We start from the raw sequence: 55034 nt of genomic DNA, 5'->3' as shown, positions 1-55034 counted from the left end.
ACCGGACGGCATGCTGCTGGCCGGCCGCTACACGCTGCTCGACCACGCACGCGCGCTGCAGCGCGTGATGCCGGCGGCTGCGGCCCGCAACGTCGGGATCGTCGTCGGCGGCCCGTACAGTTCTGGGGTGCTCGTCGGCGGCGCGCACTTCGAATACCGGAAGGCGCCGCCCGACATCGTCGCGAAGGTCGAGCGCATTCGCGCGATCGCGGCGCGCTACGACGTGCCGGTCAAGGCGGCCGCGCTGCAGTTCGTGCTCGCGCATCCGGCGACGGCCGCGGTGATTCCGGGCGCGAGCCGGCCCGAGCGGATCGCGGAAGATTCAGCGGCACTGACGTTCGATATCCCCGCCGATTTCTGGCGCGAGATGCGCGAGCAGCAGCTCGTCGCGGCCGATGCGCCGCTGCCGATCGATCGCTGAGCGCCGGGCGGCGCGCGATCGTTCAGGCGACGGCCGTGTCGGCCGCATCGACTGCTGCGGGCGCTGCCGCCGCCGCGCCCGCCAGCCGCCGGTAACGCGCGAGCGCCCACAGCGGGAAGTACGCGGTATAGCCGTGATACTTCAGGTAGAAGATGCGCGGGAAGCCGGGCGCATTGTGGGAACGATGCCACCAGAAACCGTCTTCCTGCTGCACCGACTGCAGATACGCGATGCCGCGCTTCACCGAATCGGATTCGCAGTCGCCGAACGCCATCTGCGCGAGCAGCGCCCACGCGGTGAAGTTCGACGTGCTCTCGCCGCCATTGGTGCCGCCCAGCTTCGGGTCGATGTAGCTGTCGTTCGTCTCGCCCCAGCCGCCATCCGCATGCTGCCTTGAACGCAGCCATTCGATCGCGCGTGCGATATACGGCTGCGACTTGTCCTCGCCGGCGAGCGCGAGGCCGGCCAGCACGCTCCACGTACCGTAGATGTAGTTCGTGCCCCAGCGGCCCCACCAGCTGCCGTCGGGCTGCTGCGTGCGCTTCACGTATTCGATGCAGCGCGCGAGCGACGCGCGGTCGTCCGCGCGTTTCGTCACGCCGAAGCACAGCAGCACGCGGCCCGACACGTCCTCGGTCGGCGGATCGAGCAGGGCGCCGTGATCGGCGAACGGGATCGCGTTCAGGTACATGCGGTCGCAGTCGGCGTCGAACGCCGCGAAGCCGCCGTTGCGCGATTGCAGCCCGCGCATCCAGTCGAGCGCGCGCGCGACGCGCGGCGCATACGGGTTCGTGCCGTCCGCGTTGCGATGCGTGCGGCCGCGGCGATCGAGCATCGCGGTGACGACCGCGGTGTCGTCGATGTCGGGGTAGTACGGGTTCGCGTACTGGAACGCCCATCCGCCCGGCTGGACGTCGGCCGGCGCGTTCTCGATCCAGTCGCCGCGCAGGTCGTTCACCTGGCGTTCGGCCAGCCAGTCGTACGCGCGCGCGATGCGTGCATCGAGTGCGCGCCGCGCGTCGTCCGGCTCGCCGTCTTCCGGCACCGCCACGCCGCGCGCCTGCTCGAGCGCCATCGTGCTCCACGCGGTATCCCACACCGGCGACAGGCACGGCTGGCAATACATGCTGCCGTCCGGCCGCGTGACCAGCAGCTTTTCCAGCGCGTTCTCACAATCGCGCCGCAGCGGATGATCGTCCGGGTAACCGAGCACCTGCATCATCTGGTAGCTGTACACGATCGGCGGGAAGATCCCGCCGAGCCCGTCCTCGCCGTTCATGCGCTCCGCGCACCACGCTTCGGCGTGGCGGATCGCGCGCTGCCGCAGGCCCTTCGGCATCAGCGGCTCGACATGACGCACCGTGCGATCGAGCGCGAGGAACAGCTTGCGCATGCCGCGCGCCGGCGGGAAGTACCGGCGTTCCTCATCCGGCGGCGTGACGAACAGCTCGCGGATCGAGACGTTGCGCGGATTGCGGGCGCGCGCCTTCAGCGAGCACAGCACGAGCAGCGGCACCATCGTCGTGCGCGCCCAGTACGCGACCTTGTACATCGAGATCGGCACCCACTTCGGGAACAGCACGAATTCGATCGGCATGAACGGCGCCGCGCGCCACGGCACCTGGCCGAACGTCGCGAGCAGGATGCGCGTGAACACGTTCGAGCGTGCCGCGCCGCCGAGCTTCAGGATCGCGTCGCGCGCGCGGACCATGTGCGGCGCGTGCTCGCTGTCGCCGGCCGCCTTCAGCGCGAAGTACGCCTTCACGCTGCACGACACGTCCGGATCGCCGTCGACGTACAGTGCCCAGCCGCCGTGCGTGTCGAGCCGCTGGTTCGCGCGCAGGTAGCGCGCCATCCGCTCCTGGCGGAGGTCGTCGATCTTGTCCATGAAATGCATCATCAGGATGTATTCCGCGGTGATCGTCGCGTCGGATTCGAGTTCGAAACACCAGCTGCCGTCGGGCTGCTGGAGACGCACGAGGGCGTCGCGTCCACGGGCGATGGCGGTGTCGAGCGCGGACCAGGGGGAGGGGGTGGATCGAGTCATGCGGCGGATCATACCATCCAGCCGGAATGTTTATATCGAGACGCCCGGTGCTAACATCCGCATCATGAAAAAGCACCTCGAACCCGCGCCGCACGATGTGGCCGAGCCTGTCGAACCGGCTGCCGTGGCCGGTGCGCGGGCGCCTGAAGCATCGTCGGCGCCGGCCGTCGCCACCGCCGGCGTGCGTCGGAAAAAAGCACCGGACCAGGTGCGCGCGCAGCTGCTGGCGGCCGCATCGGAAATCGCGACACATCACGGCGTGGCCGCATTGACGCTCGATGCGGTGGCCGAGCGCGCCGGCGTGACGAAGGGCGCGTTGCAGTATCACTTCGCGAACAAGCAGGGGCTGCTGGATGCGCTGTTCGGTCAGGCGACCGGGCGGTTCGCCGCGCAGATGGCCGAGCGGGTGGCGGCGGATGCCGGCGGCGCCGGTGCGGCGGCGCGGGCCTACATGCACGCGGTGCTCGACGAGTCGCAGCCGGTCGCGAGTACAGACGTGCTGCGCGTGCTCGTCGCGTCGATGATTACCGACCAGGACACGCGCGAACGATGGTCGGTGCCGATGCGGGAATGGACGCGCCCCGACCCGGTGCCGCTCAAGCAGGCCGCGACGCTGATGATCTGCCGGCTCGCTGCCGACGGGCTATGGATTTCGCAGTTGCTCGACAGCGTCGAGATCTCCGCCGAATTGCGCGCGGAGATCGAGCGGCAACTCGACGCGATGAGCCATGGCGCGTTTCCGAAGGGGCACGACGGGGCCGCGTGACGTGTGACGCGTGATGCATGCGCCGCGGCGTCAGGCCGCGTTCGCGCACCAGCCCGGCGGCGCGCTCAGAATTGCGCCTGCAGCGTGACCGCCCTGGCATCGCGCCAGACGGTCAGCGGCACCACGGTGCCCTTGGCGGTCGCATGCACGGCGTCGGCCAGGTCGGCCATCGTCTTGAGCGGGCGATCGCCGAACCGGATCAGCACATCGTAGTTCTTCAGGCCGGCGCGATCGGCGACGGTGCCGGGCAGCACACCGAGGATCTGCAGCGCGCCGCCGGGGAGCTTCATGCCCGACTGTACCCGCTCGTCGAGGTCGACGAAATGCACGCCGAAGCCCATCGGGCGGCCCCTCAGCTCTTCCGGCACCAGACGGCGGTCGTTCGGAATGCTGGCGAGAAAGCGCGACAGGTACGCGGCCGGAATCCGGATCCTGAAGACCTTGTCGGTTGCGTCGTAGTCCGAGAGGCTGAGCACGAGGTCGGTCCCGCTGATCTCGTAGGTCTTCAGGTTGAGGCGGTCCAGCAGGATGAAGACGCCGCCGTTGACGGGCCAGGTCTTGCCGCCATCGGCTGCCGTGTTCCAGTATCCGGTGTCGTTGTAGCCGCCGCCGTTCAGCGTCGGAATCACGACGGGGAGGTCCGGCTGCCGGTAGCGGGTGCCGAATTTCCCGTAGTCGCGCACGGTATTGAAATTCCACTTCTGCTTCGTATGGAAGGCGACGGCCAGCCCCAGTACGGAATCGACGCCTTGCGGAGACTGGACCAGCGTCAGTTGCGCGTCGACGATGCCCTGGTCGGCCGATAAACCCGAATCGCTGATGGTCAATACCGGGGAATCGTAGCGGGTGTAATCCGGGAAACGCTCGGACAGCCACGTATAAACAGGCGGCGCGGCCTTTTCCTGCGCCCGTGCCGCCTGCGCGGCGAATAACGACATTGCCAGCAGGCCGGCAAATACAAAACCACGTTTCATTTCGGAATGCCCTCTCTTTGGTTTTCTGTTTTCTGAATGGAGGTGGCGCGGGCCGCCACGGAACTCCATATCTGTTTTCCGGCAAGGGTATCAGCTTTAAGCCTGCGGGTTGAAGTATGCCGTTTCCGATTCGCTTGCCCGCAATCGGGCCGCTGGTTATTCTGACGCGCATGACCCATTCGCCAATCCGTTCGATTATTCGCGCCGCGATATTGCCGGCGGGGTAGCGATCGACTGAATGGATATCGTCACAACCCGCCTGGAAGGCGGGTTTTTGCTTTCCGGGCATTCGACGGAGAACCTGGAATGCAGACGAAGTCACTTCACGCGACGGCATCGGACGATGCCGTGTTGCTCCACATGGTATGCGGCAAGATCGCTTCCGGAAAATCGACGCTCGTCGCGCGGCTCGCGAGCGCCGGGCCGGTCGTTGCGATCAGCGAAGACGCGTGGCTCGCGCATCTTTATCCGGGCGAGATCCTGTCGATCGACGACTACGTCCGGTGTGCACGGCGCGTCGGCAACGTGATTGCAGATCAGGCCCGCGCGGTGCTGCAGGCCGGCGTGTCGGTGGTGCTGGATGTGCCGTTCAATACCGTCGCCGCGCGCGCATGGGGGCTCGCCGTTTCGCAGGCCGCCGGCTGCGGTCATCGGCTGCATTACGTCGACGTCAGCGATGCCGTTTGCAAGGCGCGGCTGCGCGCACGCAACGCGCGAGGCGACCATCCGTTCCAGGCATCGGACGCCGAGTTCGACAGGATGACGCGGTACTTCGTCGCGCCGGCGGCGACGGAAGGGTTGAACATCGTCGCTTATGACGAAGCCGGCGTCGTCAGGCCGGGTTCGTAAAGGAGGCCCGTCGATTGTCCGCCCGGACGGGCGCGAAACCGCTCATCGTCGATTGAACCAAGGGCGTTCCGGCCGGCGGCGGCGTGCCCTTTGCAGCGCGCCGGAGCCGGAGGAGAATACCCGCGGAAATCTCTTCGGAGGCTGCCCGACATGGCCCGATTTCAGCCCGACGGATGGCATACCGTCACGCCCCGCATCGTGGTGCCGGATCCGGAACACCTGATCGAATTCATGCGATCGGTATTTCACGCCCAGGGCGCGTTTCGACCCGGGTTGCCCGCGGAAATCCGGATCGGCGATTCCGTCGTGATGATCAGCGGCGAGGACGGCCTGCGCGATCCGATGCCCGCGTTTCTGTATGTCTATGTCGAGGATGCCGACCTGACCTATCGGCGGGCGCTCGCGGCACACGCGATTTCGCTCGAAGCGCCGGCCGACATGCCGTATGGCGACAGGCGGGCTATGGTGAAAGACCGCTGGGGAAATACATGGCAGATCGCCACGCATCAGCGCGATCTCTCGGTTGACGAGATCCGTTCACGGCTGGCCGGCGGTGGTTAGATACCTGTCGGGACGCGTCGAGCGATTCGCGTGCCTCGTGTTCCTCGTGTTCCGCCCGACGCTCGTGGAAAGCGACCCACGCAATCGTTGGTACTGCTTGGCGCACGGGTCGAGTGCACCTTTCTGCTTCCTTTGTCGCAATCGTCAAGATTCGCGTCGCGTGCGGATAAAACCTCCCGGTTCCACCCGCCGTTAACCCGTTCGCAGCCCATGCGCCGCGTGTTGCGACACGGCGCGCGTCTTTCGTGATCCGGAATCCACATCCGCCGCTGGCCGCGCCCGGCCGGCGCAAGGGAACGTCATGCGAAAACAACTCACTATCCGTGGTGGTCTCGTCGCGACCATCGCGGGCTATACCGTGCTGCTCGTGCTGGTGGTCGGCGCATGCATCGCGGCCCTCTATATGGGCAACGGTTCGCTCGAGGCGATGTACCGCGACGACACCGCGTCGCTGTTGCACCTGAAGACCAGCTCCGAGCGCATGCTCGTGCTGCGCGAACGGATGAGCGACGTCGCGCAGGTCATCAGCGCCGGCCGGTCGGCGAAGGAAGAGGTCGCGAAAGTCCACGCGCTCCTCAAGCAGAGCAACGACGAACTGGATGCCTACGCGCGCCTGCACGCGCGCAGCGCCGACGAACAGGCGCTGTTCGACACGCTGCAGAATCGCCGTCGTGCCCTGCTCGACGGCGTGTTCCTGAAGGCGCTCGCGCAACTCGACGGCGACGACGCGTTCGGCTTCCTCGACACGCAACGCACCGCGCCGCCGGCCCTGTTCACCGCGTACCAGGAGGCGATCGATGCGCTCGAATCGTTCCAGGTCGCGCGTGAAAAGGCGCGCTACGAGGCGGCCGGTGTCCTTTTCCACCGGATCGTGTGGGGGATGGTCGCGGTCGCGGTGCTTGCGCTCGTCGTCGGTTTCGTGGCGCAGCGCGTGCTCGCGAAGGCGATCATCGAGCCGATCAGGCTCGCGGTCGGCCAGTTCGAAAAGATCTCGAAGGGCGACCTGACCGGCACGGTCGTCGTGCCCGGCGAGAACGAGATGGCGTATCTGTTGCATGCGCTGAAGCGGATGCAGGACGGCCTCGTCGACACCGTGAACCAGGTGCGCACGAGTACGGAGACGATCGTCGGCGACGTCCGCACGATCGCGAGCGGCAACGTCGACCTGTCGGCGCGCACCGAGCAGCAGGCCGTTTCGCTGCAGCAGGCGGCGGCGAGCGTCGAGCAGCTGACGGCGGCCGTGCGCCAGAACGCGGACAACGCGCGCGATGCCCGCACCTACGTCGAGGGCGCGGCGGGCATCGCGTCGCGCGGCGGCGACGCGATGCAGCGCGTCGTCGAGACGATGTCGGCGATTTCGCACAGTTCCGCGAAGATCTCCGGGATCGTCGGCGTGATCGAAAGCATCGCGTTCCAGACCAACATCCTTGCATTGAACGCTGCCGTCGAAGCCGCGCGCGCGGGCGAGCAAGGGCGCGGCTTCGCGGTCGTCGCGACCGAAGTGCGCGGGCTCGCGCAGCGCTGCGCGTCGGCGGCGAAGGAAATCCGCGAGCTGATCGGCCATTCCGCGCAGCGCGTCGAGGACGGCAGCGGTCTCGTCGCCCTGGCCGGCTCGGCGATGGCCGAGCTCGTCGCCGCGGTCGAGCGCGTCAACACGATCATGAGCGACACCAGCCACGCGTTCGAAGAGCAATCGTCGGGCATCGAGCAGGTGAACGCCGCGGTCATCCAGATGGAGCAGGCGATGCAGCGCAATGCCGCGCTGGTCGAGGAGGCCGCGGCCGCGGCGCTGTCGCTCGACGAACAAGGCGCGCGGCTGAGCGCGGCGGTCGCGCAGTTCCGTCTGCGTGACGACGCGCTCGCGTGATGTCTCGAGGCGGGCGGCGGGTACCGGATCGTCGGGCCGCGCTCGCGTCACGACACGGTGCGGACGTCGTCGAAGCAGCACACTTCTGGTGCGGACATCCTGATCGCCGATATTGACGCAACCGATGCGCCGGCACGATGAGGAACCGGATCCGGGCGAGCGTCGAACCCGATGCGCCGCTGTTCGCGTTCCGTGCCCGCGACGCGGCGACGGCGGCGCGGCGACGCCTGTCGGCAAGGGCGGCAGCGCGATTGCCGCCAGGTTCTCCACAGGGTTATGCACGGAAATTGTGGATAAGTCGGAGGACGGTGCATAACTGCCGACGCGTTCCTGAACGCGGAGGTTGCAATGTGACATCGCGCGGCGCGAATTGCTTTGCTGGAAAGATCGTTTAGCGGCCGAAGCGGATCGGAATAGCATGACGACTCCCCTCAACCGGCCGTCGCATGCGAGGCCGATGATTGCGACCGTACCGGCCCGACCATGACGACACTGAACGACTATCTCGAACAGAAGCGCGACGCCTGGCTCGCGAAAAAGGATGCCGCGCGCAACGATCCGGAATTCAAGGCGACGCCGCTGAAAGCGACCGTGCGTGCACTGGGCCGCAGCGGCGTGCGCGAGATCCGCATTCGCGATTTCCAGGTGATCAGCGACAGTCCGCCCGATTTTGCCGGCTACAACCTCGGGCCGGCGTCGCCTGAGTTGCAACTCGGCGTGCTCGGCAGTTGCCTGACGCACATCACGCTGATCCAGGCCGCGGAGCGCGGCCTGAAGATCGACTCGATCGAAGTCGAGGTGACCGGCGACCAGCATCCGCTCGCGCAGCAGCCGGGCTTCGAGCATGTGCCGGTGTTCCCGCACAACCTCCGCTACACGCTCGATATCGTGTCGCCCGAACCGCCGGAGACGATTCGTGCACTGCATCAGGCGGTCGAGGCCGTGTGCCCGATCTTCAACCTGTTGACGCTGCCGCAGACCATCGACGGCGAATTGCGGCATACGCACGGTTGAGCACGGTTGATGTGCGTCGGTGCACCGGCGCGTCGCGGCCTTGCATGGGGCTGCGACGTGAGCGGGCACGCTCGATCTCCCGCGCACCCTGTTGGGGCGCCGATACGACGGCGACGCTCGCCGCACGCGCGTGACACTGCGGATGCGTTGCCCTGGCGTTGAACGTGTGCCGGATCGGGGTCGGGAGATGCCGGCGACGAATCGGTGATGAATCAGCCCGGAATCAGCCCGCGCGAATTCCGGAGTCCTCACGCGGGTTGCCGTGCGTCAAACGCTTCGCTCCATCGACACGATCCTGAAGATGCTGGAATGCGTCCAGCAGCCGCGCGCGCAGCACGGCCAGCGACGGGTCGCGGCGGTCGCGCGGTCGTGCGGCCTCGACATGGATCTCGTCGTCGATGCGGCCCGGGTCGGGCGCGAGCATCAGCACGCGATCACCCAGGTACAGCGCTTCGTCGAGATCGTGCGTGACGACGATCGCGGCCATCCGGTGCCGCGCGACGACATCGAGCAGCAGCGTCTGCAACCGCATCCGGGTCATCGCGTCGACCGCGCTGAACGGTTCGTCGAGCAGCAGCAGATCCGGTTCGCCGAACAGCCCGCGCGCGATCGCGGCGCGCTGGGCCATTCCGCCCGACAACGTGGCCGGCAGTTGCCGGGCGACGCCGGCAAGGCCGACTTCGTCGAGCAGCCGGGCGACGGCCGGCGCGCGCCCGCCTCGCGGGCCGGCCGCAAAGCCGACGTTGTCCGCGATCGATAACCACGGCAGCAGTCGCGGCTCCTGGAAGATCACGCCGACGCGCGGGGAGGGGCCGTCGAGCGCGACGCCTCCCAGCTTCACGCTGCCGCGGAAATCCGTGTCGAGGCCGGCGACGATCCGCAGCAGCGTGCTCTTCCCGCATCCGCTCGGGCCGACCACGCAGACGATCTCGCCGCGCGTGACCTGCAGCGGGACGTCGGCGAGGATCGTGCGGTCGCCGTAATACTTGCGGGTGATGCGCAGGTCGAGCAGCGGTGTTGCCGCGTCCGCTGCCGTGTGTGCGGAAGCGCGCGTGCTCATGTCGACACCTTGCGTTTCGCGTGATCGAATGCGTCGCGCCAGCCGAGCCAGTGCGACTCGATGCGTGCCATCGCGCCGTCGGTCAGCTTGCCGAGCAACGCCAGCAGCAGGATCGCGCCGAACACGAGATCGGGCCGCCCGGTCTCGCGGCCGTCGCTCAGCAGGAAGCCGAGGCCGCGCGTGGCCGCGATCAGCTCCGCGGCGACCATGAACATCCACGCGAGGCTGAGGCCGGTACGCAGGCCGGTGACGATTTGCGGCAGCGCGGCCGGCAGCAGGATTCGCCGGAACAGCGCGAGCGGGCCGAGCCGGTACACGGCGCCAAGCTCGACGAGCTTGCGGTCGACGTCGCGAATGCCGGCGACCACCGCGAGATGGACGGGGAAGAATGCGCCGATGGCGATCAGCGTGATTTTCGGTGCTTCATCGATGCCGAGCCACAGCAACAGCACCGGCACCCACGCGAGCGACGGAATCGCGCGCAGCGCCTGGAACGTCGGTTCGAGCAGCGCGTCGATCCGTCGGCTCAGGCCCATCGCCGCGCCGACGGCGAGCGCGAGTACGGCGCCGGCCGCGAAACCCGCCGCGACCCGCAGCGTACTCGCGCCGACGTGGCGCGCCACGCGCGTGATGCCCATGCCGGCGAGCGTGGCGAGAATCTCGCTCGGCGCCGGAACGAGATGGGCCGGCAGCCAGCCCTGGCGCACGACGACCTCCAGCAACGCGAGCACCGCGAACGGCAGCGCGAGGCCCGCGAGCCGCCACCGGCGAAGCGGATCGCGCCGGCCGGCGCGCGGCGACGCGGGGCGGCGAGGCGCGAGCGTGTCGTCGCGGGCAGCGCTGTTCGTCATGGGCGGCAGGCTCAGTGCGAAGCGGCGACGAGCGGGCGCACGAACGCCGGATCGATCAGCGTATCGACGATCTTCGCGGGATCGACACCGGGTTTGGTCAACTGCTCGGCCGTCAGCACCGGCGCGGCCGCCTTCAGTGCCGCGCGCTGCGTTTCGCCGGGTACGGGATCGCTGAAGTCGTTGCGCTGAAGCTGCAGTTTCGCCACCGGCAGCGACACCTTCGATTCGTCGGCGACGATCTGCGCGGTGTCGGCCGGATGCGCGACGATCCACTGCCGCGCGCGATCGTAGACCTTCAGTACGCGCGTGACCGCTTGCGGGTACTGGCTGGCGAACGCGTCGCGGACGTTCAGGAAACCGTAGGTATTGAACGCGACGTTGCGGTAGAGGAGGCGGGCGCCGTCGTCGAGCTGCGCCGCGGCCATGTGCGGATCGAGGCCGGCCCATGCATCGACCTGGCCGTTGGCGAGCGCGGTGCGCCCGTCGGGATGCTGCAGGTTGACGATCTCGACGTCGTCGCGGGTCAGGCCCACCGTGTGCAGTGCGCGCAGCGTGAACAGGAACGGATCGGTGCCGCGCGTCGCGGCGATTTTCTTGCCCTTCAGGTCCGCGAGCGAGCGGATCGGCGAATCCTTGCGGACCACGAGCGCGGTCCACTCGGGGCGCGAGAACACGTAGACGGTATGGATCGGGTTGCCGTTCGCGCGTGCGAGCACCGACGCGAGACCCGCGGCGGAACCGAAGTCGACCGCACCGCTGTTCAGGTATTCGAGTGCGCGATTGCTGCCCAGGCTCAGCACCCAGCGAATCGACGTGCGGTCGGCCTTGAATTCGTCCTCGAGCCAGCCGAAGTGGCGGATCACCAGGCTCTCCGGCGAGTAGTACGCGTAGTCGACGCGGATTTCCGCGGGCGTCGCCGCGCGTGCGTGCACCGACACGAGGCCGGCGAACGCGGCAACGACGAGGGCCGCGGATTGCCATGCGCGGGACCAGGACAGCTTCATCGGGGATTCTCCGGAAGAGCGGCAACGAGCCGGGGACAGGCAGGGTGACCGGCTAATGTAGCGAAGCCGCGGGGTTTCGGTAACGAAGAAATCCGCGATTGAACATGCGCGTTGCTGATAAGCGCGGGCGGCGGGCAACTTTATGACGCGGGTCGATTAATTTATCGGTTTATATCGCTTGGGAGAACCGGATCGGAAGAACAGAATGCCTGCTGCCGGAGCTCGACGGCGTTGCGTGTCGAGAGGCGTGCAGTTGCGAAGGGGCGTTACCGGCCGCGATTGAACACGCACGACTTCCGGCTTCATGCAGACATCGCCGGCACGTCGGCGGAAAACAAAGGAGTGCGATGAGTTCGATCGACCTGAATGCCGTCACCCCGGCTTCCTCCCCCATTCGCTCGGCAAGCGACGTCGCGCGCCTGATCAACACGGTGGACAGCTCCGTCAGCCATGCCCGGATGATCGTGCTGCTGGCGCTCGGCGGCGTCTTTCTCGATGCATACGACCTGACGACGCTGTCCTACGGGATCGACGACGTGGCGCGCGAATTCGGCCTGACGCCCGCGCTGACCGGGCTGGTCGGGTCGGCGATCATGATCGGGACGATCTTCGGCAGCCTGATCGGCGGATGGCTGACCGACAGGATCGGCCGTTATCAGGTGTTCATGGCCGACATGCTGTTTTTCGTGGTCGCGGCGATCGCGGCCGGTCTTGCGCCCAATGTATGGGTGCTGATCGCCGCGCGCTTCGTGATGGGGCTCGGTGTCGGCATCGACCTGCCCGTCGCGATGGCGTTTCTCGCGGAATTCTCGAAGTTCAACGGTCGCGGCAACAAGGCGTCGCGGCTCGCCGCGTGGTGCCCGATGTGGTACGTGGCGTCGTCGGCGTGCTTCCTGCTGATCTTCGGGCTGTATTTCCTGCTGCCGGCCGAGCACGCGGGATGGCTCTGGCGCGCATCGCTGATCTTCGGCGCGGTGCCGGCCCTCGTCATCATCCTGTTCAGGAACCGCTTCATGAACGAGTCGCCGCTGTGGGCCGCGAACCAGGGCGACCTGGCCAATGCCGCGAGGATCCTGCGCGAGTCGTACGGGATTCACGCACACGAGGCGGAGGACGCACGGCGCGCGCCGAGCCAGCCGCCCGTGCGCATTCGCGTGCTGTTCCAGCGCCCGTACCTGGGGCGCACGATCGTCGCCAGCGTGATGAACCTGTGCATTCCGTTCGAATACACGGCGATCGCATTCTTCCTGCCGTCGATCCTGTCGCAGTTTCTGGGTGCGGGCGTGTTCGAAACGATCGCGGCGTCGCTGGCGCTGAACGTGCTGTTCGCGTTCACAGGCGGTTTGCTGGGCATGCGCCTGGCCCATCGCCATGCGTCGCGCCATGTCGCGATCGCCGGTTTCGCGCTCCAGTTCGTCGCGCTCGTGGCGCTCGCGCTGGCCGGGCATCCGCATGGCGCACTCGCGATCGGCTTCGTGCTGCTGATGCTCGGCACCTGGCTGTTCGCCGAAGGGTTCGGGCCCGGCGCGCAGATGATGATCTATCCGACGCTGTCGTATCCGGCGTCGATCCGCGGTACCGGTGTCGGCTTCGGGCGGTCGCTGTGCGGCATCGGCCAGGCGCTGGCGCTGTTCGTGCTGCCGATCCTGCAGGCGCGTCTCGGCACGGACATGTTCTGGGTCGTCGCGATCAGCGCCGCGACGCCGATCGTGTTCCTGCTGATCGTGCGTTATGAGCCGACGGCGCGGGACATCGACGACGACGGCGCAGAGTGAAGGCGGTCGGGATCGTTCGTCGGCTGGAAAACGCGCGCGCTTTCTTCAGTGCGCGCGTCGTCGTTACCGAGATGTCTGCATTGCTGTCGATGCGCGAGTGCGCAGGCAGAACGCGCAGCGGGGCTGCGCCGGGCTTCTTCGAGTGAGGGGGAGAGCAGCGATCGGGCGAGGTGTCGGGCGAGCGGCCCGACGCACCGGTTGCTGCCTGTCGTGCAGCCGGCCGGCCCGCACATGGGCCGACCAGCCGCCGCAATGCCGTCCGCTCAGGCGGCTACCCGCTCGGCATCGCGCTTGACCTGCTCGATGTCGCGGAACTGCGCGGCCGGATGTTCGTCCGGCAGCCGCGCCGACCCGCCGAACAGTTTCTCGCGCAGCGTGCCCGGCGCATAGCCGGTCGGATACACGCCGCGCCGCTGCAGTTCGGGTACGAGATGACGCACGACGTCCTCGAAGGTTTCGTGCGCGACCGCATACGCGAGGTTGAAGCCGTCCACGTCCGTGGCGGCGACCCATTCCTGCAGGATGTCCGCGACCGTCGCCGCCGAGCCGACGAACACCGGGCCCAGGCCGCCGATGCCGCCCCAGGCCGCCAGTTCCTCGATCGTCCAGGCGGTGTCGCCGCCCGACAGATGCTCGACCGCCGACACGATCGCATTCGTCTCGACGCGCCGGACGGGATCGTTCGGCGCGTACTGGCCGAAGTCGATGCCGGTCCAGCCCGACATGAATACCAGCGAGCCGTCATACGACACGTACTTGCGATATTCGTCGAACTTGGCCTGCGCCTTCTCGTCGGTTTCGTCGACGATCACGGTGACGAGGTTGTAGATCAATACCTTGCTCGCATCGCGCCCCGCGGCGGTGGCCTGCGCGCGCACGTCGGCCACGTAGCGCGCGAGCTGCGCGCGGGTCGGCGCGGCGACGAACACGCATTCGGCATGCTGCGCGGCGAACGCCTTGCCGGGGCCGGACGCGCCGGCCTGGAACAGCACCGGCGTGCGTTGCGGCGACGGTTCGCACAGGTGGTAGCCGGGCACGTCGAAGAAGCGGCCCTTGTGGCCGATCTCGTGCACCTTCTCCGGATGCGTGAACACGCGGCCGTCGCGGTTGCGCACTACCGCGCCGTCTTCCCAGCTCCCTTCGAACAGCTTGTACAGCACCTCGACGTATTCGGCCGCGACCGCATAACGATCGTCGTGCGTGCGCAGGCCGTGATCGCCGATGTTCTTCGCGCCGCTTTCTAGGTAGGACGTGACGATGTTCCACGCGAGCCGGCCCTTCGTGTGATGATCGGCGGTCGACAGCCGGCGCGCGAACGTGTACGGGTGTTCGAACGTCGTCGACGCGGTGATGCCGATGCCGAGATGCTCGGTCGCCATCGCGATCGGCGCGGCGAGCTGCAGCGGATCGTTGACCGGGATCTGCGCGGCCTGGTGCAGCGCGTGATAGTTGCTACCCTTGTAGACGTCGTAGTAGCCGATCACGTCCGCGATGAAGATCGCGTCGAAGATGCCGCGCTCGAGCACGCGGGCGAGGTCGGTCCAGTAGTCGAGATCCTTGTACTGCCACGACCGGTCGCGCGGATGGGCCCACAGCCCGGGCGACTGGTGGCCTACGCAGTTCATCTCGAACGCGTTGAAGCGGATGGTCTTGCCGGTCTTGCTCATTGGGCGGCTCCGGTTTCTGCTTGCGTGCCCGCGCCGTTGCCGACCTGCCAGACGAAAGGCGGCGTGCGCCCGTTGATGACCCAGTCGCCGACGATCCGCGCCTTGTAGACGAGCGGATTGTGCGATGACACGGTGCGCGCGTTGCGCCAGTGGCGGTCGAGCGCCGTCGTGCTGCGGGTGGCGGACGCCCCGAGCGCGTCGAACAGGTGCGTCGCCGCACGCAATACGAGTTCGGACACGACGAGCTGGCTCTGCGCGGATTCGATCTCGGCCGCGACGTTCGCATCGTGCTCGGCCGCCGCGTCGCCGCCGAAGTGCGCTTCGTAGGCCCGTTGCAGCGGCTGAGCGGCGCGCTGCGCGAGCGCGTCGGCCGCGTAGGCCCACGACGCGATCTCGCCGACCACCTGCTGCAGCTGCGCGTCGTCGCCCGCACGCGGCGCGTTGCCGTGGCTGTACACGCGGGTGCGGTGGCGCACCAGCTCGCCGGCGTCGCGCACGATCGCGTGGCCGATGCCGGCCAGCGTCGCGACGTGGAAGAGCTGGTAGAACGCGGTCTGGTACTTGAAGCGTCGCGCGAAGTCGATCACGTCCCGTGCGTCGACCGTCGCGTCCTCGAAGCGCGTGGTGCCGCTGCCGGTCGTCGTCTGCCCGAAGCCGTCCCAGTCGTCTTCGCGGATCACGCCGGGCTGTGCGGTCGCGACGGCGACGATCACGTCGCTGCCGTCGCTCGCGCGTTGCGCGAACACGTCGATCCAGTCGGCAAACAGGCTGCCGGTGCTGTAGAACTTCCGGCCGTTCAGCACGAGCCGGCCGTTCTTTTCCGACACCTTCGTGATGGTCTGGCCGAGCGACACGTCGCCGGTCTCGGTCCATGCATTGCCGACGAGCTGGCCGCTCGCGAAGCGGTCGAACCACGTCTGGCGGTCGGCGCCGGGCGGCGCGTTCAGCCAGTCCTCGACGAACGCGAAGTGCCCGCGCAAGGCCTGCGGCAGATTGGAATCGGCGGCGGCGAGCTCGGTCAGCAACTGGAACAGCTGAGGCAGCGATGCGCCGGCGCCGCCGTCGCGCACGGGCAGCCGGACGGCGCCGAAGCCGGCGGCCTTCAGCCAGCCGATCGCCTCGTGCGGCAGTTCGCGGCGGCGTTCGCGTTCCGCGGTGCCGGCCGCGATGCGTTCGAAGATCGGCCTGAAGCGGCTGGCAAGCGCGTCATAGTCGGTGCCGGTGGAAAGTTCGGTTGCGGCGGGAGATGAAGTCATGCGGTGATCCTTGAAAGGCGGGGGCCGTCGATGCCGGCAGGCCAGTATAGGAAGCACGATGCGGACGATCCAATAACGGATTCGTACATCCTTATCGCTGCCGGGCATTACGCGGGCGACGCGCCGTGGCATCGATGCCGGGGTGTCGATATCGCTGCTGACGCGCGGTTTTTTGCGCGCGGCGTGCCGCATCGTTTGCCGTTCGAAGGAATATCGTTGTGCGAATCGCTCGGTTTGCCGGCGCTCGGGGCGCTGCTAGATTGAACGTTTCCGTCAACCAGCAGGAGAGCCCGATGTCAGAGACGAGCGCCACGATCCAGGAACGACCGGCCGATACGCAACCGCAGGCGGCCAGCGTGATCGCCGACGACGCACAGGCCATCGCGGCCGCGCATGCGCTTGCGCAACGGCTTGCGCAAGGCGCGGCCGAGCGCGACCGCGAGCGCCGGTTACCGCGCGACGAGATCGAATGGTTCTCGCAGTCGGGGCTGTGGGCCATCACGGTGCCGAAGGCTTACGGCGGTGCGGGCGTCTCGCATGTGACGCTGACGGAGGTGGTGAAGATCGTCGCCGCGGCCGATCCGTCGCTCGGGCAGTTGCCGCAGAATCATTTCGGGCTGGTCGACGTGATCGCGCTGACCGGCACCGACGCGCAGAAGCGCCTCTTCTTCTCGGAAGTGCTGAGCGGGAAGCGGTTCGGCAACGGTTTTTCGGAGAAGGGCACGAAACACGTGCTCGACCTGAAGACGCGCGTGCGCCGGGACGGCGACGACTACATCGTAGACGGCACCAAGTTCTATTCGACCGGGGCGCTGTTCGCGCATTACGTGCCGGTGCTCGGTCTCGACGACGAGCGCCGTGCGTGGCTCGCATACATCCGCCAGCCGGCGCCGGGGCTGACCGTGATCGACGACTGGTCGGGATTCGGGCAGCGGACCACCGCGAGCGGCACGGTCGTGCTCGACAACGTGCGCGTGCCTGCGTCTCACGTGCTGCCGGCGCAACGCGTGTCGGACCTGCCGACGCTGAACGGCCCGCTGTCGCAGATCATCCAGGCCGCGATCGACGCGGGCATCGCCCGGGCCGCGCTCGACGATACGCTGGCGTTCGTGCGCACACGCACGCGGCCGTGGGTCGACAGCGGCGTCGAGCGTGCGGTGGACGATCCGCTGACGATTCGCGAGATCGGCCATCTGCACATTCAGCTGCATGCGGCGGAGGCGTTGCTCGAGCGCGCGGCGCGCACGCTCGACGAGATCGCGGCGCGCGGCGACGTGACCGAGGACGACGTTGCGCGCGCGTCGGTAGCGGTGGGCGAGGCGAAGGTGCTGACGACGGAGATCGCGCTGCTCGCGGGCGAGAAGCTGTTCGAGCTGGCCGGCACGCAGGCGACGCTTTCCGAGCACAACCTCGACCGGCACTGGCGCAATGCACGCACGCATACGCTGCACGATCCGGTGCGCTGGAAATATCACCTCGTCGGCAACTACTACCTGAACGGCGTGCGCCCGGCGCGCCATGCGTGGAATTGAATCCGTTTCGATCGTGGCTGTTTCGCTCGGCGATGACCGAGTGAGCCGCCGCGGTCTGATGCATCCACACGATCGTGTGGCGAACCCGGCACTGCGTTCGACGCGCAGGCGCCGGGATCAACGGCGGATCGGGCTGCCGATCGTGTGCCGTGCGGCACTTGCGGCGATAATCGGCGTCCCGACCTCGACCGCCGCCCCTCATGACCCTCCCTGCGTTCGCACCCTTTCAGGATCTGGCCAAGGCCCTGCTGGCTCACTGGAGCGGCGCCGACGGCGACGGTTCCCACGACACTTCGCATCTGCAACGCGTGTGGAAGAACGCGGCCGCGATCCACGCGAAGGAGGGCGGCGATGCCGAGGTGCTGTTCGCCGCGACATTGCTGCACGACTGCGTGGCGGTGGAGAAAGATTCCCCGCTTCGCGCGCAGGCATCGCGGCTGTCGGCGCAAAAGGCCCGGCAGGTGCTGAAGTCGCTGGATTGGCCTGACGCGAAGGTCGACGCCGTTGCTCATGCGGTCGAGGCGCACAGTTTCTCGGCCGGTGTCGCGCCGACGACGCGCGAAGCAAAGGTGTTGCAGGACGCCGACCGGCTCGATGCGATCGGGATGGTAGGCGTCGCGCGGTGCTTTTATGTCGCGGGCCGGATGGGCAGCGCGCTGTACGACCCGGCCGATCCGCACGCATCGGAACGGGAACTCGACGACACGCGTTTCGCGATCGATCACTTCCGCACGAAACTGCTGAGGCTTTCAACCGGTTTCCAGACCGTCACCGGTACCCGGATGGCGATCGTTCGTCGCGACCGGTTGCAGCGCTTTCTCGACGAATTTGCGGACGAAATCTGATCCGGCCGCATTCGGTGCAGCATTGCGTTGACGGAGTTCAGGCTGGCATCCGGATGTCGTGCGCATCAACCCGAAGCGGCAGGTGCCGGTGCTGATGGACGGCGATCCCGCGCTGTGGCCGGCGCGTATTCGTACGCCGATATCGCGTTCTACATGGCGCAGTTGTTCGGTGCGCGCAAGGGCGCACCGATGACGGATGAAACGCCGCGCCTGCTCGCGTGGCGCGAGCGGATAACCGCACGTCCCGCCGTGCGCAAGGTCGCCGGCGCGATGGCCGGGTATCTCGCCTCGATCGGAGAAGCGGTTCCCGATTTTCTTCACGAGGTCGACTCGCTGCCTTCGGGAGCGGACGGACGCAGGAAGACGGCCTTCGGCGACGATTGCCGCTGAAGGCCGCGTCGGCGCTTGCCGTGTTCAGCCGCGGATGAACGCGAGCAGGTCGGCGTTGATCGTGTCGGCGTTGGACGTGGGCATGCCGTGCGGGAAGCCCTGGTAGGTCTTCAGCGTGCTGTTCCTCGCCAGCTTCGCCGACAGGAGACCGGAATCGGCATACGGGACGATCTGGTCGTCGTCGCCATGCATCACGAGAACGGGAATCGTGGTGCATTTCAGGTCTTCGGTGAAGTCGGTCTGCGAGAACGCGACGATGCCGTCGTAGTGGGCCTTCGCGCTGCCCATCATGCCCTGCCGCCACCAGTTCCAGATGACGCCTTGCGACGGTTTGGCGCCGTCGCGGTTGTAGCCGTAGAACGGGCCGGCCGGGACGTCGTAGTAGAACTGCGCGCGGTTCGCCGCGAGCTGCGCCTGGAGGTTGTCGAACACGGCTTTCGGCAGGCCGCCCGGATTGCTGTCCGTCTTGACCATCATCGGCGGAACCGCGCTGATCAGCACGGCCTTGGCGACGCGGTCTTCGCCGTGACGCGCGACGTAGTGGATGACTTCGCCGCCGCCGGTCGAATGGCCGACATGAACGGCGCCTTGCACGCCGAGGTGGTTCACGACCGCGGCGACGTCGTCCGCGTAGTGATCCATGTCATGGCCGTCCCAGACCTGGCTGGAGCGCCCGTGGCCGCGACGGTCGTGCGCGATCACGCGATAACCCTGGGCCAGGAAGAAGAGCATCTGCGCATCCCAGTCGTCGGCGCTGAGCGGCCAGCCATGATGAAAAAAGATCACCTGGGCGTCGCGCGGCCCCCAGTCCTTGTAGAAGATGTCGACGCCATCCTTCGTTGTGACGTATCCCATGTCTGCTCCTATTCGGTAGGCGATATCGATGCGTGACGGTCTTGCCGTTCGCGATGATCGCCAGGCCGGTGCTGTGTCCGACGCGGCTTCGGCCGTCCGGCCGGCCTGGCGATGCGCTCACTGTAGGTTTAAAGTTAGGTTTAATGTCAACACGGTTGCGAGGCAGGTATGAGAATTGGAGAGCTCGCGAAGCTCAGTGGCCTGACGGCATCGCGGATCCGTTTCTACGAGGCTGAAGGGCTGCTCACCGCGGTCGAGCGCGGCACGAACGGTTATCGCGACTACGGCGAAGACGCGGTGTGGATGCTCGAGATCATCGCCGGCGCGCAGCGCGCCGGGTTCTCGCTGGAGCAGATCCGCCATCTGCTGCCGGTGAAAGCCGGCAACTGGCAGCATGACGGGCTGGTGGCGGCGCTCGAACGGAAAGTCGTCGAGATCGAGGCGATGCAGAAGCGTCTCAAGGAGAACAAGGCGCAACTGCTCGTCGCGATCGACAGCATCCGGAACCGGCCGACCGAACTGAACTGCTCGGAGCGTACGCGGTGGGTGATGGACCGGTTGCGCAAACCGGCAGTGGTGCCGATACGCGGCAAGGGCCGGCGCACGGCCGCCAAATGATTCGGCGCTCCCGCCGGGCGCACCGGCCGGCCGTCCCGACGCGATCCGACGCGCCCCTCTATTCCGCTCCTTGACCTTAAAGTTGACTTCAATCCTAGAGTGCTTGCTGACGGCGGTGAGTCAGCGGGCTTCGGGTGTTGCCTGCCACGGTCGATCATCGACGAGAGGCGACGAACATGGACAGGCGGTTTACACAGGTCGAATTCGGGCCGCACACGGTCGACGTGCCCGAAGGCGGGTACTACGACCGGTTCCGGATGAATCCCGACCTCGACGAGGTGGCGCGAGATCCCGCCGCGGGGAACATCGATTTTTTCCGTCGGATTCCGAAGCGTCAGGTCGCTTCGCGGGTCGGCCCGACCTGGGCACCGAATTTCTACTACCGTTCCAGCAGCATCCAGCTGCTGTTCCTTGCGCCGCTCGAACGCCTGCGGACCACGCTGCCGGTGCCGCTCGAACCGCTGCGTGCGCTGCCCGGGTACGGGTTGGTCGCGCTGACCTTCTTCTCGTATTCGGTGTGCGACAACGATCCGTATGACGAAGTGTCCGTCGCGGTGGTTATCCGCCGGCCCGGCGCGACAGGGTCGCACGCGCGCGAGCTGATCGATTCGATGCGGCGCCGGAGCTTCTTCGCGCACGTGCTGGCGCTGCCGGTCACCACGGAAATCGCGCGAGTGCGCGGCGTGCACGGTTATCAGTTGCCCAAGTGGCTTGCCGACATCGACGTGGACCTCGGCGCCACCGCCCGCGCACGCATCGCCGGCCCGGGCGGCCGGCCGGACCTGAGCCTGAGCGTGCCGCTGCCGGTACTGACCCACGTCGCATCGCAGTCGCACATGGGCTCGACGACGATGATCAATCGCATCGACGGCGAATGGCACCAGACATCGGTGCAGACGAATGCGCTATCGTTCGCCCAGCGCCTGTTGCCGCGCAACGTCGAGCTCGTGCGGCACGGCGGCCCGTTGAGCCAGCTGCTCGACGGGCTGGGCGCGTCCACCATCCTGCGTCTCGACGTGGTGAAGGACGCGCAACTGGTCCTGAACCTGCCGACCCCGTTGAAGGCCTTCGATGAACCCGGAAAGCAACGCTGACGCCACGTCCGTTCGCGGTACCCCCGCGCCGAAGGAATCCCCCATGAGGAACCGCCCATGACCCGGCCGACCCACGATCTCGTCGTATTTGGCGCCACCAGTTTCGTCGGGCAGATCCTGGCCCGCTACCTGTCCGAGTACCTGTCGGGCTCCGGCGAGACGCTGCGCTGGGCCATCGCCGGCCGCTCCGAAGCGAAGCTCGGGCAGGTCAGGGATACGCTGGGTGCGGCCGGGCAGTCGGTGCCGATCATCGTTGCCGATGCGGCCGACGAAGCGCAGCTTCGAGCGCTCTGCGCGCAGACGCGCGTGGTCGTGTCCACCGTCGGCCCCTATGCGCTTTACGGGGAGCCGCTGGTCAGGGTCTGCGCGGAAACCGGCACCGACTACTGCGACCTCACCGGCGAAACACAGTGGATCAAACGGATGATCGACAGGTACGAGCCGGCGGCGCGGCAATCCGGCGCGCGCATCGTCCATTGCTGCGGCTTCGATTCGGTGCCGTCGGACATGGGCGTGTTCTTCCTGCAGCAGCAGGCGCGGCAGCGGTGGGGCGTGCCGGCCGCGCAGGTGAAGATGCGCGTCAGGACGCTGAAGGGCGGCGCGTCGGGCGGCACGGTGGCGAGCGTGATCAACGTCGTCCGCGAAGCGGCCGCCGATCCCGCGTTGCGCAGGGAACTGCTCGATCCTTATTCGCTGTGCCCGAAGGGGCACGGCTTCACGGTACGCCAGCATGCGGTGCGATCCGCGGCGTTCGATCGCGACTTCGACGCGTGGATCGCGCCATTCGTGATGGCGGCGATCAACGAGCGTGTCGTGCATCGTTCCAATGCGCTGGCCGGCAACGCGTACGGCAGCCGCTTCACGTATGACGAAGCGGTGATGACGGGCACGGGCCTGAAGGGCCGCCTGACGGCGCTGACGATGGTGGCCGGCCTCGGCGCGTTCATGGTCGGTGTCCTCATCAAGCCGGTGCGCAGCCTGATGGAGCGTTTTCTGCTGCCGAAGCCCGGCGAGGGGCCGAGCGCGGCCGCCCAGCTGGCCGGCCGTTACGATTTGCGTTTCTTCGGTCGTGCCGACGACGGGCGGACCTTGCGCGTGAAAGTCACCGGCGACCGCGATCCGGGCTATGGCTCCACCGGCAAGATGCTCGGCCAGGCCGCGATCGGTCTCGCGCTGGATTACGGCGGAGACGGTGTCAAGACCGGCCGCGGCGGCGGCTTCTGGACGCCCGCGACGATGTTCGACGAGCGCTACATCGAGCGCCTGGTTCGCCACGCGGGGCTGCGTTTCGACGTGATGTGAGTGCGCGCCGTCGGCCCTGCGACAGGAAGCCGATAAAGATCGGATAGCGAATCAATTTCAGGAGACAACCTGCAGTCACGACGGGACGGATGGCCGGATGCGATCCGGCGAAGGAGTATCGGAACATGAAGATCGGGGAACTGGCGGAACGCACCGGCCTTACTCCTTCGTGCATCCGCTTCTACGAGCGCATCGGTCTGTTGACGCTCGTCGCGCGCGAAGCGAACGGCTACCGCTCCTATCCGCAGGAAGCGGTGACGGTGCTCGATCTGATCACGGCGGCGCAGAAGGCGGATTTCAGCCTCGACGAGATTCGCACGCTGATTCCGGCCGGCCTCGCGCAGTGGCCATGCGATTCGTTGCTGGAGGCGCTGCACCGCAAGGTGCGGGACATCGAGGCACTGGAGGCGCGGCTGGCGCGCAGCAAGGGGCAGGTCTTGTCGCTGATCGCCGAAATCGCGGCGAAACCGGCGTCGGTCGATTGTGCGACCCATGCGAAACGATTGCTGTCGCGGGTCCCGCCGGGGAATGCAGCGGATGGCGGCGAGGCCGCCGCCGATCGCGACGAACCGGTGTTGCGCCGGCCGACCCGCGCGTAGCGGGGCGCCGGCGCATCACCTCACAGCAGCGCGACGACCTGCTCGGCGGTCGCCTTCGCCGATTGCGGATTCTGGCCGGTTACCAGACGGCCGTCGACGACGACGTTCGACGTGAACGGCAGCAGCGCCTTCTCGTAGCGCGCGCCACGCTGCTGCATCTGCTCCTCGACGTTGTACGGCACCTTCTTCGCGACACCGGCGAGGATTTCCTCCACCCACGAGTAGCCGGTGATCCGGCGTCCGGCAACCAGCAGCGAGCCGTCCGACAGCGTCGTGTTCAGCAGCCCGCAGTAGCCGTGACAGACCGACGACACGACGCCGCCGCGCTCGTAGATCTCGCGCGTGAGCCGCTGCAGCCCCGCGTCGTCCGGGTAGTCCCACATCACGGCATGGCCGCCGGTGAAGTAGATCGCGTCGAAATCGGCCGGATCGATCTCGTCGGGGCGCGCGGTATTGGCAAGCAGGGCCGCGTTGGCCTTGTCGGCGCGCCACGCTTTCGAGGCGGCGTCGGCGTGCGGCCATTTGAGCGAGCGTGGCTCCAGCGGCGACACGCCGCCCTTGGGGCTCACGAGCCTCTGCTCATAGCCTTTCGCCGCGAAGATGTGGTGGGCATGAGTCAGTTCGGACAGCCACAGGCCGGTCGGTTGCGACGGGTCGGCGTAGTGCGCGACGTTGCTGACGACGTGAAGGATGCGCTTGCTCATGATGCGGATTCCTTTTCATCGGCCACGGGCGGACGTCTTCTACGTGCCGCCGGATTGTCGGATGGCAGTACACATACCCATGGCCTCGATACGCTGCCGAGGCAAACCATAACCTTTAAGCAAAGTTGAAGGTCAAGACCCTTTCGCTTTCGCTTTTGTTTTTGTCTTTGCTTCCCGCGCAGGGCTGGCGGGCAGTATGAGTCCGTCCAGCAAGGTTGTCAGCGCATCTTCGATCGCGTGATCGCCGACCTTCTCGCGCACCAGCCGCCTGTCGATCGCCAGCATCGTCAGGCCGTGCAGATGCGCCCAGCAGGCAGTTGCCTGGCCGAGCGCCGGGCGCGGGCGGATCGTGCCGGCGCGCTGGCCGTGTTCCAGGATGTCGACGACCAGCAGGAAAGGCGCCTGCACGCGCGGATCGAGATGGATGTCCGAGGGCTCCCCGGCATCCGCGGCAAACATCAGTCGATAGAGATCCGGGTTGCGCTGCCCGAATGCGAGATGGGCATACGCGAGCGCCAGCAGCACGTCCGGTGCGCTCGCCGCGGGATCGATGGACGCGGCGAGCTCGTCGCGCAGGCGGTCGAAGCCGATCAGTGCGAGCTCGTGCAGCAACGCGGCCTTGTCCGGGAAATGCCGGTACGGCGCGGAGTGGCTGACGTTCGCGCGCCGCGCGATTTCACGCAGCGTGAACTGCCAGCCCTGCTGCTCCTGCAGCGTGTCGAGCGCCGTTTCGATGATCGCGCGACGCAGATCCCCGTGGTGATAGGCCTTTTGCCCGGCGTCCGCATCCTCATCCGACGACATCGTGTTGCTCCTATGTTGACAGGGGACACATTGTGGGCCTATGATCCGCCGCATGCAAGTTGACAGTGTCTACATCGACGCAACCTCGTGAGGTTCACCATGGCCGTTTCCGCAGAATCCATCTCGAGCTTCGACCCGGCGGTGCTGCTGGCCCGCCAGCGCAACGCGTTCGTCAGCGAGGGGCCGCCGACCTTGCAGCAGCGCAAGGCCAGGCTCGCGCGGCTGCGCGCCGTGGTGCTGGCGTATCGCCGCGAAGTGGAGGAGGCGATCAGCGCCGATTTCGGGAATCGCTCGCGGCACGAGACCGCGATCATGGAACTGGTCGGCGTGATCCAGGCGATCGACTACCTGACGCGCAACCTGCGCCGCTTCACGAAGCCGCAGCGCCGGCACGTCGGGATTTTCTATCGGGCCGGGCAGGCTCACGTGGAGTACCAGCCGTTGGGTGTGATCGGCGTGATGGCGCCGTGGAATTACCCGTTCTCGCTCACCTTCATTCCGCTGGCGACCGCGCTGGCCGCGGGCAATCGCGCGATGCTCAAGCCGTCGGAACTGACGCCGCGCACCAGCGAGGTGATGCGCCGGATGCTCGCGGAGACCTTCCCGAGCGAAGAAGTCGCGGTCGTGCTCGGCGGCCCGGAAGTCGGTGCGGCCTTCAGCGGCCTGCCGTTCGACCATCTGCTGTTCACCGGCAGCACGCAGGTGGGCCGCAAGGTCATGAAGGCGGCCAGCGAGAACCTGGTGCCGGTGACGCTCGAACTCGGCGGCAAGAGCCCGGCGATCGTCGCGCGGGGGCATGTCGATGGCCGGACGATGTCGAGCATCGTGTTCGGCAAGCTGTCGAACGGCGGACAGACCTGTGTGGCGCCCGACTATGCGCTGGTGCATGAAGACGACCTGGACGCGTTCGTCACGCAATACGATGCGGCCGTCGCGCGCTTCTATCCGGACGGGCCGACGAGCCCGGATTACACGTCGATCGTCAGCGACCGGCATTACGATCGCCTGAAGGGGCTCGTCGACGAAGCGCGCGGCAAGGGCGCGCGCGTGATCGAGGCGGGCGTGAGCCCGCAGCAGGCGGCGACCCGCAAGCGGACGCTCGCCCCCACGCTGATCGTCGGCGCCGGCGACGATACGGCCGTCATGCAGGAAGAAATCTTCGGGCCGATCCTGGCGGTGCGCACGTATCGCACGATCGACGAAGTCGTCGACTACGTGAATGCGCGTCCGCGTCCGCTCGTGCTGTATTACTTCGGTGCGCGGGACGGCGACTGCGAGTCGCTGCTCAAGCGCACCACGTCGGGCAATGTCGGTATCAACAACACGCTCCTGCATGTCGCGCAGGAAGACCTGCCGTTCGGCGGCGTCGGTCCGAGCGGGATGGGTGCGTATCACGGCATCGAGGGATTCCGCGCGATGAGCCACGCGAAGGGCGTGTTCGTGCAGGGGCGCTGGAACCTGCCGAGCCTGCTGCGCGCGCCGTTCGGCAAGCTCGCGGATCTCTCGCTGGCGGCGCTGCTCGGGCGGAGCCGGGAGCCGGTGGGCGTGCGCGCGGGATTGAGCGCCAAGCGCTGAACGCGGCCGCACGATGCCTGCTAGAGCGTAGTGCGCTTGCCCGCTCCCATGCGAACGGCGGCTTCGTCGAAGATCGTCGCGGCGAATTCGACCGCGGCCGGCATCCGCGCGTCATGCATCAGCACGAATTCGACTTCCGGCAGTTCCGGCAAGCCGTCGGCCACGCCGAGTTCCCGGAGCGTGCCGTCGATCGCGCTGCGCGGTACCGGCGCGATGGCGATGCCGGCGCGCACGCATGTCCGGATGCCGGCGACGCTCGGGCTTTCGCATGCGATCCGGTAGCGCAGGTCGGCCAGCGCGAGCGCCTTGAGGGCGGCGCCCCGGTACGGGCAAGGATCGGGGAAGCACGCGAGCGCCACCTCGCCTTCCGGCAACCGCTCGTGGCGCGCAAATGCCCAGACGAGCGGCTCTTGCCACAACGTCGCGCCCTGATCCGTGTGCGCGCACCGGCTGCCGATCACGAGATCGAATTCGCCGTCGGCATGCCGCCGAAACAAGCTGTCGCCGATGTCGACCGTCAGATCCAGCCGCAATCCGCGCCGCGTGACCGAGTGGCGACGCATCGCGTCCGGCAGCCAGCCTTCCGCGAAATCCTCCGATGCGCCGATGCGCAGCCGGGTATCGGCTGCGTCGCCGGCTCCCAGCCGCGCCCTCGCTTCCCCGCTCAGATTGAGCATCGCGCGCGCGTAACCGAGCAGCGTCTGGCCATGCGCGGTGAGCGTGACGCTGCGCGTATTGCGCACGAGCAGCGCCTGGCCGACCTGTTCTTCGAGACGAACGATCTGGGCGCTGACCGCGGACTGGCTGAGATTCAGCCTGCGACCGGCGCCGGTGAAACTCCGCACGTCGGCGACCGCGACGAACGTCTGAAGCAGCGCCGTGTCGAGAGGATTCTCCATTGATCACAAATCCGGGTTAATTCAATCAATTAATATCGTTTCCAAATTATAAGCGGGCTCGATACGCTGCGAACCGTAGTGGGCGACCGCGCATCCGGCGCGTCGCCGTCACTCCTGGCAAGGACCGGCTCCATGACGTGCGTGCTCTATATCGAAGGCTCACCCAACAAGGCATATTCCGCATCCATCGAAGTGTGCAATGCGTTTCTCGACGCGTACCGGCATGCGCATCCCGATCATGAAATACGAAAGCTCGACGTGTGGGATCTGGCGATGCCCGAATTCGACGAAGACGCGCTGGCCGCGAAATATGCGGGGCTGAGCGGCACCGCGTTGACACCGTCGCAGGCGGCGGCATGGCAGCGGATCGAGCAGCTCGCAGCGCCGTTCCACGCAGCGGACAAGTTCCTGTTCGGCGTGCCGCTGTGGAATTTCAGCATTCCGTACAAGCTCAAGCACCTGATCGATGCGATCTCGCAGAAGGACGTGCTGTTCACGTTCGACGACACGGGCTTCACCGGCAAGCTGGCCGGGAAAAAGGCGGCCGTGGTCTACGCGCGCGGGCTCGGTTATCAGTCGCCGGGTTCGTTTACGCCGGCCGCAGAGTTCGATCTTCAGCGCCCGTACATGGAAACATGGCTCAGGTTCGTGGGCGTGACGGACGTCACCGGCATCGTCGTCGAGCGTACGTTGTTCGGTGCCGACGGAAAGGTCGATCGCAGCCGCGCGATCGACGAAGCCCGATCGATCGCGCGCGGGTTCTGACGCTGCCGCGCAGGTATCCGGCGCGTCGGTGCGCCGGTGAGTCGGTACGTCGGCGGTGTGCTCCCGGCGCTTGTGTCGGCGTGCGGCGAGGACGCCCGGATCAGCGCCCGCCGCGCGCGATGGCGAGCGCAACGCCGAAGCCGACGAGCAGGCATCCGAAGGTGCGGTCGATCCAGTGCCGCAGCGACAGCAGGCGATCGCGGACGGCCGTCGCGGAGAAGCACACGGCCACCAGACCGAACCAGCCGGCGTGCGCCAGCGCGATGAATGCACCGTAGCCGATCTGCACGATCAACGGTGTGTCGGGCCGCACGGCCTGCATGAACAGGCTGACGATGAACACCGTGGTCTTGGGGTTCAGCGCATTGGTCAGGAAGCCGGTGCGCAGCGCGGCCAGGTCCGACAGTGGCGCGGCCGGCGCGTCGGCCTGCCCGTTGCCGGCCTTCGTCATGAGCATCTTCACGCCGAGGTAGACCAGGTAGATCGCGCCGATCAGCTTGACGGCATTGAAGAGCCACAACGATTGCCGGATCAGCAGGCCGACGCCCAGCAGCGTGTAGCTCACGTGAACCGTCACACCCAGCCCGATACCCAGCGCGGTGAGCACGCCCGAGCGGCGCGACAGCATCAGGCTGTTGCGCGTGACCATCGCGAAGTCCGGGCCCGGGCTGATCACGGCCAGCAGCGTGATGGTGACTACAACTATCAGTTCGGTCATCGTCCTGTCCTTGCGATTGATGGCTCGATGGCGCAATCTTATGGGTCATGTTTCAGCTGGAAAAGCGATGATTTCTGACCAGAATGGTGAGGTAAATTCACAATCGATGCGCGCGAACCTGCCTTCGCTGATGGCCCTGCGTTGCTTCGAGGCGGCGGCGCGTCACGAGAATTTCAGCCGCGCTGCCGACGAGCTGTGCCTGACCCACGGCGCGGTCAGCCGCGCGGTGCGGCTGCTCGAGGACGACCTGGGCGTGGCACTGTTCCAGCGGCGCAGCCGGCGCGTGTTCCTGACCGACGCGGGCCGCAAGCTGGCGCAGGCGGTCCACGACGGGCTGGGGCTGATGCGTCACGCCGCGCAGGAATTGCGCACCGAGGCCGCCCGGGCGCGGCGCTGGGTCCTGTCGTGCGAGCCGACGCTTCTGATGCGCTGGCTGATTCCGCGCTGGCCGGATTTCCAGGCGCGACATGCGGGCGTCGACGTTCACCTGGCGGCCGCGGGTGGCCCGTTTTCATTCGACAGCGGCATCGACATGGCGATTCGACGCAACGACTTTGCGTGGCCGGCGGGTTACCACGCGGAGCGTCTGTTCGCGGAGCGGGTGGGGCCGGTTTGCCGGCCGGACAAGGTCGATGCGTGGTTTTCCGCTCGCCGCGGCGAGCGTTCGTTGAAGACGGACGTTCCGCAGTTGCATACGCGGACACGGCCGGACGCATGGAAGGAATGGGCGGTTGCCGCGCATCAGCCGGCCGTGAGCGGGCGCGGGCAGGTGTTCGACCATTTCTACTTCAGCCTGCAGGCGGCGGTTGCGGGGCTGGGTGTCGCCATCGGCCCGTGGCATCTCGTTCGCGACGATATCGAAAGCGGTGTGCTGGTCGCGCCGATGGGGTTCGTCGAGGATGGTTCGCACTACTGCCTGTTGACGCCGGAGCCGGTGGTGGCGGGCCGTGCGCAGGCGGATGTGCTGGCGTGGTTGAGGACGGTGGCCTGATCGGCGCGCGGATGCCGGGGACGGGCGGTCGACGATGAGCGAGACCGGCTGCTTCCGACGTTGAAGCGGCGCGCTGACAGCCGGCTCGGCCAGCGCGATCGGGTGACCGTAGTCGCCGTCGCTACGGTCGGGCGTCCGGCGCGAACGTCCTGCCCGTCACGTCCACGATGAAGTCGATTGCCGCGCGAATCGTCGGCGCATGTCTGAGGTCGGCATGCACGACCAGCCAGAGATCCCGGGCGTACGGTTCCCCGTCGAACGGCAGGCGCTGCAACCCGGGATCGTTGTCGCCCATGAACACCGGCAGCCCGGCCACGCCGATGCCTGTACGTGCCGCCCCCTGCTGTGTCGTGATGTCGCTCACCTCGCACGCGATACGGCGGCCTCGCGCGATCGACTCGAGCCACTTCTGATGCGGCATTTCCGCGAATTGCGCGTCGTAGCAGATGAAGGCCCAATCGTCGGGCGACGACGCGTGCGCGTAGTCGCGGCTCGCATAGAGCCCGAACGCCATCTCGCCCAGCTTGCGCGTCACGTTTTGCGGTTCCTCGGGGCGGAACAGGCGCACGGCGATATCGGCTTCACGACGGGCGAGCGACACGCGTTGCGCCTGGCTGGCCATCGACAGCCGGATGCCCGGATGCAATTGCGCGAATTCATGTAGATGATTCGCGAAGAAGTTGTTTGCGAGTACGGGCGGCACGCTGATCGTCACGGTGCCGTGCATCGGCAGGTGTTCCGTAAGCGCGAGGCGCTCGATCGCAAACGCGTGCGCCTCCATTTTCTCGGCGAGCTCGAGTATCTGCCGGCCGGCGGCGGTCGGCCGGCACGCGCGCGGCAACCGGTCGATCACGCGGATCTTCAGTTCCGCCTCGAGTGCGCCCAAGCGGCGGCTGACGGTTGCGTGGTCGACATTCAAGCGCCTGGCGGCGGCCGAAAGACTCCCCGTTTGTGCGACGGCAACGAAGTAGCGCAGGTTTTCCCAGTCGAACATCGGTGCATTTTCTCCAGGTTGCTGTGCTGTTTTGCGGAATATTCGCACAGAAGGCGATCCTCTACGCTGCAATCCTCCCCATGCGAAGGATTGCCGATGCAGACCTCATCCAGACATCACCCGCGGCTGGTTCAAACGGCCGCGTGCCTCGGTTTTGCTGTCGTCCTGATCGACGTCAGCGTCGTCAACGTTGCGCTCGATGCATTGCGGACGGCCTTTGGCGCAGCGGTCACGGACCTGCAATGGGTCGTCAATGCGTATGCGCTCGTGTTCGCGGCGACCCTGCTGATGGCCGGCGCCCTCGGCGACCGGCTGGGCGCAAAGCGCGTGTTCATTGCCGGCTACGCGATATTCACGCTCTCGTCGATCGGCTGCGGCATCGCGCATTCGATGGAAGCGTTGATCGCGTGGCGGCTCGTTCAGGGGATCGGCGCGTCGCTGCTGGTGCCGAACTCGCTGGCCGTGCTGCGCGTCGCATTCGACGACGCGGCGGCGCGCAGCCGGGCGATCGGCTGGTGGGGCGCCGGCGGCGGCATCGCGCTGGCCGCGGGGCCGTTGGCCGGCGGATTGCTCATCGCTGCCGTGGGTTGGCGCAGCATTTTCCTGGTCAATGTGCCGGTCGGCCTGGCCGGTATCTGGATGACATGGCGGTTTGCGCCGGACACGAAAGCGCAGCGCGGAAGGCGCCTGGATCTTCCCGGACAACTGACCGGTGCGTTGGCGCTGGCGGCGCTCACGTTCGCGTCGACCGAGATCAGTGCACTGGGATGGCGCAACCCGGTCATCGTGGGCGCGTTCGCGTTGTGCGTCGGGCTGGGCATCGCGTTCGTCCGGCTGGAAGCGCGTAATCCGGACGCGATGCTGCCATCTGCGTTGTGGCAGGACCGGATCGTCCGCAGTTCGATCGTGATCGGCGCGATCGCGAATCTGGTCTTCTACGGGATCGTGTTTACGTTGAGCCTGCTTTTTCAGTCGGTGTGGCATATGACGCCCGTGCGTACGGGTGTCGCGTTTCTGCCGATGATGGGTGTGCTGATGGCCATGAGCATCGCTTCCGGCAGACTCACCGGCAGGCTCGGTGCGCGCACGCTGGCGACGGCCGGCCTGTCGATTTCCGCGGTCGGGTATCTCGCGATGTGGCCGGCGATCGCCGTGCACTCCAACGCGCTGCTCGCAATACCGATGCTGCTGGCAGGCAGCGGCATCGCGCTGACGATACCGACGATCACGGACGCGGCGCTCGCGGCGGTGAGCGCCGCGCAGTCAGGGGTGGCGTCCGGGCTGTTGAATACGGCCCGGCAGGTGGGCGGCGTGTTGGGCGTCGCGTTGTTTGGTTTCTTCGTTCGGGCGGCAGACAGCGCGACGTTCGTTCACGGGATGGCGCGGGCGTTGATCGTTTCCGTTCTGTTGCTGGTGGCCGGTGCGGTGATGGCGTGGCGGAATCTGGGGCAGGCAGGGGCGCGAGGAATTCGGGCTCGCGGGGCGAACCCTCAACGTCAATGACCGACCCGATAGACGCGACCGCTATGCACGCCTTCCACGCTGCGTCGATAGGCCATTGCCACACGTGCCGCCGGCACGCTCTCGCAGCCGGGAAAGAACGGACCGAACCGATCCATGGATTCCGTCAGCACCGTCGGGCTCACGACGTTGATCCGGATGCCGCGCGGAAAATCGCACGCGGCTGCGCGCACGAATCCTTCAATCCCGGCATTCGATGCGGCGGCATGGGCGCCTTGCGCAATCGGATCATCGACCGCGATGCCCGAGGTCAGCGTGATCGACCCGCCGTCGACCAGATAGTGCTGGCCCACCAGTGCGACGCGCACCTGGCTCAGCAGCTTATCCTGCAATCCCTTGTGGAAATCGGCCGCCGTCATCTTCTCGATCGGGGCAAGGATGACATTGCCCGCGGCGGCGACGATTGCGTCGACTTGCCCGATCTTCTCGAACAGCGCATTCACGCTCTCGTCACGGGTGATGTCGACCTGATGGTCACCGGAGGTGCGACCCACGCGAACGACTTCGTGTCTTCCGTCACGGGCAAGCTCATCTGCCACGGCACGTCCGACGTCTCCGCCGGCGCCGATTACAACGATCTTCATGGAACCACTCCTTTTCGGTTTCAGGTTGGAGCAGCCATTGTTCTTCGAACCAATATTGAGATAAATGTGCTCTAATTTCCGACACTACTAATCGCCAGTTCGCAATATGGACAAGCTGCGTTCAATGGAAACCTTCGTTGCCGTCGTGGAAGGGGGCAACTTCACCGAGGCGGCGCAGCGGCTTGGCATGTCGGCGGTCATGGTCGGCAAGTACGTGCGCGAACTTGAAGAGCGCCTCGGCGCGCGCATGCTGGAGCGCACCACGCGACGGCAGAGCCTGACGGATGCGGGGCGCGTGTTCTACGAAGATGCCAAGCGCGCGCTTGAACAGGTACGGATCGCCGAGACGTCGGTCGAGCGATTGCGCGCGTCGCCGTCCGGCACGTTGCGGATCAGCGCGCCGATTACCTTCGGCGCATGCGTCGTCGCGCCGCTGGCCGCGACGTTCCAGCAGATGCATCCGCTCGTGCGCATCGAGCTGGCGTTGAGCAATCGCGTCGTCGACCTGGTGGACGAGGGTTTCGATCTCGCCGTTCGAATTGGTGAACTGGGTGACGTCGATCTGATCGCAAAGCCGTTGACCATGTATCGCATGGTGATTTGCGCATCGCCCGGTTACCTCGCGCGGCATGGACGTCCGGAGACGCCGCAGGATCTGGGCGTGCATCACTGCCTGTCTCACTCGGTGTGGAACGGCCGTAACGGGTGGAAGCTCGGTGGGTGGGACGGGCCGCAGGTTTCGCAGGATCCGGTCTTCACGTGCGACGACGGGAACGGGCTGCGCATGGCCGCCATCGCGGGCGCGGGATTGTTGCTGCAGCCCGAAGCTCTGGTGGCGCACGATCTGGCGAGTGGCGCGCTGGTGCCGGTGTTGCAAGCGTACTTGCCGGCGCCGCATCCGGTTCATGTCGTGTATCGGCACGATCAGCGGCCATTGCCGAAGCTGACTCGTTTCGTCGAGCATTTGATCGAGCATGGTGCGGGGCGTTGAAGTCGAACGCAGGTAGCGATCGCGGATTCGTGGCGAATCGAATGTCGACAGGAAGCGACGCGTTGCAAGTGCGTGGCACTGGAGAGCCGAAGCGATCGCCGCCCGCTGGCGCCGCGCCATTTCTGCGCGGCCGGGATTCCATTGGCGACCGCGTCGAGGTTGAACACCCGGGCTTCTAAGCGAGCGCGCGGTGGTACACGAAGCCGGCATTCGTTCCGCCGCCCCGACCTATGGCGATCTGAATATTGAGGTGTGCCATCGCCTCGAGATAACGGGCGTTGTTCAAGGGGCCGGTCACGACGGGCGCGAACCCCGCGCTTTCCGCGATCTCGGCGACCGTCGTGTTGGCCTGGACGTCGTTGCCCGCGATGAATGCCGTAACGGCATGGCCACCGCGATCGATGCGATCCGGCGTCATGATGTCGGCGAACACCGTGTTGAAGCACTTCACCAGACGCGCGCCCGGCAGCAGGTGGCCGATCGCCTCGGCTGCCGATCCGTCGGCCCCCAGCGGAAGTGGCGACCAGTCGTCCTTGAGCGCATTCGTTGCGTCAACAACGATCTTGCCGGCCAGCCGATGCGCAAGGGAGGGAAGTACCTCGGCGCACGCCTGATAGAGGACAGCGATGATGACAACATCACCATGCGTCGCGGCCTCTTCCAGCGACGCGATTCGGTACCGGGCGCCCGGGCGCGCCCTCGCGGGATTGCGCAAGCCGACTACCACATCATGTCCCGCCGCGACCAGCAATTCGGCCAGATTCCCGCCAAAGTTTCCACCGCCCAGGAATGCGATCTTCATGGCATGCACCTCACGATTGATTGGGTGGCATCATTCTTTCAATTCCGGTTTCTGCAATCAATTAGGTACCCGAGGGTAACCATGACGAAGAAGATCGAGTTGCCGCCCGATGCGTTCCTGAAAGTCTGTCCGTCACGCGCGGTGCTCGCGCGTATCGGGCAGAAGTGGACCGTGCTGGCCATGGTCGCGATGAAGGATGGGCCGATGCGTTTTGGCGACATCAAGCGCCGCCTGGAAGGTGTCTCGCAGAAGATGCTGACCCAGACGCTGCGCGCGATGGAGCGCGACGGACTGGTGGTGCGCAATGTCTACGACGAGCTGCCGCTGCGTGTCGAGTACGCGCTGAGTTCTCTGGCCGGTACGCTGCTTCCGCTCGTCATCGATCTCAAGGCATGGGCGGAGAATGCGCTCGCGACGATCGAGGCGAGTAATCGTGCGTTCGATCGTGAGCATGCGGAGTAGAGGGAGGGGATTCTGGGTGGGTTCAAGCCTTTTATGTGCTGGCGTGCTCGTTGTTCGTGCGGTCACTCGAGACGGGCGACGCACGCATGTCCTCCGACGCGGGGGAGTCCGTTACCGCACCCAGAGATTTGCGAACGGCACGAAGCCCAGGGGCGCGGCCTCTACACCGGCAACATGCGACTCCAGCTCGATATGCTGATGCTCGTGCGAGATCGGGATCAGCCAGCCCGCTTCGACCAGTTGCCGGCCGATCTCCTCGTAGCCCGTCATGCGCACGCGCGCATCGGCTTGCGCCTGCAGCCCGTGCAGCACGCGATCCAGCTCAAGCACCGCATCGGCCGGCATCCACTGCCGAAAAATGCTGTCGGCGGCAAACCATTCGTAGCATCCGAAATCCTCGTCGTCATGCAGTATCTCGCTGCCCAGCACCAGGTCGGCCGCATCCAGCCAGTCGCGCCGGATCAACTCGGCATAAGGCAGCGCCATCACCTGCAGCCGGATATCCGCCTCGCGCAGCCGGGCTTCGATGATGCGCGCCAGCGCGAGTTCGTCATGGGTTTCCCCCGTCACCAGGGTGAGTTCTGTTTGAGCGGGCAAGGAGGGCACGGGGCCCGATGCCGCGACGCGATGCTGCCAGGCCGGTAACAGGCCGGCCGCGGGCCGTCGCGCGGGATCGTCGGCCCCGAACAGGCGGCCGGGCGCAAGCCAGTCCGCCAGCGCGAGCCGCTGTTCGCGCTGGCGAAAACCGTCGCGCGTGGCGTTGCAGACCACGTAGGTGCAGCCCGCCTGCACCCGCACGATGCCCTTGTTGGCTTGCGTGCGGGAAACGGAGTGGCCGAAGCGGAGGTCGAAGCCGTCCGCCAGGCCGGTCGAGGGAAGAAACCAGAGATCCAGTTCGTCGAGCAGGGCCCGCTCGCGGTAATGATGGCCGAAGGCCGACAGGGTAATGCGGTATTCGCTGTGACGCGTCAGCCTGAACGGCCCCGTTCCGATCGGCATGCGTGCGAAGTCGGGCTTCCGGTGCCTCGGCACGATCGAGGCATTGGCCGCCGCGAGGCGCTGCGGCCACAGATGATCGACGTCGCTCAGACGGCACACGATTCGCCGGCCGTCGCCGATTTCCACGTCGAGCAGATGACGGTATAGCCGCTGGAAATAGCTCGGCTCGTCACGCATGCGCAGCAGCGTGTACCGCACGTCCTCCGGTTCCAGCGGCGTGCCGTCGTGGAAGACGACGTTCGGCCGGAGCCAGAAGTGCCAAATCCGTCCGTCCTCTTCCGATTCCCAGTGATGCGCCAGTGCCGGCACGACGCGCTGCGTGTGCCGGTCGAACTCGGTCAGTCGCGAAAAGATCTGCCGCACCAGATGCGCTTCCAGCCGGCTGATCACCCGATAGGGATCGAGTTCATCCACCGCCCGATAAAGGGGAATGCGCAGACGGTGGCTGTGCGAACCCTCCGTATCGATGCCCAGGAAATCTGGCAGCCGTTTCAGCAACTGTCGGCGCTGCTCGTCTGCCAGGCTGGCAAACGCCTGCTCCAGTTCCCCTTCCGCCAGCAAGGCCGACAGGCGGTCGAGCACCGCGTGCTGCGGCGGCACCAGGATAGTCAGGCGCGAAAAGTGGCCACGGCCGCGCGCCGACTCCCAGCGCAGCCAGCCTTGCGCTTCCATCTTGCGCAGCAGGCCCCGCACGTTGCGTTCGGTGCAGTTCAGGGCGCGCGCCAGCGCCGGCAGGCCGGGCTGGTTCCCCTGCTCTTCGAGAAACTCGCCAAGTCGATGAAACCGGTCGATCAGTCGCATAAAAGAGGAAACAAAAAAATCGAAATTTGCCGTTTTTATTGTGCTTTCCGTTGTGCAGAATGTACACGCTTATAAAACAAGTCGATTCAAACTAGCCTTGCCAGAAGCGGGTATGCATCGTTTTGTTGATTTGTGTGGATTTGTAAAAAATAGCTGAATCGAACGTCAATTTCCATTCCCGGGATTATTGATTCGATCGCCATTGCGTAAATATCGCTGCTTCAATACGGCAACGCCCCGGCCTTTATCAATCATCGTGGATAGTTAATGAGCGAATTGGATTTTGAATATCTTCCATCCCGCAATACGCTGGTTCATCAGGTCGAACGTCCGCACGGCGAACCGCGGCGGGAGCATTTCCGTTTCGTCCGGCAGCCGCTGGCGCCATTGGCGCCCGGCGAAGCTCTGGTGAGAAACATGCATTTTTCAGTCGATCCCTACATGCGCGAATGCATGGACGGCGACTGGGCACTGCATGCGCCGCTCGAAGGCCGGACCATCGGCCGGGTACTGCGCTCCACGGACACCGCGCTGCGGCCCGGCGACTGGGTATTCCATCGACAGGGATGGCGTACCTACGCCCAGGTACCGGTGCAGGCGCTGCGGGTGATCCGGCCCGCGGAGGGTGTGCCGATCACCGCGTGGCTGAGCATCCTCGGCGGCACCGGGTTGACTGCCTGGGTCGCCCTGACCCGCATCGTCCGCCTGCAGCCCGGCGAATCCGTTTATGTGTCCGCCGCGGCCGGCGGCGTTGGCACTGCGGCCGGCCAGTTCGCGAAATTGCTCGGCGCGGGCCGGATCGTCGGGAGCACCAGCAACGAAAGCAAGGCACGGCAACTGATGCACGGCCTCGGCTATTCCGACGCATTCGTCTACCGGCCCGGGCAAGTCGCTGCGCAATTGCGCGAAAGGGTTCCCGAAGGCATCGACGTCTACCTGGACAACGTCGGCGGCGAACAGCTCGAGGCAGCCATCGCCGTCCTGAAAGACCACGGGCGCGCGGCGCTGATCGGCGCGGTCGCGCAATACAGCGCGCTGCAGCCTCCCGCCGCGCCGCGCAATCTGTTCGACGCGGTGGGCAAGAGCCTGACGCTGCAGGGCTTTCTCGTGAAGAACTACGCCAGCCTGCAGCAGGAACTAGAGGCATTCGCGATCCCGCACCTCCAGCGCCGCGACCTCGTTGCGCCCGAAACCGTCACGACAGGCTTCGACAACATCGTCGACGCGTTTCTCGCGATGCTCTCGGGCGGCAATCTCGGCAAGGCCATTGTCAGCGTCGATAGCGACGACGAAGGTGCGTCCTGATTCTCGCCCGCGGGATGCGGACGGTAAGCCATTGCGATCTGTCACGACCATTCGACTTGCGTTCCAGTAAGCGACCTTCGACGAACACACAAGCGCCAGCGCGATCCAAGACCTGATCGACGAAGGTGTCGCCGAACGACCGAACGACCCGCGCCGGACATAAACCACCACACCCGCCGCTCAATCAAGATAAGGCTCCAACACCCCCTCGATCCAGTCCATGAAGGCCCGGACGCGAGGCGACAGATTGCGCCGATGAGCCACGACAAGCGACGCGGCGAGCGGCTCGGGCCGCAAGTCGGGCAGCACCTCCACCAGCGCGCCGCTTTCAATGTAATGCGCAAGCGTCGGATATCCCGCCTGGATCAACCCGAGGCCTGCCAGCCCGGCTGCATGATAGGTCTGCACACTGTTGACCTGCATCGCGCTCGGCAGCGGAAGCGACGCATAGCCGTCGCCGTCCGGGTATTCCCATCCGGCATGCCTGGTACCGAGTGTCAGCGTGTAGTGGATCATCCGGTGTCCCTGCGTGCGCAGATCATCGAGCGTGTGCGGTGTGCCGTACCGCGCCAGATAGCTCGGGCTCGCCGCATTGGTCATCCGCAGTTTTCCCAGCGGCCGTGCAATCAGCGTCTCGTCGACGATCGGCCCGAGCCGGATCACGCAGTCGAATCCTTCCTGGACGAGATCGACACGCCGATCGGTGCTCGAAAGTTCCAGTTCCAGTTCCGGATGCGCCGCCATCAGTTGCGGGAGTGCGGGAATCACGACGCTGCGTGCCAGCTCGGTGGGCATGTCGACACGCAGCCTTCCCCGCAACGGTGTGCCGTTGCCGGAGAACATCGATTGCAATTCCTGTACTTCGGCCAGCAGGTCGCGCGCGCGTGAATAAAAGGCGCGCCCGTCTTCAGTCAGCTGAACGCGCCTCGTGGTCCGGTGCAGGAGCGCAACGCCCACGTCCCGCTCGAGTTCACGGATCACCATCGACACACGTCCCTTCTGGATACCGAGGCTTTCGGCCGCGCGCGTGAAGCTCGTCATTTCGGCGACACGGGCAAAGATCAAAAGCGCGTCGAGGTTTTGCATTGTTCACCCAGGGAGTAACAGAACGTTCAATTTGTCATCGTTTATAACTCAGTTGCGGCTCGGTAGAGTGGCTTCCCATGTCGTCCACGGCGGACAACCTGAACGAAAGGAAGCACCCAATGACACCACACGTCGCTCCGGTCAACACGGTCGTCGTATTTCACTCCGGCTACGGGCATACCGAGCGCATGGCAAGCGCTGTCGCCGAAGGCGCCCGCGCCGTGCTCGTCGCGATCGACAGCGAGGGAAACATTCCAGCGGATGCCTGGGAAACGCTCGCCGGCGCGGACGCGATCCTGTTCGGCTCGCCGACCTACATGGGCGGCCCGAGCTGGCAGTTCAAGAAGTTTGCCGACGCATCCTCGAAGGTCTGGTTCGAAGGCGGATGGCGGAACAAGATCTTTGGCGGCTTCACCAACAGCGCAAGTATCAACGGCGACAAGCTCAACACGCTCGAATACTTCTTCCTGCTCGCCGGGCAGCACGGTGGCATCTGGGTCAGCATGGACATCAAGCCGGCGAACGTGAAAGCCTCGATGCGTGACGACCTGAATCGCATGGGCGCCTATATCGGGCCGATGGCGCAAACGCCTGCCGATGCGTCGCCCGAGGAAATGTCACCGGGCGACCTCGAGACGGCACGCCGCCATGGCATGCGCGTCGCGACGATCGCCGGACAGTTTCGGTCCGGAACACCTCGAGGCAACTGAAATCCCGGCATGCGCGACGGGACGTGACGCAACGGAACGGACGCCGCCGCATGCCATCCAGCTACGTTTGAAGGGAAGGGTGATGAAATACAAGCAACTTGGCCGCACCGGCCTGTACGTTTCCGAGTTGTGCCTCGGCACGATGACGCTGGGCGGCAACGCCGATGCCGGCATGTGGAAGGCGATCGGCGCCGTCGAACAGGACGAGGCGAACCAGCTGATCGCCCGCGCGCTTGCCGACGGAATCAATTTCATCGATACCGCCGACATTTACTCCTTTGGCCAGTCCGAACGCATCGTCGGGCAGGCCCTCCGGGACATCGGCGTGCCGCGCAGCGAGATCGTGCTCGCGACCAAGACGGCCGGCGTGATGGGCCGGAAGCCCAACGAACAGGGGGCGTCGCGCGGCCACATCATGGATTCCGTGCAGAGAAGCCTGGAACGGCTTCAGGTCGACCATATCGATCTGTACCAGATTCACGCCAACGATCCCGTCACGCCGATCTCGACGATCTCACGCGGCAGGGGCTGGTCCGATATGTCGGCGTGTCGAATTGGCGCGCGGGCAGGATCGGCAAGGCGCTCGGGCTGAGTGCGGCGCTTCGCGCCACGCGCTTCGAGACGCTCCAGGCCTACTATTCGATCGCCGGACGTGACGTCGAGCGCGAGCTGGTGCCACTCGTCGTCGAGGAGCAGATGGGGCTGCTCGTCTGGTCGCCTCTCGCCGGCGGGTTGCTGTCGGGGAAGTTCGGTCCCGGTACGTCGAACGACAGCGGTTCGCGGCGCAATCATTTCGATTTTCCGCCGGTCGATCTTGATCGAGCCTGGCCGTGCGTTGCAGAGATGCGCACCATCGCCGATGCGCACGATGTCTCGGTCGCCCGGATCGCGCTCGCGTGGCTACTTGCGAGGCCGCATGTCACAAGCGTGATTGTCGGCGCCAAACGGATCGAACAGCTCGAAGACAATATCGGCGCGGTCGACGTCGTCCTGACCGAGACCGAGCTTGCGCGTCTCGATGCCGTGAGTGCTTTGCCGGCCAGCTATCCCGGCTGGATGATCGAGCGTCAGGAGGCGGGCAGGCGCCCTCAACCTTTCCGGCGCGTCGCGTCGGAATAGAACCGGCTATCGCACCTCAATCCAGGCGACGCAAGTCGTTGAAGATCGCCGCCCCGCGTTGAATCGCGTGTTCCCATTACCAAAGAGAGATCGACATGCCGAAGGGTTATCTAGTCGCACACGTCAGCGTTTCGGACCCGGCCGCCTATGCTGCTTATGCAGAAGCCGCGGGTGATGCAATCAAGACTTTCGGCCCCAAGGTCATTGCGGCCTGGGGGCAGTATGAAAACCTCGAAGGCGATGCCCATGAGCGGCATGTGGTCCTCGAGTTCGATTCGTTCGCCGAGGCCAGGCGTTTTTATGAGAGCCCCGAATACCAGACGGCCAAGGCACTTCGCGCCGGCGCGGCAACCGGGACCTTCGTCATTCTCGAGGGGGCTTCATGACGCTGACCACGACACGTTCGAACATGAGCTTCGTCGATTCGATCTCGCGGCAGGGGGCCTCACGAATCCCGGACGTCCTTCGCCGGAGGCGACCCGGCTTGCGAATGCGGGGACGCTGGCTTGCCGACACGTCCTTGCGGTGATCAATCATTCGGCTGAACGTCCGCCGGCTCATGCGACCGGACGAGCGGTGGCCTGACGATGATCTTGCCGATAACCTGGCCAGATTCCTGAGCCTGGTGGGCTTCAACGATGGCGTCGAGCGCGACCTGCATGCCTATGGTCGGCACATAGGCGCCGTCCTCGAGGCATCGGCAGATCGCCGAAACGGCTGCGGACTTGGCGGCCGCCGGAACGGTGTAAATGTAGACGAACCGGAATGTGCAGCCTGCGATCATGGCGTCGAGCAGGGGAAGCGGAACCTGATCGGCAGCGGATCCTACGGCGTACGAACTGATGATGCCGCTGTTGGCGAGGCAGCGCATATCGATGCCGAGGTTGTCTTGCAGACTGACTTCCACGATACGATCGACTCCCCGCTGCCGTGTTGCCGATTTCACGATCGCGACCACATCCTGCAGCCGTCGATTGATCACGAGGTCTGCACCCGCACGCCGTGCGGCGTCTGCCTGCGCGGGCGTTGAAACGGTGGTCGCGACCCACGCGCCGGCCCATTTTGCAAGCAGGATTGCCGCGGTTCCGACTGCTCCCGCGCCGCCCTGGACGAGTATCGCGCGACCCTTGATGTCGCCGTCCGAGAAGAGACATCGATGGGCCGTGAGTGCCGGAATGCCCAGGCAGGCGCCGACCTCGAACGAAACGTTGTCGGGCAAAGGAACGGCCTGTGCTTCCGGAACGACCGCATATTCCGCGGCCGTGCCGAACGGGCGGCGATATTGCGCTTCGAACAGCCATACCCGTTCGCCAGTCCGTGTCGGCGTGACGCCGGCACCGACCGCGTCGATCACGCCTGCACCGTCTTGATGCGGAATGACCATCGGAAATGCGGAAGGGCCGGAGAAGCCGGTACGCGCCTTGATATCGCTGGGATTCAGGCCCGATGCGTGGATGCGCACCCGGACTTCGCCCGGACCCGGTTGCGGAACCGGAAAATCTCCGAGCCTCAACACTTCCGAAGCGTTGCCCTGACGTTCGTAATAAGCGGCCTTCATCGATCTGATCCCTTGAATGAGTCCGGTCGCCGGTTATCGGCGGCCGATGTAACGATGCCGGGACTATCGGCGGTCGACCGCTTTTGCACAAGAAGGCACGTCTTTGATATATAGGGAAAGAAATTATCCTATTGGGAGCCGGCATGACATCTTCGGTTAGCACGTATCCGTGCTCGGTCGCCGCGACGGTCGATGTCGCGGGAGGGAAATGGAAGCCGCTGATCGTGCACTATCTGCTGGGCGGTACCAAAAGGTTCGGCGAGTTGCGCGGCTTGATCGGAGCGGTGACCCAGCGCTCGTTGACGTTGCAGCTTCGCGAGCTCGAATCGGACGGCATCGTGACCCGTACGGTTTTTGCCGAGGTCCCGCCCCGCGTCGAATACACGTTGACCGAATTCGGCAGAACGCTCGCCCCGGTGCTCGAGGCGATGAAGCAATGGGGCGATGCTTACCTCGCGCGACTGGAGCAATCCGCGGGGCGCCGGCCGTGTTCGTGAGTGTCCCGTTGCGTCGCCGGTGGATGTCCGGACACCGTTGCCCGGCGAGTCGTTGAAAACGCGCACGTGCCATAATTCGCCGGTTCCTGGGCTACCCGATGCATCGTGTCCTTCACGAAATGATTTTGATCAGATCTCTTGCCGCCGCCAGCCTGTTGCTGGCGGGATGTGTTGCAGCGGCGCACGCCGAAACGTATCCGCCGGAAGTGTCGAGAAACATCGACAAGCTCCAGTCCCGATGTGCCGGCAAATCCAACGACCCCAAGGCGGCCGCCTGCATCGAATACAAGGCCACGCTGGCCCGCACCGTTCCACCCGCTGTCCAGGAGTTGATGCGTCAGGAAGAAGCGGTTGATGGCCAATGCAGGAACGGCGCGGCACCGAAACTATTGCCTGACGGGCAATATGCTCCGGGCAGTGCGTGCGCACAACGCGAGCTGATGATGAAAACCATTCGCCAGCACGGCTGGTGCTGGGGGCACACGGACATGGATAGCTATCATCCGGGTTGGGTGGTCTGTCATCCCGGCGAATGGCAGTGAAGCCGGGCGAAGCTGTCGCTGAAACGCACGCGTGACGGCATCGGCGGCGTTCGCGGATGGTTGCGGATTCAACGAGCGAGGGCGACGGGTCGAGGATTGTGAACGATCGAGCGGCCCGTGCCGGACGACCTTTTGAATCCGCCGCCGAACCCGGTCGCTGCCTGGTTCCGCGACTGACCCGACCCGATCCGCTGAAGGCTATCGACAACGCTCCACAGCCGCCGTACGCCGACACCAGTTGTCAGTCGGACGACGCCGGCACCTCATTTCCCTGAGCCGCACCGCATTGATGGCAATGCGGGAAGAAGAAGAAATTCCGGCCGCCGCATTCGCAGACATTGAAGAGTCGTAATCCGCAATGCACGCAGAACGTGGAGTCGTCGCCGCCGAGATTCCATTGTTTGTCGCATGACGGGCAGCGCTTTTTTTCGAGCGAACGAACGGCTTTTTCGTAGCCGATCGTGCGCGCGCGTTCTCCCTGATCCTGCTGCAATTCGAGCCGTTTGCGTTCGGCATAGCGCTGAAAGGCCTTCATCATGTAAAGGCCGGCGAACACCGTGAGCGCAATGCCCACCAGGACCCGGACATAACCGCCGAAATTCGGCAAGTACGGGACCAGTTCAATGAAGAACGCGCTCAGTGCAAACAGGCCAAAACCGTACACGAAAGGCCAGTAGCGTACCTTGCGATAGCGTATGAACGACCAGATCGCAACCAGCAGTATCGGCAGCGTCAGCGCAAGCCGCAGCCCGAACACTTGCAGCTCGTAGTGCCGTGTCGCTTCGTCGAAGCGCTGTTCGGCTGCTGCGTCCGCTTCGGCGATTTGCGTGTCTACTTGGGTCTGCTGCGATGCCAGCGCCCGTTGCTGGTCGTTGATCGCATCGATCTGATGCTGCCAGTTGACCACCACGGCCTGGAGCGAATCCAGCTTGCGAGTTCTCGCCAGAATGTCGGGATCCCTTGCACTGTCGCCGGTCACCGAGCGCGTTGCCAGCCAGTTGCGGAAACTTTCCTTCTCGGTCGCATACTCCTTCGCGGCTCGGCTGCGCGCGACCTCCATGGTGTCGGCCTTGTCCGCAAGGGCGTTGTGCTGCGCCTGCAGATTGCGCCGCGCTGCGTCCAGTCGCGCTTTCGTCGGCGCATCGGCGAATTGCTCGATGACGGGCGGGCCGCCTGTCGGGGCAAACGCCATGTCGCGGATCACGAGACTGCCGAGCATGTTCAGAAAGACGGCGAAGATGATCGCGATTACCCATGAGGCGAGTCGCAGGAGCCGCGCGGGACTGGTCAGGCCGTCGCCGGAAGTCATCATTTTTTTGCCTTGGTTGGAATGGTTCGCAGTGTTATCAATCTTGACACAATGGTCGACTGTCGCTTTTTGGCTGGCTGACTGCCGCCTGATGCGGTCAGCGGGAATGCGCCAAAGCGGCCGCCGGTCACCCCGAAAACGCCGCCCGTCGCGCTGAACCACGCAGCCCTTGATGTTGGCTCAGATGAAATGTCGGGCTCGCAAGGCGGTCATCGCGGCGAATCCAGGCCGAGTTGCTCCACTAGCTCAGGGAAGCCAAGCGACGTTGCCATCCTGGCAAAGGCATCCTGCTCTGTTGTCGATGCAACTGCAAGTGCCGCTGCGATCTCCTCAAGCGCGTTGACGTCGTCGTCCTCGGCGTGCAAGTTACTCCGCTGATCGATGTACCTCACGGCCAGTACAAGTGCCTTGGCTATTCCATCCATGTCGCCCTCAAAAGACCAAATGTGATGTGAACCATGTGCACCGGGAAGGCCGCTGCTTTGACAAATTTTCAACGTCCGCAGTCGCGAGCCGTCGATTCTGTCTTATACCGTCTCTTTTCGGGAAGATTATTCAATGAGCAAAGCTTGCACATGAAAATTGCATCCTTGAATGCGGGGAAAGTATGAATAAATTCATTGCGTGCAGAATCAATATCAATCGACTGTGGAATTATTTGATATTTCATCGTAAGCACGGATGCCACGTGATTGGCGGTTACAAAGTCACCAAGAGGTTCACATCTTCACGCTGTGGCGATTGACTTCTTCCTTGTGGATTTCGAAGGTGCATCGATCACCTGTCGTGGCTATCAGGCGAAACCCGCATTTTTCGGCGACGCGAAGAGAGGCTCGATTCTCGATAGCGCATGACGCCGTCATGCTCGTCATCCTGCCCGAGCCGAACGCGAGAACGAGCAGCGCACGAATCGCATGAGCCGCGTAGCCCTTTCCCCAAAAGTCAGGCAATAAAAACCAGCCACAATCAGCCGAAACGGAGTCGCGGATCGTGTAGCCGACACTCCCGATCATTCCCTTCACGTGCTGACATTCAACCGCGTAGAAGAAGCGTATCCGCTCCGCGGATCGTTGCTGTGCGATCTCGTCCGCCAACGCATGTTCACATTGCGCTCTCGTTCGCGGGAGCCACGACACGTAGCGGGCCACTTGCGAGCTCATCTGCAATTCGCAAAATCGCTCGATGTCGGACGGCACGTGCTCACGGAGTCGAACGGGGCATGAATTCATTCAGGTACCGGAAGCAGCGGGGCGCATTTCTGGAAAGGAGTCGTACGCGGTCACGGAATCATCAAGGCCCGGGCAGCAGATGCGGAAGCGACGGAAACCTCGACGGCAACGAGCACTTCGAGAGAACGGCGCGCTGCTTCAGTCTCAACGGGTTGGTGCCCTGCGATGCGAGCCAGGATACCTCGCTTACCGCTGCCATTTTGGCCCCGGCCCGACGTCGGATAGGGAGCGTCTGCCGTCAGCGCGTAAGCGCTCCCGTTCGACACCGGGTTTTCGTCTGATCGTGGATCAGCGTCACGGCGCGGATCTTGCTGACGCGGTGTCCTCGGGCCAGTTCCTATAAGGGTAAGTCCGGCATGGCGCAACGTTATCAAACCAGATTAACTTATATCAAACAATTTTTGACGCAAAATTATGTTCCTGATATGGTCTTTCGCACTCGCTAAGCGCGATCCGGCCACGTTGGTGCCCGGCGAATAGGTTCGCGTACTTCGCCAGCGGTTGAACCGGACGCTCAAGCAGCCTGCAATGGCGGCCGGTACTTCCAGACGGTCTTTTGTAGCAGGTGGAGCGTGATCCGGTTTCGTCATCGCCGGCCTTGCTCGCGGGCATTGCACGGGCGCTGGACGTGACGCCGCCGGACTGCTCCGAAATGCCATCGGGGAACGTTCGGCCGCGCGCGGTGATCCGCTCGAGTTATCCGGCTTCGCGGATTCGGCACATCGGTTCGCCGGATCATGAATACGGCGGGAGGATGTCAGTTCGAATGAATCCTCTAGTGCGCGCTCGTGGCCAAGGCGCGCCCGGAAATCACCGCGCAGGGGGCAAGTTTCTTCGCGTGATCGACGGTGAAGTTTCGCCGGAGCTGGAAGGCAAGGTATCGATGCAGCAAACAGGCGACCCGGCACATTCTCGATTCACGGTGCCGTATGGCCGGAGCGACAACGGAAGCAAGGAAGCGGCTTTGATCCAGGTAGGGGCGCCGCGATCGGTCTAATCGAAAGAGTGCCGGACAGGTCGAGATGCGTGGTACCTCTCCGCATGCAATTTTGAGGATGACGAAATGATTGATTTGATTATGCCGATTTGGCGAATATGACGTTGGCCGTTGCGGCCGAGACGACGCGCAGGCCGTGCGCCGTCATCTGCATTCGAATACGACACAACCCGTTTCAAACAATCCCAAAACCACTCCTGACAGTGAAATACAGATGAAAAACAAAAACATCAACGTCAGCGTTATCGCTGTTGCCGCATTCGCCGCATCTTCGGCAGCAATGGCGCAGTCGTCGGTCACCCTGTACGGCATGCTCGATTCGGGTATCGGCTACACCTCGAACATCAATGGCCACAAGCGGTTCGGCCTCGACGGGGGCGCCGTAGGTTCGAACAAGTGGGGCCTCAAGGGGGATGAAGACCTCGGCGGCGGCCTCAAGGCGGTATTCAAGATCGAAAACGGTTTCAATATCGGTACGGGCGGCATAAACGGCCAGGGGCCGATTGGTGCCACGCGTTCGTTGTTCAACCGCCAGGCCTACGTCGGCATTGCTTCCGATCGGTACGGTACGCTGCGCATGGGGCGCCAGCTCGATGCCGTAACGGAAATGGTGCAGGGCCTGACGGGCGACGCCATTTCAGCGTCGACATTCTCGACCCCGGGCGACGTCGACAACAACGACAACACGACGAACCAGAACAGCGCCGTGAAGTACATTTCGCCGGTCATCAACGGCTTCCAGGCTGAAGGCGCGTACTCGTTCGGCGGTGTTGCCGGTGCGATGGGTTCGGGGCAATCGTGGTCGGTGGCGGCGAACTACGCTCAAGGCGGCCTGACCGTCGCCGGCGGTTACTTCCGCGCGGCCAACCAGGGTGAGAACGGGTGGCAGAACGCAACGGCACAACCGGGTTTCGGTACCGCGCTGGGCTATCCGAGCTCGGGTTATAACGGTGGCAATGCGTTCAAGAGCGCGGGCATCGCCCAGATCGCAACTCAATACCAGATCGGTCCGTACACGGCGGGCTTGCGGTACTCGAACGCGCAGTATCAAGGCAACAATGGCCAGCCGTCGATCCACTTCAACGTGCTGGGTGCGCTCCTGCAGTACCAGGTCACCCCGGCGTTGTCGCTGGCCACCGGGTACACGTATGTCTACGGTTCCGCAGCCACGCCCAGCCAGGCTGCCGAAGGCCGCACGATGGCTTCGATCAACCAGGCGTCGCTCGGTGCCATGTACGCGCTGTCGAAGCGCACGTCGGTTTACGCCGTGGGCGCCTACGTCCATGCCCAGGGCGCTCAGGCTTCGGCTGCCGACTTTGGCAACACCTCATCGGGCGGTAACCAGGTTCAGGTCAACATCGGCATGCACCATAGCTTCTGATCTTCAAATTGCAGGCCCGGAAGCCCGGAGTAGTGGACGCACTACGCCGGGCTGGCAGCATTCCGGTGGTTCCACATGACCATGAGCGCTCGGATCGTCAACCATTCGAGCGCTCGTGTCAGACGGCCGCAAGCGGCCGGGGCGCAGCTGGCCGCCCGATCTCGAGTCTCGTCCGCGAATCGCCCGGACTTCACGGCAGCCGTGGACGGCTTCCATCCCGCCATGAGCGCCGCCGCCGGTCCATGCGACGCCTTGTCACCCGCGTGTAACAAAAAGCCCTGCTGAAGCCGGGGGGTGTCTCGGCCGCATTGACGGTTCACCCGTCCCGCAGCCGCTCGACTTGCCGGCGCGCAGCACGAATGTCGTCATGGCACTCAACTCTTCCAAGAATCTGTCGTTAACTCAGGGCGGCTGCCTCCGAGTGGGCGGCGCTCCGGCGTCTGAACCCGCTGGACAAGGGATCGTCAAATGCGACGTCGCGGCTCATGTGCCACGCTCGCCGCCGCGACGCCTCACACGATGGGTCAATGCCCCGTCTGCGAGTTCGATGAGTACGCAACCATTCGAGGCAAGCGAGATCGCACCGCGCCTGTCGCCGCGGGCGGGCCTGAAGGTTGCCGGATCGAAGCGCGCCGGCGTGGGCTTTTCGTCTTGGTTAGAGAATGTATCCGAGCAGCTACGATGTTCCGATTGCGCGCCTCGTCGCGCGTCAGATTCTGTCCTGCACGCCCGCCACGCCGGTGCGGGAGGTCGCGCGACGCATGTTCATCGAGCGTTGCAGCTCGATCGTCGTGATGGAGGATGAACAGGTCGTCGGGATCTGGACCGAGCGCGATGCACTGTCGGCCGGCGACGATCCGCACGGGCTCGATCGGCCGGTCAGCGAGGTAATGAGCCATCCGGTGCTGACGCTCGAGGCCAACACGCCGCTGGGTGAGGCCGCGATGAAGTTCAAGCAGTCGGGCGTCCGGCACTTCGTGGTGGTCCGCGACAACGCCGCGATCGGCGTGCTGACGCAGACCGACGTCGTCGTGAACCAGGGGCCGGAGTTCTTCCTGCACCTGAAACCGATCGAATCGATCCGCGTCCATCCGCCCGTCGTGGTGTCCGAGCAGGTCGCGCTGCACGACGTTGTCACGCAGATGCGCACGCAACGAATCGATGCGATCCTGGTCGGCTACGACGACGGCGAGCACGGCATCCTGACCGAGCGGGACATCGTCCGGCTCCTGGCGGAAGGCGCGTCCCAGGGCGCGGTCGGGGTCTACGCGAGCAAGCCGCTGCAGATGCTGAGCGCGAAGCAGAGTTTGTATACAGCACAGCGCTTCATGACTGAGCACAATATGCGGCACGTCGGCATTCGGGACGAGGCGGGCAGGCTGACCGGGCTGCTCTGTTTCGCGGACGTGCTGCAGAGTATCGAGCATGAATACGCGAACGAGTTGCGCAGTGCCGTGCGCGAGCGCGACGAAGCGCTGGGTCTCGCGCGCTTCAACCTGCGCATGGCGGATCGGGTGTTCGAATCGGCGCTCGAAGGCATCATGGTCACCGATCGGCACGCGAGGATCGAGCGCGTCAACCAGGCGTTCACGCGCCTGACCGGGTACACCGCGGACGAAGTGATCGGGCGCAACCCGGGCCTGCTGAGTTCCGGGCGCCAGACGCCGGATTTCTACAAGCAGCTGTGGCATTCGCTGACGACCGATGGCCACTGGCAAGGCGAAATCTGGAATCGCCGCAAGACCGGCGAGCTGTTTCTGGAATACCTGACGATCACCAGCATTCGCGACAACGATGACGAGATCTCGCACTATGCGGCGATCTTCTCCGACATCACGCAACGGCGTCAGGCGGAGGAGCGGCTGGGCTATCTCGCCACGCACGACGTGCTCACCGATCTCGCGAACCGGGCGCTGTTCGAGGAGCGGCTCGCGCACGCGATCGCTCACGCGAAGCGGCTCGGTCGCAAGGTCGCGGTGATGTACCTCGATCTCGACCGCTTCAAGCTGGTCAACGATACGCTCGGCCACAACGCCGGCGACGAGGTGCTGAAGCAGGTCGCGGAGCGCATCGTCGCGTCGGTGCGCGCGAACGACACGGTGGCGCGCATGGGCGGTGACGAATTCGCGCTCGTGCTCGAGGAATTCGACGATGTTCGCGACGTCGGGCGCGTTGCACGCAAGCTGCTGGACGAAGTGGCGCGGGCGATCGATGTCGGCGGTCGCGAGATCTTCGTGACGCCGAGCATCGGCATCAGCATCTATCCGGACGACGGCACCGAGGCGGAGCACCTGATCCTGCTCGCGGACCAGGCGATGTATGGCGCGAAGAGCCGCGGCAGGAACGTGTTCCAGTTCTTCGAGAGCAAGATGACGTCGTCGGCGATGGAGCAGCTGGAGACGCTCGGCGAGCTGCACCGCGCGCTCGAGCAGAACGAATTCCGGCTGTTCTACCAGCCGCAATACGATCTGGCCAGCGGCCGGATCGTCGGCGTGGAGGCGCTGCTGCGCTGGCTGCATCCACGCAAGGGCCTGGTGCCGCCGGGCGACTTCATCGGGCTGGCTGAGCGGTCGGCGCTGATCGTCCCGATCGGCCGGTGGGTGCTGCGCGAAGCCTGCCGACAGGCGCGCCGCTGGCTCGACGAGGGTTTCGAGTTCGGGCGGGTGTCGGTGAACGTGTCGGCGCGGCAGTGCTTTACCGACCATTTCCTCAGCGACCTGACGACCATCCTCAGCGAAACCGCGTTGCCGGCCGAATGCCTGCAGCTCGAGTTGCTCGAAAGCATGGCGATGAACACCCGCGAGGAAATCGGCATCCTGCTGCGCGAACTGGCGACACGGGGGATCAGCCTGGCGATCGACGATTTCGGTACGGGCTATTCGTCGCTGGTGTACCTGAAGGATCTGCCCGTCGATACGCTGAAGATCGATCGGTCGTTCCTGACGGACTGCGGTTCGGGCAGCACGGATGATGCAATCGTGCGCGCGATCGTTGCGATGGGGCGCGCGCTGGGGCTCGATGTCGTGATGGAGGGCGTCGAGACGGAGAAGCAGCTCGCGTTCCTGCAGGAAATCGGCTGCCACCAGGTGCAGGGGTTTCTGTTCGCGCGGCCGCAGCCTGCTGAACAGCTGGCCGGGATCTCGTCGCGTCGCGGTGTTGAGTTGCTGACCGAGTGAGGCGGTGGGGTATCGATATGTCAGCAGCCGAGGTTTCCCGCGATCGCGCTACTGCCGCTTTTGAACGACAGCATGTCCGTCACCTTGCCGGTATAAAAATCGACGATTTCACCGCCATGCGTCAGCAGCCGGTCGCCGAACCAATCTGCTGCCAGTCGCGCGGGCGGCCCACGGTGACGTTGAATGGCATGTTCGACCGCACCGGTATGTGCGTCGATCACCAGATCCTCGCCCCAATTGCAGCGTGCCGTTTCCGGCAAGGGTAAGCACAAATGGCTGCCACTCTCGTTAAACAGGATGTTGGCCGAGCGAACCTCGCCAAATTCACCAATATCGCGCGACCATGCCACCGAGCCATCCCGGTCGCAGCACAGCAATTGATTGGTATCGCTCGCGACGAACATGACCGACCCATCGCGCGCAAAGCGCAGGCGCTTGATCTTGCCGCCCGCCGGGAGGTTGACCTTATTGATTTCGCCGCTGCGGCAATTCACGGTCAGCACCGAATTCCTGGTTCGTTCGTCTGGAGCCCAAAGGAGTCCGTCGATCGGATCCACATCGCCGAAACGTGCATCGAAATCACGCGCGACAGGATCGCCATGCTCGCCGGTGTCCAGATCGATCACCACCGGACGGCCTTTGTCATTGCTCTTGAAGGCGCTTACCAGCGCATAGCGCCCGGACGGATCCAGGCGCGTCCAGAACGACAGAAACTTGTCGGTCTGATGCAGGACGGCGCCATCGGCAACTACGGTCAAGCGGCTGCGGTTGGTATTGCGTGCGACTATCCACGACGCCGATGCCAATGCAAGGCGACGGCCATCGCGCGATACATCACATACCGTATCGTCCGTCTGCGCGCCGGCGATCGATGTAATCGTTTTCGAATCACGGTCGTATTGCACTAACGCCGGCTCGGGAAGGAAAGCGTCAGTTTGGTCGAAGAACACGAGACCGCGGGGTACATCGATGTACACAAGTAACTCCGGCAAGAAATGCGCAAAAGACGTGTCGATCGCGATTGTTTGGGTTAGCACTGACGCCTTGCGTCGGCGGATCATGTCCTGATTATCAACAGACTGGCACGTGGCGTCGAGCGATTGGTCTTGGGCGGCTGGTCGGAGCTGGTTGACCGTGGTCGACCCGAAAGCGACACTCGAGCTTTTCGATATCGGCCATTCGTTCGATCAGAACGTGAAGCGGGTGTGGAATCGCAGGATACTGGCGGCGGGCGGCACCAAGAGGCACCGCACCAGTCTCTGCCTATAGCCAGTCAGACGTCGCCGCGCTGCTGCGAACCGTACCCGTCACATACGCCTTAAAGCCCAAGCTCCCGTTCCAGTTGCCGCATTTCTTCCCGCCACTGTTCCTGCAGTTGCGGTTTTTGATGTTTGGGCTTGCGTACGAGTTCTGCCGCCAGCAAGGTCTCCAACTGACACCACCGTTGCCACAGTGCCTCAGCGTTGTTGATGTCCACGCAGAACTGACCCACCTGAGGCAGTAATTTTCATCGAATTTTGACCCACGTGATTGAATGCCCTGCTCAATCTTTGAGCAGGGGATACAGAGGTGATCACGGTGGGCATATTGGCCAAGATCAGGCGGATGTATTTCCGCGAGAAGGTCCCGCTGCGCGAGATTGCCAGGCGCACGGGCCTGTCCCGGAACACGGTGCGCAGCTGGCTTCGGCAAACGGATGCGGTTGAGCCGAAGTACCCGAAGCGCGTCAGCTCGAGCGTCGTCGACGAGTGGGCCGCGCAGCTGACGGGCTGGCTGCGGGCGGACAGCCATCGCCCGAAGCGTGACCGGCGCACGGCCCGGTTCATGTTCGAGGCCATCCGCGGCGAGGGCTACGCCGGCAGCTACGGCCGCGTCAGCGCCTTCGTGAGACGCTGGCACGAGGAGCAGGCTGAAGCCCCGCGCAGGAAGGCCTATGTACCGCTGGCCTTCGAACCCGGCGAAGCATTTCAGTTTGACTGGAGCTGCGAATACGCCTTCATCGGCGGGTTGCGGCGACGCCTGGAGGTCGCCCACGTCAAGCTCAATGCCAGCCGGGCGTTCTGGCTGGTCGCCTATCCGACCCAGAGTCACGAGATGCTGTTCGATGCGCACGCCCGCGCATTCGCCGCGTTTGGCGGCGTTCCGCGCCGCGGCATCTACGACAACATGAAGACCGCCGTGGACAAGGTCGGCCGCGGCAAGGAGCGCGCGGTCAACGCTCGCTTCGAGGCAATGTGCGGCCATTACCTGTTCGAGCCGGAATTCTGCAACCGTGCCGCCGGCTGGGAGAAGGGCATCGTTGAGAAGAACGTGCAGGACCGGCGCCGCCAGATCTGGCACGAGGCTGCGCTACGACGCTGGGAAACGCTGGAGATTCTGAACGAATGGGTCGCGGGCCAGTGTCGTCAGGCCTGGCAGATGCGGCACCCGCAGTGGCCCGAGCTGACGGTCGAGGACGTGCTGCAGGACGAGCGCACCAGGCTGATGCCCAATCCACGCCCGTTCGACGGCTATGTCGAGCAGACGCTGCGGGTGTCGTCGACCAGCCTCATCCACTTCCAGCGCAACCGCTACAGCGTGCCCACCGAGTACACGAACCAGCTGGTGAGCGTGCGCTGCTATCCGGCATATCTCAGCGTCGTCGCCGACGCCCAGGAGATCGCACGCCACGAACGCAGCTTCGAGCGGCACATGACCTTCTACGACTGGCGCCATTACATCACGCTGGTCGAGCGCAAACCCGGCGCGTTGCGCAACGGTGCTCCGTTCGTCACGATGCCACAGCCGCTGCAGCAGTTGCAGCGGCACCTACTGAAGCACCCGGGAGGTGATCGCATCATGACGCAGGTGCTCGCCGCGGTGCGCGAACACGGACTCGATGCCGTGCTGCTTGCCGTGCAGGCAGCGCTGGACTCGGGACGCCCCAGTGGGGAGCACGTTCTGAACGTGCTGAGCCGGTTGAAGGCACCCACCACGAGTACCAACCTCGCGACGACGAAACTCCAGCTTACCGAAGAGCCGGCTGCCGACGTGAGCCGCTACGAAACCCTGCGCGCCAACCCACCGGAGGACCGTCATGTCTAACGACATCGCCGCCCAGCTCAAGGGGCTCAAACTGCATGGCATGGCGAGCACCTGGCCAGAGCTGCTGGCGCAGTCGCGTCACAC

At 65.1% G+C, this 55034-nt stretch carries 51 protein-coding genes and 2 pseudogenes (1 of these 53 running past the window's edge); 30 read left to right on the top strand and 23 right to left on the bottom strand.

Translation table 11 applies throughout. The annotated features are described in order from the left end of the window. Positions 1 to 421 carry the final stretch of an aldo/keto reductase gene (locus tag ABIC51_RS25580; protein ID WP_226129257.1) on the top strand. 599 nt of this gene lie to the left of the window's left edge, so 421 of the gene's 1020 nt are visible here — the last part of the coding sequence; its start codon lies off the left edge, out of view; it ends in the stop codon at positions 419 to 421. Positions 422 to 443: 22 nt separating this feature from the next. On the opposite strand, the gene shc is transcribed toward ABIC51_RS25580, so the two are convergent. Continuing rightward, positions 444 to 2480 (bottom strand): squalene--hopene cyclase, encoded by a 2037-nt coding sequence (gene shc / locus ABIC51_RS25575; RefSeq protein WP_226129255.1) that lies wholly within the window; start codon positions 2478 to 2480, stop codon positions 444 to 446. A gap of 52 nt (positions 2481 to 2532) precedes the next feature. Here shc and ABIC51_RS25570 point away from each other — a divergent pair, with 52 nt between their 5' ends. After that, entirely contained in the window at positions 2533 to 3234 is a 702-nt protein-coding gene (locus ABIC51_RS25570) for a TetR/AcrR family transcriptional regulator (protein ID WP_354006677.1), read from the top strand. Positions 3235 to 3299: 65 nt separating this feature from the next. Here ABIC51_RS25570 and ABIC51_RS25565 read toward each other — a convergent pair whose 3' ends face one another. Then, positions 3300 to 4277, bottom strand: a complete 978-nt coding sequence (locus ABIC51_RS25565; protein WP_080981887.1) for a PDZ domain-containing protein — start codon at positions 4275 to 4277, stop codon at positions 3300 to 3302. A 237-nt stretch (positions 4278 to 4514) separates the two neighbouring features. On the opposite strand from ABIC51_RS25565, the gene ABIC51_RS25560 reads away from it, so the two are divergent. From ABIC51_RS25560 to ABIC51_RS25545, 4 genes are all read left to right on the top strand, one after another. Further along, a complete protein-coding gene (locus ABIC51_RS25560) occupies positions 4515 to 5057 on the top strand; it encodes a P-loop nucleotide/nucleoside kinase family protein (RefSeq protein WP_059693580.1) in 543 nt (180 codons plus the stop codon). Positions 5058 to 5207: 150 nt separating this feature from the next. Continuing rightward, complete coding sequence (locus tag ABIC51_RS25555) at positions 5208 to 5618, top strand: VOC family protein (RefSeq protein WP_226129253.1); 411 nt, start codon at positions 5208 to 5210, stop codon at positions 5616 to 5618. Between the two features lie 301 nt (positions 5619 to 5919). Further along, complete coding sequence (locus tag ABIC51_RS25550; protein ID WP_021160216.1) at positions 5920 to 7485, top strand: methyl-accepting chemotaxis protein; 1566 nt, start codon at positions 5920 to 5922, stop codon at positions 7483 to 7485. A gap of 483 nt (positions 7486 to 7968) precedes the next feature. Continuing rightward, positions 7969 to 8499 carry an OsmC family protein gene (locus ABIC51_RS25545; RefSeq protein WP_021160217.1) on the top strand — a complete coding sequence of 177 codons (531 nt, stop codon included), beginning with the start codon at positions 7969 to 7971 and terminating at the stop codon, positions 8497 to 8499. A 223-nt stretch (positions 8500 to 8722) separates the two neighbouring features. Here ABIC51_RS25545 and ABIC51_RS25540 read toward each other — a convergent pair whose 3' ends face one another. The 3 genes from ABIC51_RS25540 to ABIC51_RS25530 are packed head-to-tail and all read right to left on the bottom strand — an operon-like array spanning position 8723 to position 11414. Then, a complete protein-coding gene (locus ABIC51_RS25540; protein WP_226129250.1) occupies positions 8723 to 9559 on the bottom strand; it encodes an ABC transporter ATP-binding protein in 837 nt (278 codons plus the stop codon). Further along, positions 9556 to 10410 carry an ABC transporter permease gene (locus tag ABIC51_RS25535; RefSeq protein WP_060357823.1) on the bottom strand — a complete coding sequence of 285 codons (855 nt, stop codon included), beginning with the start codon at positions 10408 to 10410 and terminating at the stop codon, positions 9556 to 9558. Before ABIC51_RS25535 ends, ABIC51_RS25540 begins: the two co-directional genes overlap by 4 nt. Positions 10411 to 10421: 11 nt before the next feature. After that, on the bottom strand, positions 10422 to 11414 hold the full coding sequence (locus ABIC51_RS25530; protein WP_060198709.1) for an aliphatic sulfonate ABC transporter substrate-binding protein: 993 nt from the start codon (positions 11412 to 11414) through the stop codon (positions 10422 to 10424). Positions 11415 to 11761: 347 nt separating this feature from the next. Here ABIC51_RS25530 and ABIC51_RS25525 point away from each other — a divergent pair, with 347 nt between their 5' ends. Then, positions 11762 to 13189, top strand: a complete 1428-nt coding sequence (locus ABIC51_RS25525) for an MFS transporter (RefSeq protein WP_059682970.1) — start codon at positions 11762 to 11764, stop codon at positions 13187 to 13189. 263 nt (positions 13190 to 13452) lie between these two features. Here the strand turns inward: ABIC51_RS25525 and ABIC51_RS25520 are convergent, their stop codons facing one another. Together ABIC51_RS25520 and ABIC51_RS25515 are read right to left on the bottom strand one after the other, a co-directional pair. Continuing rightward, entirely contained in the window at positions 13453 to 14856 is a 1404-nt protein-coding gene (locus ABIC51_RS25520) for an LLM class flavin-dependent oxidoreductase (protein ID WP_226129249.1), read from the bottom strand. Beyond that, positions 14853 to 16112 (bottom strand): acyl-CoA dehydrogenase family protein, encoded by a 1260-nt coding sequence (locus tag ABIC51_RS25515; protein WP_060085913.1) that lies wholly within the window; start codon positions 16110 to 16112, stop codon positions 14853 to 14855. Before ABIC51_RS25515 ends, ABIC51_RS25520 begins: the two co-directional genes overlap by 4 nt. Before the next feature lie 293 nt (positions 16113 to 16405). Between ABIC51_RS25515 and ABIC51_RS25510 the strand changes: the two genes are divergently transcribed. From ABIC51_RS25510 to ABIC51_RS25500, 3 genes are all read left to right on the top strand, one after another. Next, positions 16406 to 17644: an SfnB family sulfur acquisition oxidoreductase gene (locus tag ABIC51_RS25510; RefSeq protein WP_059586026.1), complete on the top strand. Its 1239-nt coding sequence runs from the start codon at positions 16406 to 16408 to the stop codon at positions 17642 to 17644. A 200-nt stretch (positions 17645 to 17844) separates the two neighbouring features. Next, positions 17845 to 18489, top strand: a complete 645-nt coding sequence (locus ABIC51_RS25505; RefSeq protein WP_027792081.1) for an HD domain-containing protein — start codon at positions 17845 to 17847, stop codon at positions 18487 to 18489. A gap of 27 nt (positions 18490 to 18516) precedes the next feature. After that, positions 18517 to 18879 (top strand): glutathione S-transferase family protein, encoded by a 363-nt coding sequence (locus tag ABIC51_RS25500; protein WP_226212373.1) that lies wholly within the window; start codon positions 18517 to 18519, stop codon positions 18877 to 18879. A gap of 24 nt (positions 18880 to 18903) precedes the next feature. On the opposite strand, the gene ABIC51_RS25495 is transcribed toward ABIC51_RS25500, so the two are convergent. After that, positions 18904 to 19734: an alpha/beta fold hydrolase gene (locus tag ABIC51_RS25495; RefSeq protein WP_146253006.1), complete on the bottom strand. Its 831-nt coding sequence runs from the start codon at positions 19732 to 19734 to the stop codon at positions 18904 to 18906. A gap of 168 nt (positions 19735 to 19902) precedes the next feature. Between ABIC51_RS25495 and ABIC51_RS25490 the strand changes: the two genes are divergently transcribed. From ABIC51_RS25490 to ABIC51_RS25475, 4 genes are all read left to right on the top strand, one after another. Then, positions 19903 to 20352, top strand: coding sequence for a MerR family transcriptional regulator (locus ABIC51_RS25490; RefSeq protein ID WP_027792078.1), 450 nt, complete (start codon positions 19903 to 19905; stop codon positions 20350 to 20352). A gap of 176 nt (positions 20353 to 20528) precedes the next feature. Then, positions 20529 to 21446 carry an acetoacetate decarboxylase family protein gene (locus tag ABIC51_RS25485; protein ID WP_027792077.1) on the top strand — a complete coding sequence of 306 codons (918 nt, stop codon included), beginning with the start codon at positions 20529 to 20531 and terminating at the stop codon, positions 21444 to 21446. Positions 21447 to 21503: 57 nt separating this feature from the next. Continuing rightward, entirely contained in the window at positions 21504 to 22748 is a 1245-nt protein-coding gene (locus tag ABIC51_RS25480) for a saccharopine dehydrogenase family protein (RefSeq protein WP_027792076.1), read from the top strand. A 125-nt stretch (positions 22749 to 22873) separates the two neighbouring features. After that, on the top strand, positions 22874 to 23347 hold the full coding sequence (locus tag ABIC51_RS25475; RefSeq protein ID WP_027792075.1) for a MerR family transcriptional regulator: 474 nt from the start codon (positions 22874 to 22876) through the stop codon (positions 23345 to 23347). Positions 23348 to 23367: 20 nt separating this feature from the next. Here ABIC51_RS25475 and ABIC51_RS25470 read toward each other — a convergent pair whose 3' ends face one another. Together ABIC51_RS25470 and ABIC51_RS25465 are read right to left on the bottom strand one after the other, a co-directional pair. Then, positions 23368 to 24051, bottom strand: coding sequence for a type 1 glutamine amidotransferase domain-containing protein (locus ABIC51_RS25470; RefSeq protein ID WP_027792074.1), 684 nt, complete (start codon positions 24049 to 24051; stop codon positions 23368 to 23370). A gap of 132 nt (positions 24052 to 24183) precedes the next feature. Next, on the bottom strand, positions 24184 to 24909 hold the full coding sequence (locus ABIC51_RS25465; RefSeq protein ID WP_226129247.1) for a TetR/AcrR family transcriptional regulator: 726 nt from the start codon (positions 24907 to 24909) through the stop codon (positions 24184 to 24186). A gap of 45 nt (positions 24910 to 24954) precedes the next feature. On the opposite strand from ABIC51_RS25465, the gene ABIC51_RS25460 reads away from it, so the two are divergent. Further along, positions 24955 to 26430 carry a coniferyl aldehyde dehydrogenase gene (locus ABIC51_RS25460; RefSeq protein WP_175861650.1) on the top strand — a complete coding sequence of 492 codons (1476 nt, stop codon included), beginning with the start codon at positions 24955 to 24957 and terminating at the stop codon, positions 26428 to 26430. A 20-nt stretch (positions 26431 to 26450) separates the two neighbouring features. On the opposite strand, the gene ABIC51_RS25455 is transcribed toward ABIC51_RS25460, so the two are convergent. Next, positions 26451 to 27329, bottom strand: a complete 879-nt coding sequence (locus ABIC51_RS25455; RefSeq protein ID WP_226129245.1) for a LysR substrate-binding domain-containing protein — start codon at positions 27327 to 27329, stop codon at positions 26451 to 26453. Positions 27330 to 27461: 132 nt separating this feature from the next. Between ABIC51_RS25455 and ABIC51_RS25450 the strand changes: the two genes are divergently transcribed. After that, positions 27462 to 28094: an FMN-dependent NADH-azoreductase gene (locus tag ABIC51_RS25450; protein ID WP_060085920.1), complete on the top strand. Its 633-nt coding sequence runs from the start codon at positions 27462 to 27464 to the stop codon at positions 28092 to 28094. 100 nt (positions 28095 to 28194) lie between these two features. On the opposite strand, the gene ABIC51_RS25445 is transcribed toward ABIC51_RS25450, so the two are convergent. Continuing rightward, positions 28195 to 28812 carry a LysE family translocator gene (locus tag ABIC51_RS25445; protein WP_226129243.1) on the bottom strand — a complete coding sequence of 206 codons (618 nt, stop codon included), beginning with the start codon at positions 28810 to 28812 and terminating at the stop codon, positions 28195 to 28197. A gap of 67 nt (positions 28813 to 28879) precedes the next feature. Between ABIC51_RS25445 and ABIC51_RS25440 the strand changes: the two genes are divergently transcribed. Further along, positions 28880 to 29803, top strand: a complete 924-nt coding sequence (locus ABIC51_RS25440; RefSeq protein WP_146253150.1) for a LysR family transcriptional regulator — start codon at positions 28880 to 28882, stop codon at positions 29801 to 29803. Positions 29804 to 29924: 121 nt separating this feature from the next. Here the strand turns inward: ABIC51_RS25440 and ABIC51_RS25435 are convergent, their stop codons facing one another. Further along, entirely contained in the window at positions 29925 to 30797 is an 873-nt protein-coding gene (locus ABIC51_RS25435) for a LysR family transcriptional regulator (protein WP_146253013.1), read from the bottom strand. A gap of 96 nt (positions 30798 to 30893) precedes the next feature. On the opposite strand from ABIC51_RS25435, the gene ABIC51_RS25430 reads away from it, so the two are divergent. Then, positions 30894 to 32300 (top strand): MFS transporter, encoded by a 1407-nt coding sequence (locus tag ABIC51_RS25430; RefSeq protein ID WP_049096282.1) that lies wholly within the window; start codon positions 30894 to 30896, stop codon positions 32298 to 32300. On the opposite strand, the gene ABIC51_RS25425 is transcribed toward ABIC51_RS25430, so the two are convergent. Next, positions 32294 to 32902, bottom strand: coding sequence for a short chain dehydrogenase (locus ABIC51_RS25425; RefSeq protein ID WP_175855551.1), 609 nt, complete (start codon positions 32900 to 32902; stop codon positions 32294 to 32296). The two genes, ABIC51_RS25430 and ABIC51_RS25425, sit on opposite strands and share 7 nt — an antisense overlap. A gap of 106 nt (positions 32903 to 33008) precedes the next feature. On the opposite strand from ABIC51_RS25425, the gene ABIC51_RS25420 reads away from it, so the two are divergent. Then, positions 33009 to 33893, top strand: a complete 885-nt coding sequence (locus ABIC51_RS25420; protein WP_334054070.1) for a LysR family transcriptional regulator — start codon at positions 33009 to 33011, stop codon at positions 33891 to 33893. A gap of 175 nt (positions 33894 to 34068) precedes the next feature. On the opposite strand, the gene ABIC51_RS25415 is transcribed toward ABIC51_RS25420, so the two are convergent. Beyond that, on the bottom strand, positions 34069 to 34695 hold the full coding sequence (locus ABIC51_RS25415; protein ID WP_175861652.1) for an NADPH-dependent F420 reductase: 627 nt from the start codon (positions 34693 to 34695) through the stop codon (positions 34069 to 34071). An 81-nt stretch (positions 34696 to 34776) separates the two neighbouring features. Here ABIC51_RS25415 and ABIC51_RS25410 point away from each other — a divergent pair, with 81 nt between their 5' ends. Then, complete coding sequence (locus tag ABIC51_RS25410) at positions 34777 to 35157, top strand: winged helix-turn-helix transcriptional regulator (protein WP_034196196.1); 381 nt, start codon at positions 34777 to 34779, stop codon at positions 35155 to 35157. A gap of 111 nt (positions 35158 to 35268) precedes the next feature. On the opposite strand, the gene ABIC51_RS25405 is transcribed toward ABIC51_RS25410, so the two are convergent. After that, the gene (locus tag ABIC51_RS25405) at positions 35269 to 36957 is read right to left on the bottom strand and encodes an SgrR family transcriptional regulator (protein WP_175855548.1); all 1689 of its coding nucleotides are present in this window, start codon (positions 36955 to 36957) and stop codon (positions 35269 to 35271) included. Positions 36958 to 37224: 267 nt separating this feature from the next. Between ABIC51_RS25405 and ABIC51_RS25400 the strand changes: the two genes are divergently transcribed. Next, positions 37225 to 38262 (top strand): MDR family NADP-dependent oxidoreductase, encoded by a 1038-nt coding sequence (locus tag ABIC51_RS25400; protein ID WP_059693539.1) that lies wholly within the window; start codon positions 37225 to 37227, stop codon positions 38260 to 38262. A 180-nt stretch (positions 38263 to 38442) separates the two neighbouring features. Here ABIC51_RS25400 and ABIC51_RS25395 read toward each other — a convergent pair whose 3' ends face one another. Beyond that, entirely contained in the window at positions 38443 to 39348 is a 906-nt protein-coding gene (locus ABIC51_RS25395; RefSeq protein ID WP_175899686.1) for a LysR family transcriptional regulator, read from the bottom strand. A 119-nt stretch (positions 39349 to 39467) separates the two neighbouring features. Between ABIC51_RS25395 and ABIC51_RS25390 the strand changes: the two genes are divergently transcribed. The 3 genes and pseudogenes from ABIC51_RS25390 (at position 39468) to ABIC51_RS25380 (ending at position 41563) form a co-directional block, all read left to right on the top strand. Beyond that, positions 39468 to 40058 (top strand): flavodoxin family protein, encoded by a 591-nt coding sequence (locus ABIC51_RS25390; RefSeq protein WP_175899683.1) that lies wholly within the window; start codon positions 39468 to 39470, stop codon positions 40056 to 40058. An 82-nt stretch (positions 40059 to 40140) separates the two neighbouring features. After that, positions 40141 to 41177: pseudogene (locus tag ABIC51_RS25385) on the top strand (aldo/keto reductase). A 95-nt stretch (positions 41178 to 41272) separates the two neighbouring features. Continuing rightward, a complete protein-coding gene (locus ABIC51_RS25380) occupies positions 41273 to 41563 on the top strand; it encodes a DUF1330 domain-containing protein (RefSeq protein ID WP_175855544.1) in 291 nt (96 codons plus the stop codon). A 143-nt stretch (positions 41564 to 41706) separates the two neighbouring features. On the opposite strand, the gene ABIC51_RS25375 is transcribed toward ABIC51_RS25380, so the two are convergent. Beyond that, positions 41707 to 42735, bottom strand: a complete 1029-nt coding sequence (locus tag ABIC51_RS25375) for an NADPH:quinone reductase (RefSeq protein WP_175855542.1) — start codon at positions 42733 to 42735, stop codon at positions 41707 to 41709. 143 nt (positions 42736 to 42878) lie between these two features. Here ABIC51_RS25375 and ABIC51_RS25370 point away from each other — a divergent pair, with 143 nt between their 5' ends. Beyond that, positions 42879 to 43232, top strand: coding sequence for a winged helix-turn-helix transcriptional regulator (locus ABIC51_RS25370; protein ID WP_060085932.1), 354 nt, complete (start codon positions 42879 to 42881; stop codon positions 43230 to 43232). 98 nt (positions 43233 to 43330) lie between these two features. After that, on the top strand, positions 43331 to 43774 hold the full coding sequence (locus tag ABIC51_RS25365) for a hypothetical protein (RefSeq protein ID WP_226257414.1): 444 nt from the start codon (positions 43331 to 43333) through the stop codon (positions 43772 to 43774). 241 nt (positions 43775 to 44015) lie between these two features. Here the strand turns inward: ABIC51_RS25365 and ABIC51_RS25360 are convergent, their stop codons facing one another. From ABIC51_RS25360 to ABIC51_RS25350, 3 genes are all read right to left on the bottom strand, one after another. Continuing rightward, complete coding sequence (locus ABIC51_RS25360; protein ID WP_404995607.1) at positions 44016 to 45083, bottom strand: hypothetical protein; 1068 nt, start codon at positions 45081 to 45083, stop codon at positions 44016 to 44018. Positions 45084 to 45292: 209 nt separating this feature from the next. Next, positions 45293 to 45508, bottom strand: coding sequence for a hypothetical protein (locus ABIC51_RS25355; RefSeq protein ID WP_059620611.1), 216 nt, complete (start codon positions 45506 to 45508; stop codon positions 45293 to 45295). Positions 45509 to 45802: 294 nt separating this feature from the next. Further along, positions 45803 to 46312, bottom strand: a complete 510-nt coding sequence (locus tag ABIC51_RS25350; protein ID WP_226257413.1) for a GNAT family N-acetyltransferase — start codon at positions 46310 to 46312, stop codon at positions 45803 to 45805. A 1211-nt stretch (positions 46313 to 47523) separates the two neighbouring features. Between ABIC51_RS25350 and ABIC51_RS25345 the strand changes: the two genes are divergently transcribed. Both ABIC51_RS25345 and ABIC51_RS25340 read left to right on the top strand, forming a co-directional pair. Beyond that, on the top strand, positions 47524 to 48690 hold the full coding sequence (locus ABIC51_RS25345; protein WP_059693529.1) for a porin: 1167 nt from the start codon (positions 47524 to 47526) through the stop codon (positions 48688 to 48690). A 662-nt stretch (positions 48691 to 49352) separates the two neighbouring features. Beyond that, the gene (locus ABIC51_RS25340) at positions 49353 to 51866 is read left to right on the top strand and encodes an EAL domain-containing protein (protein ID WP_175855536.1); all 2514 of its coding nucleotides are present in this window, start codon (positions 49353 to 49355) and stop codon (positions 51864 to 51866) included. Positions 51867 to 51886: 20 nt separating this feature from the next. On the opposite strand, the gene ABIC51_RS25335 is transcribed toward ABIC51_RS25340, so the two are convergent. Both ABIC51_RS25335 and ABIC51_RS25330 read right to left on the bottom strand, forming a co-directional pair. Then, a complete protein-coding gene (locus tag ABIC51_RS25335) occupies positions 51887 to 52927 on the bottom strand; it encodes a YncE family protein (protein ID WP_208451268.1) in 1041 nt (346 codons plus the stop codon). A gap of 257 nt (positions 52928 to 53184) precedes the next feature. Then, positions 53185 to 53343 (bottom strand): hypothetical protein, encoded by a 159-nt coding sequence (locus ABIC51_RS25330; RefSeq protein ID WP_354006676.1) that lies wholly within the window; start codon positions 53341 to 53343, stop codon positions 53185 to 53187. Positions 53344 to 53471: 128 nt separating this feature from the next. Between ABIC51_RS25330 and istA the strand changes: the two genes are divergently transcribed. Both istA and ABIC51_RS25320 read left to right on the top strand, forming a co-directional pair. After that, positions 53472 to 54950: an IS21 family transposase gene (gene istA, locus ABIC51_RS25325; protein WP_376698064.1), complete on the top strand. Its 1479-nt coding sequence runs from the start codon at positions 53472 to 53474 to the stop codon at positions 54948 to 54950. Then, a pseudogene (locus ABIC51_RS25320) lies at positions 54943 to 55034 on the top strand (ATP-binding protein); the annotation flags it as partial. The gene istA and the pseudogene ABIC51_RS25320, both read left to right, overlap by 8 nt.

This window comes from Burkholderia sp. 572 (genome assembly GCF_040545135.1).
GTDB classification, from domain to species: domain Bacteria; phylum Pseudomonadota; class Gammaproteobacteria; order Burkholderiales; family Burkholderiaceae; genus Burkholderia; species Burkholderia cepacia.
The sequence above is the reverse complement of the archived record's forward strand: the minus strand, read 5'-3'. Positions and strand labels throughout refer to the sequence as shown.

What these genes read in the sequence shown, in the direction of transcription:
- shc (WP_226129255.1), bottom strand. Translation starts at nt 2,480, where the DNA reads ATGATCCGCCGCATGACTCGATCCACCCCCTCCCCCTGGTCCGCGCTC.
- ABIC51_RS25570 (WP_354006677.1), top strand. Translation starts at nt 2,533, where the DNA reads ATGAAAAAGCACCTCGAACCCGCGCCGCACGATGTGGCCGAGCCTGTC.
- ABIC51_RS25565 (WP_080981887.1), bottom strand. Translation starts at nt 4,277, where the DNA reads ATGGAGTTCCGTGGCGGCCCGCGCCACCTCCATTCAGAAAACAGAAAA.
- ABIC51_RS25560 (WP_059693580.1), top strand. Translation starts at nt 4,515, where the DNA reads ATGCAGACGAAGTCACTTCACGCGACGGCATCGGACGATGCCGTGTTG.
- ABIC51_RS25555 (WP_226129253.1), top strand. Translation starts at nt 5,208, where the DNA reads ATGGCCCGATTTCAGCCCGACGGATGGCATACCGTCACGCCCCGCATC.
- ABIC51_RS25550 (WP_021160216.1), top strand. Translation starts at nt 5,920, where the DNA reads ATGCGAAAACAACTCACTATCCGTGGTGGTCTCGTCGCGACCATCGCG.
- ABIC51_RS25545 (WP_021160217.1), top strand. Translation starts at nt 7,969, where the DNA reads ATGACGACACTGAACGACTATCTCGAACAGAAGCGCGACGCCTGGCTC.
- ABIC51_RS25540 (WP_226129250.1), bottom strand. Translation starts at nt 9,559, where the DNA reads ATGAGCACGCGCGCTTCCGCACACACGGCAGCGGACGCGGCAACACCG.
- ABIC51_RS25535 (WP_060357823.1), bottom strand. Translation starts at nt 10,410, where the DNA reads ATGACGAACAGCGCTGCCCGCGACGACACGCTCGCGCCTCGCCGCCCC.
- ABIC51_RS25530 (WP_060198709.1), bottom strand. Translation starts at nt 11,414, where the DNA reads ATGAAGCTGTCCTGGTCCCGCGCATGGCAATCCGCGGCCCTCGTCGTT.
- ABIC51_RS25525 (WP_059682970.1), top strand. Translation starts at nt 11,762, where the DNA reads ATGAGTTCGATCGACCTGAATGCCGTCACCCCGGCTTCCTCCCCCATT.
- ABIC51_RS25520 (WP_226129249.1), bottom strand. Translation starts at nt 14,856, where the DNA reads ATGAGCAAGACCGGCAAGACCATCCGCTTCAACGCGTTCGAGATGAAC.
- ABIC51_RS25515 (WP_060085913.1), bottom strand. Translation starts at nt 16,112, where the DNA reads ATGACTTCATCTCCCGCCGCAACCGAACTTTCCACCGGCACCGACTAT.
- ABIC51_RS25510 (WP_059586026.1), top strand. Translation starts at nt 16,406, where the DNA reads ATGTCAGAGACGAGCGCCACGATCCAGGAACGACCGGCCGATACGCAA.
- ABIC51_RS25505 (WP_027792081.1), top strand. Translation starts at nt 17,845, where the DNA reads ATGACCCTCCCTGCGTTCGCACCCTTTCAGGATCTGGCCAAGGCCCTG.
- ABIC51_RS25495 (WP_146253006.1), bottom strand. Translation starts at nt 19,734, where the DNA reads ATGGGATACGTCACAACGAAGGATGGCGTCGACATCTTCTACAAGGAC.
- ABIC51_RS25490 (WP_027792078.1), top strand. Translation starts at nt 19,903, where the DNA reads ATGAGAATTGGAGAGCTCGCGAAGCTCAGTGGCCTGACGGCATCGCGG.
- ABIC51_RS25485 (WP_027792077.1), top strand. Translation starts at nt 20,529, where the DNA reads ATGGACAGGCGGTTTACACAGGTCGAATTCGGGCCGCACACGGTCGAC.
- ABIC51_RS25480 (WP_027792076.1), top strand. Translation starts at nt 21,504, where the DNA reads ATGACCCGGCCGACCCACGATCTCGTCGTATTTGGCGCCACCAGTTTC.
- ABIC51_RS25475 (WP_027792075.1), top strand. Translation starts at nt 22,874, where the DNA reads ATGAAGATCGGGGAACTGGCGGAACGCACCGGCCTTACTCCTTCGTGC.
- ABIC51_RS25470 (WP_027792074.1), bottom strand. Translation starts at nt 24,051, where the DNA reads ATGAGCAAGCGCATCCTTCACGTCGTCAGCAACGTCGCGCACTACGCC.
- ABIC51_RS25465 (WP_226129247.1), bottom strand. Translation starts at nt 24,909, where the DNA reads ATGCGGCGGATCATAGGCCCACAATGTGTCCCCTGTCAACATAGGAGC.
- ABIC51_RS25460 (WP_175861650.1), top strand. Translation starts at nt 24,955, where the DNA reads ATGGCCGTTTCCGCAGAATCCATCTCGAGCTTCGACCCGGCGGTGCTG.
- ABIC51_RS25455 (WP_226129245.1), bottom strand. Translation starts at nt 27,329, where the DNA reads ATGGAGAATCCTCTCGACACGGCGCTGCTTCAGACGTTCGTCGCGGTC.
- ABIC51_RS25450 (WP_060085920.1), top strand. Translation starts at nt 27,462, where the DNA reads ATGACGTGCGTGCTCTATATCGAAGGCTCACCCAACAAGGCATATTCC.
- ABIC51_RS25445 (WP_226129243.1), bottom strand. Translation starts at nt 28,812, where the DNA reads ATGACCGAACTGATAGTTGTAGTCACCATCACGCTGCTGGCCGTGATC.
- ABIC51_RS25440 (WP_146253150.1), top strand. Translation starts at nt 28,880, where the DNA reads ATGATTTCTGACCAGAATGGTGAGGTAAATTCACAATCGATGCGCGCG.
- ABIC51_RS25435 (WP_146253013.1), bottom strand. Translation starts at nt 30,797, where the DNA reads ATGTTCGACTGGGAAAACCTGCGCTACTTCGTTGCCGTCGCACAAACG.
- ABIC51_RS25430 (WP_049096282.1), top strand. Translation starts at nt 30,894, where the DNA reads ATGCAGACCTCATCCAGACATCACCCGCGGCTGGTTCAAACGGCCGCG.
- ABIC51_RS25425 (WP_175855551.1), bottom strand. Translation starts at nt 32,902, where the DNA reads ATGAAGATCGTTGTAATCGGCGCCGGCGGAGACGTCGGACGTGCCGTG.
- ABIC51_RS25420 (WP_334054070.1), top strand. Translation starts at nt 33,009, where the DNA reads ATGGACAAGCTGCGTTCAATGGAAACCTTCGTTGCCGTCGTGGAAGGG.
- ABIC51_RS25415 (WP_175861652.1), bottom strand. Translation starts at nt 34,695, where the DNA reads ATGAAGATCGCATTCCTGGGCGGTGGAAACTTTGGCGGGAATCTGGCC.
- ABIC51_RS25410 (WP_034196196.1), top strand. Translation starts at nt 34,777, where the DNA reads ATGACGAAGAAGATCGAGTTGCCGCCCGATGCGTTCCTGAAAGTCTGT.
- ABIC51_RS25405 (WP_175855548.1), bottom strand. Translation starts at nt 36,957, where the DNA reads ATGCGACTGATCGACCGGTTTCATCGACTTGGCGAGTTTCTCGAAGAG.
- ABIC51_RS25400 (WP_059693539.1), top strand. Translation starts at nt 37,225, where the DNA reads ATGAGCGAATTGGATTTTGAATATCTTCCATCCCGCAATACGCTGGTT.
- ABIC51_RS25395 (WP_175899686.1), bottom strand. Translation starts at nt 39,348, where the DNA reads ATGCAAAACCTCGACGCGCTTTTGATCTTTGCCCGTGTCGCCGAAATG.
- ABIC51_RS25390 (WP_175899683.1), top strand. Translation starts at nt 39,468, where the DNA reads ATGACACCACACGTCGCTCCGGTCAACACGGTCGTCGTATTTCACTCC.
- ABIC51_RS25380 (WP_175855544.1), top strand. Translation starts at nt 41,273, where the DNA reads ATGCCGAAGGGTTATCTAGTCGCACACGTCAGCGTTTCGGACCCGGCC.
- ABIC51_RS25375 (WP_175855542.1), bottom strand. Translation starts at nt 42,735, where the DNA reads ATGAAGGCCGCTTATTACGAACGTCAGGGCAACGCTTCGGAAGTGTTG.
- ABIC51_RS25370 (WP_060085932.1), top strand. Translation starts at nt 42,879, where the DNA reads ATGACATCTTCGGTTAGCACGTATCCGTGCTCGGTCGCCGCGACGGTC.
- ABIC51_RS25365 (WP_226257414.1), top strand. Translation starts at nt 43,331, where the DNA reads ATGCATCGTGTCCTTCACGAAATGATTTTGATCAGATCTCTTGCCGCC.
- ABIC51_RS25360 (WP_404995607.1), bottom strand. Translation starts at nt 45,083, where the DNA reads ATGACTTCCGGCGACGGCCTGACCAGTCCCGCGCGGCTCCTGCGACTC.
- ABIC51_RS25355 (WP_059620611.1), bottom strand. Translation starts at nt 45,508, where the DNA reads ATGGATGGAATAGCCAAGGCACTTGTACTGGCCGTGAGGTACATCGAT.
- ABIC51_RS25350 (WP_226257413.1), bottom strand. Translation starts at nt 46,312, where the DNA reads ATGAATTCATGCCCCGTTCGACTCCGTGAGCACGTGCCGTCCGACATC.
- ABIC51_RS25345 (WP_059693529.1), top strand. Translation starts at nt 47,524, where the DNA reads ATGAAAAACAAAAACATCAACGTCAGCGTTATCGCTGTTGCCGCATTC.
- ABIC51_RS25340 (WP_175855536.1), top strand. Translation starts at nt 49,353, where the DNA reads ATGTATCCGAGCAGCTACGATGTTCCGATTGCGCGCCTCGTCGCGCGT.
- ABIC51_RS25335 (WP_208451268.1), bottom strand. Translation starts at nt 52,927, where the DNA reads ATGATCCGCCGACGCAAGGCGTCAGTGCTAACCCAAACAATCGCGATC.
- istA (WP_376698064.1), top strand. Translation starts at nt 53,472, where the DNA reads ATGTATTTCCGCGAGAAGGTCCCGCTGCGCGAGATTGCCAGGCGCACG.